This window comes from Rhizobium sp. BK112, assembly GCF_014193215.1.
In the GTDB taxonomy this organism is placed as follows: Bacteria; Pseudomonadota; Alphaproteobacteria; order Rhizobiales; family Rhizobiaceae; genus Rhizobium; species Rhizobium anhuiense.
Genome location: NZ_JACHYZ010000021.1, coordinates 1 through 57671 on the forward strand (window position 1 = coordinate 1; position 57671 = coordinate 57671).

53 protein-coding genes and 1 pseudogene (1 of these 54 running past the window's edge) are annotated in these 57671 nt (G+C 61.9%); 32 read left to right on the forward strand and 22 right to left on the reverse strand.

Annotation, left to right across the window (positions count from 1 at the left end; all coding sequences use genetic code 11):
• Positions 1-95 (forward strand): annotated as a pseudogene (locus tag FHT75_RS33165) (electron transfer flavoprotein subunit alpha/FixB family protein); the annotation flags it as partial.
• A 154-nt stretch (positions 96-249) separates the two neighbouring features.
• Here FHT75_RS33165 and aroQ read toward each other — a convergent pair.
• From aroQ to FHT75_RS33205, 8 genes are all read right to left on the reverse strand, one after another.
• Complete coding sequence (gene aroQ / locus FHT75_RS33170) at positions 250-705, reverse strand: type II 3-dehydroquinate dehydratase (RefSeq protein WP_183845606.1); 456 nt, start codon at positions 703-705, stop codon at positions 250-252.
• A 55-nt stretch (positions 706-760) separates the two neighbouring features.
• On the reverse strand, positions 761-1807 hold the full coding sequence (locus tag FHT75_RS33175; protein WP_210179969.1) for a Gfo/Idh/MocA family protein: 1047 nt from the start codon (positions 1805-1807) through the stop codon (positions 761-763).
• A 32-nt stretch (positions 1808-1839) separates the two neighbouring features.
• Positions 1840-2667, reverse strand: coding sequence for a shikimate dehydrogenase family protein (locus FHT75_RS33180; protein ID WP_063474192.1), 828 nt, complete (start codon positions 2665-2667; stop codon positions 1840-1842).
• A 159-nt stretch (positions 2668-2826) separates the two neighbouring features.
• Entirely contained in the window at positions 2827-3558 is a 732-nt protein-coding gene (locus FHT75_RS33185) for an amino acid ABC transporter ATP-binding protein (protein WP_049810853.1), read from the reverse strand.
• A gap of 92 nt (positions 3559-3650) precedes the next feature.
• Positions 3651-4292, reverse strand: coding sequence for an amino acid ABC transporter permease (locus tag FHT75_RS33190; RefSeq protein ID WP_028755650.1), 642 nt, complete (start codon positions 4290-4292; stop codon positions 3651-3653).
• 9 nt (positions 4293-4301) lie between these two features.
• Entirely contained in the window at positions 4302-4970 is a 669-nt protein-coding gene (locus FHT75_RS33195; protein ID WP_028757714.1) for an amino acid ABC transporter permease, read from the reverse strand.
• Positions 4971-4986: 16 nt separating this feature from the next.
• Entirely contained in the window at positions 4987-5430 is a 444-nt protein-coding gene (locus FHT75_RS33200) for a type II 3-dehydroquinate dehydratase (protein ID WP_028755648.1), read from the reverse strand.
• A gap of 107 nt (positions 5431-5537) precedes the next feature.
• The gene (locus tag FHT75_RS33205) at positions 5538-6368 is read right to left on the reverse strand and encodes a transporter substrate-binding domain-containing protein (protein ID WP_028755647.1); all 831 of its coding nucleotides are present in this window, start codon (positions 6366-6368) and stop codon (positions 5538-5540) included.
• A gap of 215 nt (positions 6369-6583) precedes the next feature.
• Between FHT75_RS33205 and FHT75_RS33210 the strand changes: the two genes are divergently transcribed.
• From FHT75_RS33210 to FHT75_RS33225, 4 genes are all read left to right on the forward strand, one after another.
• Positions 6584-8473: a bifunctional sugar phosphate isomerase/epimerase/4-hydroxyphenylpyruvate dioxygenase family protein gene (locus FHT75_RS33210; protein WP_047619661.1), complete on the forward strand. Its 1890-nt coding sequence runs from the start codon at positions 6584-6586 to the stop codon at positions 8471-8473.
• 124 nt (positions 8474-8597) lie between these two features.
• Positions 8598-9263, forward strand: a complete 666-nt coding sequence (locus FHT75_RS33215; protein ID WP_028757405.1) for a GntR family transcriptional regulator — start codon at positions 8598-8600, stop codon at positions 9261-9263.
• A 34-nt stretch (positions 9264-9297) separates the two neighbouring features.
• Complete coding sequence (locus FHT75_RS33220) at positions 9298-9990, forward strand: GntR family transcriptional regulator (RefSeq protein ID WP_373289188.1); 693 nt, start codon at positions 9298-9300, stop codon at positions 9988-9990.
• A gap of 158 nt (positions 9991-10148) precedes the next feature.
• Complete coding sequence (locus FHT75_RS33225) at positions 10149-11429, forward strand: GGDEF domain-containing protein (protein WP_049813465.1); 1281 nt, start codon at positions 10149-10151, stop codon at positions 11427-11429.
• A gap of 27 nt (positions 11430-11456) precedes the next feature.
• Here FHT75_RS33225 and FHT75_RS33230 read toward each other — a convergent pair whose 3' ends face one another.
• Together FHT75_RS33230 and FHT75_RS33235 are read right to left on the reverse strand one after the other, a co-directional pair.
• Positions 11457-12584 carry an HPP family protein gene (locus tag FHT75_RS33230; protein WP_063473499.1) on the reverse strand — a complete coding sequence of 376 codons (1128 nt, stop codon included), beginning with the start codon at positions 12582-12584 and terminating at the stop codon, positions 11457-11459.
• A gap of 57 nt (positions 12585-12641) precedes the next feature.
• The gene (locus tag FHT75_RS33235; RefSeq protein WP_183845605.1) at positions 12642-13547 is read right to left on the reverse strand and encodes a LysR substrate-binding domain-containing protein; all 906 of its coding nucleotides are present in this window, start codon (positions 13545-13547) and stop codon (positions 12642-12644) included.
• A gap of 259 nt (positions 13548-13806) precedes the next feature.
• Between FHT75_RS33235 and FHT75_RS33240 the strand changes: the two genes are divergently transcribed.
• A complete protein-coding gene (locus tag FHT75_RS33240; RefSeq protein ID WP_028755640.1) occupies positions 13807-14118 on the forward strand; it encodes a hypothetical protein in 312 nt (103 codons plus the stop codon).
• Positions 14119-14491: 373 nt separating this feature from the next.
• On the forward strand, positions 14492-14692 hold the full coding sequence (locus tag FHT75_RS33245; protein ID WP_063473498.1) for a hypothetical protein: 201 nt from the start codon (positions 14492-14494) through the stop codon (positions 14690-14692).
• A gap of 143 nt (positions 14693-14835) precedes the next feature.
• Here the strand turns inward: FHT75_RS33245 and FHT75_RS33250 are convergent, their stop codons facing one another.
• Positions 14836-15756: a GNAT family N-acetyltransferase gene (locus tag FHT75_RS33250; RefSeq protein ID WP_063473497.1), complete on the reverse strand. Its 921-nt coding sequence runs from the start codon at positions 15754-15756 to the stop codon at positions 14836-14838.
• A 265-nt stretch (positions 15757-16021) separates the two neighbouring features.
• Between FHT75_RS33250 and argE the strand changes: the two genes are divergently transcribed.
• The 13 genes from argE to FHT75_RS33315 all read left to right on the forward strand — a co-directional run bounded on the left by argE (position 16022) and on the right by FHT75_RS33315 (position 30802).
• The gene (gene argE / locus FHT75_RS33255) at positions 16022-17143 is read left to right on the forward strand and encodes an acetylornithine deacetylase (protein ID WP_063473496.1); all 1122 of its coding nucleotides are present in this window, start codon (positions 16022-16024) and stop codon (positions 17141-17143) included.
• A gap of 25 nt (positions 17144-17168) precedes the next feature.
• Positions 17169-18092, forward strand: coding sequence for a 2-hydroxyacid dehydrogenase (locus FHT75_RS33260; RefSeq protein WP_028755636.1), 924 nt, complete (start codon positions 17169-17171; stop codon positions 18090-18092).
• Between the two features lie 25 nt (positions 18093-18117).
• Positions 18118-18471 carry a cupin domain-containing protein gene (locus FHT75_RS33265; protein ID WP_028755635.1) on the forward strand — a complete coding sequence of 118 codons (354 nt, stop codon included), beginning with the start codon at positions 18118-18120 and terminating at the stop codon, positions 18469-18471.
• Positions 18472-18601: 130 nt separating this feature from the next.
• A complete protein-coding gene (locus FHT75_RS33270) occupies positions 18602-20065 on the forward strand; it encodes an aldehyde dehydrogenase family protein (RefSeq protein ID WP_028755634.1) in 1464 nt (487 codons plus the stop codon).
• 9 nt (positions 20066-20074) lie between these two features.
• The gene (locus FHT75_RS33275) at positions 20075-21118 is read left to right on the forward strand and encodes a tartrate dehydrogenase (protein ID WP_028755633.1); all 1044 of its coding nucleotides are present in this window, start codon (positions 20075-20077) and stop codon (positions 21116-21118) included.
• Positions 21119-21133: 15 nt separating this feature from the next.
• Complete coding sequence (locus FHT75_RS33280; RefSeq protein ID WP_028755632.1) at positions 21134-22591, forward strand: NAD-dependent succinate-semialdehyde dehydrogenase; 1458 nt, start codon at positions 21134-21136, stop codon at positions 22589-22591.
• Between the two features lie 224 nt (positions 22592-22815).
• Entirely contained in the window at positions 22816-24771 is a 1956-nt protein-coding gene (locus FHT75_RS33285; RefSeq protein ID WP_183845604.1) for an SARP family transcriptional regulator, read from the forward strand.
• A gap of 41 nt (positions 24772-24812) precedes the next feature.
• On the forward strand, positions 24813-25844 hold the full coding sequence (locus FHT75_RS33290) for a phosphatase PAP2 family protein (protein ID WP_028755630.1): 1032 nt from the start codon (positions 24813-24815) through the stop codon (positions 25842-25844).
• Between the two features lie 33 nt (positions 25845-25877).
• Complete coding sequence (locus FHT75_RS33295) at positions 25878-27572, forward strand: S8 family serine peptidase (RefSeq protein WP_028755629.1); 1695 nt, start codon at positions 25878-25880, stop codon at positions 27570-27572.
• Positions 27573-27676: 104 nt separating this feature from the next.
• Positions 27677-29260, forward strand: coding sequence for an aKG-HExxH-type peptide beta-hydroxylase (locus tag FHT75_RS36455; RefSeq protein WP_063473495.1), 1584 nt, complete (start codon positions 27677-27679; stop codon positions 29258-29260).
• Positions 29261-29451: 191 nt separating this feature from the next.
• Positions 29452-30219 (forward strand): ThiF family adenylyltransferase, encoded by a 768-nt coding sequence (locus tag FHT75_RS33305; protein ID WP_245294523.1) that lies wholly within the window; start codon positions 29452-29454, stop codon positions 30217-30219.
• A complete protein-coding gene (locus FHT75_RS33310) occupies positions 30216-30413 on the forward strand; it encodes a hypothetical protein (protein WP_063473493.1) in 198 nt (65 codons plus the stop codon). Before FHT75_RS33305 ends, FHT75_RS33310 begins: the two co-directional genes overlap by 4 nt.
• A gap of 83 nt (positions 30414-30496) precedes the next feature.
• Entirely contained in the window at positions 30497-30802 is a 306-nt protein-coding gene (locus FHT75_RS33315) for a DUF982 domain-containing protein (protein WP_063473502.1), read from the forward strand.
• A gap of 88 nt (positions 30803-30890) precedes the next feature.
• On the opposite strand, the gene FHT75_RS33320 is transcribed toward FHT75_RS33315, so the two are convergent.
• The 4 genes from FHT75_RS33320 to FHT75_RS33335 form a co-directional block, all read right to left on the reverse strand.
• A complete protein-coding gene (locus tag FHT75_RS33320; protein ID WP_063473492.1) occupies positions 30891-32165 on the reverse strand; it encodes an NAD(P)/FAD-dependent oxidoreductase in 1275 nt (424 codons plus the stop codon).
• A gap of 13 nt (positions 32166-32178) precedes the next feature.
• Complete coding sequence (locus FHT75_RS33325; RefSeq protein WP_063473491.1) at positions 32179-32847, reverse strand: haloacid dehalogenase type II; 669 nt, start codon at positions 32845-32847, stop codon at positions 32179-32181.
• 173 nt (positions 32848-33020) lie between these two features.
• Positions 33021-33695, reverse strand: coding sequence for an aldolase (locus FHT75_RS33330; RefSeq protein ID WP_063473490.1), 675 nt, complete (start codon positions 33693-33695; stop codon positions 33021-33023).
• A gap of 16 nt (positions 33696-33711) precedes the next feature.
• Complete coding sequence (locus tag FHT75_RS33335; RefSeq protein WP_063473489.1) at positions 33712-34710, reverse strand: LacI family DNA-binding transcriptional regulator; 999 nt, start codon at positions 34708-34710, stop codon at positions 33712-33714.
• Positions 34711-34951: 241 nt separating this feature from the next.
• Here FHT75_RS33335 and FHT75_RS33340 point away from each other — a divergent pair, with 241 nt between their 5' ends.
• The 11 genes from FHT75_RS33340 to FHT75_RS33390 all read left to right on the forward strand — a co-directional run bounded on the left by FHT75_RS33340 (position 34952) and on the right by FHT75_RS33390 (position 47992).
• Complete coding sequence (locus FHT75_RS33340) at positions 34952-36268, forward strand: MFS transporter (RefSeq protein WP_097596126.1); 1317 nt, start codon at positions 34952-34954, stop codon at positions 36266-36268.
• Between the two features lie 168 nt (positions 36269-36436).
• Complete coding sequence (gene ltnD / locus FHT75_RS33345) at positions 36437-37381, forward strand: L-threonate dehydrogenase (RefSeq protein WP_063473487.1); 945 nt, start codon at positions 36437-36439, stop codon at positions 37379-37381.
• A gap of 14 nt (positions 37382-37395) precedes the next feature.
• A complete protein-coding gene (gene otnI / locus FHT75_RS33350) occupies positions 37396-38172 on the forward strand; it encodes a 2-oxo-tetronate isomerase (protein WP_063473486.1) in 777 nt (258 codons plus the stop codon).
• Positions 38173-38175: 3 nt separating this feature from the next.
• Positions 38176-39456 carry a 3-oxo-tetronate kinase gene (otnK, locus tag FHT75_RS33355; protein WP_063473485.1) on the forward strand — a complete coding sequence of 427 codons (1281 nt, stop codon included), beginning with the start codon at positions 38176-38178 and terminating at the stop codon, positions 39454-39456.
• A 155-nt stretch (positions 39457-39611) separates the two neighbouring features.
• Positions 39612-40448 (forward strand): GNAT family N-acetyltransferase, encoded by an 837-nt coding sequence (locus tag FHT75_RS33360; protein ID WP_063473501.1) that lies wholly within the window; start codon positions 39612-39614, stop codon positions 40446-40448.
• Positions 40449-40461: 13 nt separating this feature from the next.
• Entirely contained in the window at positions 40462-41838 is a 1377-nt protein-coding gene (locus FHT75_RS33365) for an aspartate aminotransferase family protein (RefSeq protein WP_063473484.1), read from the forward strand.
• 222 nt (positions 41839-42060) lie between these two features.
• Positions 42061-42774, forward strand: coding sequence for an HAD-IA family hydrolase (locus tag FHT75_RS33370; protein ID WP_063473483.1), 714 nt, complete (start codon positions 42061-42063; stop codon positions 42772-42774).
• Positions 42775-42837: 63 nt separating this feature from the next.
• The gene (locus FHT75_RS33375) at positions 42838-44448 is read left to right on the forward strand and encodes an ABC transporter substrate-binding protein (protein ID WP_047619623.1); all 1611 of its coding nucleotides are present in this window, start codon (positions 42838-42840) and stop codon (positions 44446-44448) included.
• A gap of 78 nt (positions 44449-44526) precedes the next feature.
• Positions 44527-45477, forward strand: a complete 951-nt coding sequence (locus FHT75_RS33380; RefSeq protein WP_047619621.1) for an ABC transporter permease — start codon at positions 44527-44529, stop codon at positions 45475-45477.
• Complete coding sequence (locus FHT75_RS33385; RefSeq protein ID WP_048338745.1) at positions 45474-46340, forward strand: ABC transporter permease; 867 nt, start codon at positions 45474-45476, stop codon at positions 46338-46340. The genes FHT75_RS33380 and FHT75_RS33385 overlap by 4 nt, the downstream gene beginning before the upstream one ends.
• On the forward strand, positions 46337-47992 hold the full coding sequence (locus FHT75_RS33390) for an ABC transporter ATP-binding protein (RefSeq protein ID WP_047619617.1): 1656 nt from the start codon (positions 46337-46339) through the stop codon (positions 47990-47992). Before FHT75_RS33385 ends, FHT75_RS33390 begins: the two co-directional genes overlap by 4 nt.
• A 372-nt stretch (positions 47993-48364) precedes the next feature.
• On the opposite strand, the gene FHT75_RS33395 is transcribed toward FHT75_RS33390, so the two are convergent.
• Positions 48365-48841: an Lrp/AsnC family transcriptional regulator gene (locus tag FHT75_RS33395; RefSeq protein ID WP_047619615.1), complete on the reverse strand. Its 477-nt coding sequence runs from the start codon at positions 48839-48841 to the stop codon at positions 48365-48367.
• A gap of 332 nt (positions 48842-49173) precedes the next feature.
• On the opposite strand from FHT75_RS33395, the gene FHT75_RS33400 reads away from it, so the two are divergent.
• Positions 49174-50499: an NAD(P)/FAD-dependent oxidoreductase gene (locus tag FHT75_RS33400; protein ID WP_183845603.1), complete on the forward strand. Its 1326-nt coding sequence runs from the start codon at positions 49174-49176 to the stop codon at positions 50497-50499.
• A gap of 160 nt (positions 50500-50659) precedes the next feature.
• On the opposite strand, the gene FHT75_RS33405 is transcribed toward FHT75_RS33400, so the two are convergent.
• The 6 genes from FHT75_RS33405 to FHT75_RS33430 form a co-directional block, all read right to left on the reverse strand.
• Positions 50660-53200, reverse strand: coding sequence for a methyl-accepting chemotaxis protein (locus FHT75_RS33405; protein ID WP_183845602.1), 2541 nt, complete (start codon positions 53198-53200; stop codon positions 50660-50662).
• Between the two features lie 264 nt (positions 53201-53464).
• Positions 53465-54214, reverse strand: a complete 750-nt coding sequence (locus FHT75_RS33410; RefSeq protein ID WP_183845601.1) for a ribonuclease activity regulator RraA — start codon at positions 54212-54214, stop codon at positions 53465-53467.
• Positions 54215-54235: 21 nt separating this feature from the next.
• Positions 54236-55399 (reverse strand): mandelate racemase/muconate lactonizing enzyme family protein, encoded by a 1164-nt coding sequence (locus tag FHT75_RS33415; protein ID WP_183845600.1) that lies wholly within the window; start codon positions 55397-55399, stop codon positions 54236-54238.
• Positions 55400-55432: 33 nt separating this feature from the next.
• Positions 55433-56530 (reverse strand): ABC transporter ATP-binding protein, encoded by a 1098-nt coding sequence (locus FHT75_RS33420; protein WP_047619671.1) that lies wholly within the window; start codon positions 56528-56530, stop codon positions 55433-55435.
• Between the two features lie 10 nt (positions 56531-56540).
• Positions 56541-57431, reverse strand: a complete 891-nt coding sequence (locus FHT75_RS33425) for a carbohydrate ABC transporter permease (RefSeq protein ID WP_047619606.1) — start codon at positions 57429-57431, stop codon at positions 56541-56543.
• Positions 57428-57671: the end of a carbohydrate ABC transporter permease gene (locus FHT75_RS33430; RefSeq protein ID WP_183845599.1), read on the reverse strand. It continues 716 nt past the right edge of the window; 244 of the gene's 960 nt are visible here — the last part of the coding sequence; its start codon lies off the right edge, out of view; it ends in the stop codon at positions 57428-57430. The genes FHT75_RS33425 and FHT75_RS33430 overlap by 4 nt, the downstream gene beginning before the upstream one ends.

Consider the following 57671-nt stretch of genomic DNA (forward strand, 5'->3'; position numbering starts at 1 on the left):
ACAAGGACGAGGAGGCGCCGATCTTCCAGGTCGCCGACTACGGACTGGTCGCCGATCTCTTCGACGTCCTGCCGGAATTGCAAAAGGCGCTCTGAACAGCGTGGAGGCGCGGCAAGCCAAACACAACGTCGCGCTCACCTCCGCATGATCCGCCTCCGACCACAGGGGAGCGCCGGCTGGTCGCAGGCTGCATTCGAACACCGTCGGCGACAACCTATGCCGCAACAGAAAACAGGCGACTTGGAGGCGCTAAACTGCACTTGGGCCTGACATTTTGATCAACGTGGCGATACGCCGGATCGCCAGCTGGTACCAATCCGTGCCGAGACCGGCGATAACGCCGTCGGCGCGCAGCGACACGTAGGAATGGTGCCGGAAGCTCTCGCGTTTATGGACGTTCGAAATGTGCACCTCGATCACCGGCTGCTCGAACGCGTTGAGCGCATCGAGGATTGCGACCGAGGTGTGGGTGAAGGCCGCGGGGTTGATGACGATGCCGGCGCCATCCTCGCGCGCCTCATGGATCCAGTCGATAATCTCGTATTCGCGATTGCTCTGGTGAAAGCGGATCTGGTGCCCGAGTTCGTCCGCCACCCGGCGGCAGTCCCTCTCCACGTCGGCAAGCGTCTCATGTCCGTAGATATGCGGCTGGCGCTTGCCGAGGAGGTTCAGGTTCGGTCCGTTGAGAAGGTAGATGGTGCTCATGCTCGAGTCCTTGTCATGATTGGAACCATGTCGTCGTCGGGCGTTCGAAGCAGGTTCAGGCCAGCATTTCCGACACGGCGACGGTGCGGTTCTCCCGTCCGGCCCGGGCGATCGCCAGCACGGTGGCAAGTGTCATCGCGCCATCCCGGGCGGAAATGAGCGGTTCGGCCTTGCCTTCGATGACATCGACGAAATGGTTGAGCTGGTTTTCGTAAGCGCGGCTGCCGTCGAGCGTGATGTGCTGGCGCACCAGGGGATGCTGCCAGTGGCCGGCTTCGGTCTCGTGTCGCCAGACATCCATGCACGGGATCGACAATGCGGCCTTCGTGCCGGCGAGATGGTAGGAATTTTCAGGCTGGTGCGGGAAATAGAGCGCCTGTCCGGCCGCTGTATCCCAATTGAACGGCGACACCGCCGTGTCGCTCATCAGAAGCGTCCCGAGGGCGCCGCCTGCGAAGCGAACGCTGACGCTCGCCGTATCCTCGACCTCGAACGATCGAACGGCGTTGGAGGTGAACGCCATGACCTCGTCGATATCGCCGCAGATGAAGCGCAGGCAATCGATGTCGTGGATGAGGTTGATGAGCAGCGGCCCGCCGCCTGGCTCACGGCGCCATGCCGCGTCGAAATAGGCAGCCGGCTTGTCCGTCATCCACATGGCGTTGACCGCGACCAACCGGCCGAGGATGCCGTCGGCCACGATCTGACGAGCCTTGGCGATATCGGGACTGTGGCGTCGCTGGTGGCCGATCAACACCGGCACATCAGCCTTCTCGGCCGCCGCGACGAGCCGCATCGCAGCATCGAGCGAGTCGGCGATCGGTTTTTCCACAAGGCAGGGAATATTGCGCTCGACGCAGGCGAGCGCCGCTTCCACGTGCAGGGCGTTCGGCAGGGCGATGATGGCGCCGTCCGGTCTCATGCGATCGAGCATTTCGCCAATGTCGGTGAAATACCGCGCGCCGAACTCGTCGGAAACGGCTTTCGCCGCCTCGGAAACGTCGGCGACGCCGACCAGTTCGACGCGGGGATTGGCGCGCAGCAGCGCGGCATGCTCCCGCCCGATCAGCCCTGCTCCCATCAGCACAATTTTCTGGGACACGAAATTCGCTCCTTGCTCAAGGGCAGACCGCCTCACACCTTGGCGATCGCCCGAAGTTCTTCTGCGGTGGTCGTCGGAAAGCCGAAAAACTCGAGATAGGCGGGGATCTGCTCGAACAGCATGTCGACCCCCACCTGGAATTCACAACCGCGCGCCCGCACCGCGGCCAGGAAGGGCGTTATCTCCTGCTTCAGCACCACCTCCCCCACGAATGCGGAGGGCGAGATGCGCGACACGTCAAGCGGCAGGGGGTCGTTGTCGTTCATCCCGAGCGGCGTCGCATTGACGACGATATCGTAGCCGGCGGGATCGGCCGAACCGGTCGTTACCTTGAGAGTGGGATAGTGGAGACGGAGCCGGTCGGCCAGGCCGTTCATCATCGGCACATGGGCGTCATAGAGCGCGAGTTCGGTAATCTCTGCCTGCGCGAGCGAGGCGGCGATCGCCGAGCCGACGCCGCCCGCGCCGATCATCATCGCCCGGCTGCCGCGAACCTGGCGGCCGCGGCGCAGCACGCCGCGCACGAAGCCTTCGCCGTCGAACATATCGCCGATCAGCGTGCCGTTTGGGCCGAGCCGCACCGCGTTGCAGGCGCCGGCCACCTGGGCGCTCTTCGAGACTTCGCCGAGCAAGGCCATGGTGGAAATCTTGTGCGGCATGGTCACGAGCGCGCCGTGGATGTTGGAAAGCCGGAAGACCAGTTTCAGGAACGCCGGATAGTCTTCCGGCCGGCATCCCATCGGGACCACGACCGCATCGATGTCGTTCTTTTCAAAATAGGGATTGTAGATCAGCGGGGCCTTGAACGAATGCGTGGGATAGCCGAGATGCGCGATGAGCTTCGTGGTGCCGCTGATCATCGGCTTGAACCTTCTGGATTTCGCTTTGGCTGCGGCATGGGAGCACCTTGGGCGGCTTCGAACGCCCGGCCGGCCAACCGGCTGGGCAAAGGCTGTTTTCGTGAGGGCGGCGCGACATGACGCGGCGCCGGCAGGCATTGCGCTGAGATCCGCGACACGTCAGTGCCTGCCGAGGATTTCGCCCAGGAACTTCCGCGTGCGCTCGTGTTTCGGGTTGGAAAAGAACTCGACCGGCGACGCCTCCTCGACGATCGCCCCGCTCGCCATGAAGATGACGCGGTCGGCGACCTGCCGGGCAAAACCCATTTCATGGGTGACGCAGATCATCGTCATGCCTTCCCTGGCGAGGTCGATCATCGTGTCCAGCACTTCCTTGACCATTTCCGGATCGAGCGCCGATGTCGGCTCGTCGAAGAGCATCACCTTGGGTCGCATGCAAAGCGCCCGGGCGATTGCGACACGCTGCTGTTGGCCGCCGGAAAGCTGGGCGGGATATTTCTCCGCCTGCTCGGAAATCTTGACACGCTCAAGCAACTGCCGGGCCCTCGCCTCGGCTTCCGCCTTGCCGAGCCTGAGCGCCTTCATCGGCGCCAGCATGCAGTTCTGCAGCACTGTCAGGTGCGGAAAGAGATTGAACTGCTGGAAGACCATGCCCACCTCACGGCGCACCGCATCGATCGTCTTCGACTGATGCCCGAGAAGGATGCCGCCGACGCGGATTTCACCCTTCTCGTATGTCTCCAGGTGATTGATGCAGCGGATCAGCGTCGACTTGCCGCTGCCGGATGGTCCGCACAGGACGATCTTCTCGCCTTTACGCACCGAGATGTCGATGTTGTGAAGCGCCTGGAAGGCTCCATACCACTTCTCGACGCCCGCCATCGTAATCATCATCTCAGCGGCATTTGCCGTAGTCGAGCGGTCGCTCATCGATAAACTCCGTCTTCAGAAATTGTGGGAGGCCTGCGCGTCATGACCGTTGCCTACCGCGCCGATGCCGCAAACCTGCGCTCGAGACGTGCGCCGTAGATCGTCAGGGGGCAGCACATCAGGAAGTACAGGGCGCCGACCACGGCAAAGACCGTCAGCGGCTGGAAGATCTGGTTGGAAACGATGTTGCCGGCGCGGGTCAGCTCCGTGAAACCGACGATCGACGCAAGCGATGTGCCCTTGATGAGCTGGACGAGGAAGCCGATCGTTGCCGGAAGCGAGATGCGCAGCGCTTGCGGCAGGATGACATTCTTCATCCGCCAGACATAGCTGAGGGCAAGCGCCTTGGCCGCCTCCGTCTGGCCGCGCGGAACCGCCTCGATCGAGCCGCGCCAGATCTCGCCGAGATAGGCGCTTGCATGCAGCGTCAACCCGACGGAAACAGCGGCCCAGGCGTCGAGCCTGATGCCGATGAGAGCCAGGCCATAGTAAACGACGAAGAGCTGCATCAGCAGGGGCGTGCCCTGGAAGACGGCGATGTAGCCGGCGGTGATCCGCTCGATCGACCGGATGCCCGACGTCCTCGCCAGCGCTATGCCGAGCCCGGCGATGCCGCCACAGACGAACCCGACGGCCGACAGGGCGACCGTCCATTTCAGGCCGAGGAGCAGGAAGAAAAATTCATCGCGACCCATGAAGCGCCCTCACTTGACCGGATAGCTGAAGTAGCGGGCCGAGAAGAACGCGAAGAGACGCATCATCAGCCAGGAAATGACGAGGTAGAACGCCGTCACGGTGAAATAGACCTCGAAGCTGCGGAAACTGTCGGACTCGATCCGCTGGGAGACGGAGGTCAGCTCATAGGCCGAGATCGCCGACGCGATGCTGGTGGACAGCGTCAGCAGCACGAACTGGCTGGTCAGCGACGGGAAGATTGCCCGAAGCGCCGGCTTCAGGACGATCAGGCGGAAGACCTGGGCCTTGTGCAGGCCGAGCGCCAGCCCTGCCTCCACCTGCCCCTTGGAGATCGATTGCACGCCGCCGCGAATGATCTCGATCGCGTAGGCACCGCCATTGATGCCGAGCGCGATGATTGCCGTCGGCGTCGGATCCAGCCGCACGCCTGCCAGCGGCAGGGCGAAATAGATGAAGAAGATCTGCACCAGGAACGGCGTGTTGCGGATGATCTCGATGAAAGCGATCACCAGCCAGCGGACCGGCTTGAAACGGGACTGGCGGAGCACCACGCCGCCGATGCCGATGATGATCGCCAGGATCATGCCTGAGATGGCAAGCAGGAAGGTGCCGAGACAGGCGGCCAGGAGATCGGGCAGGCCATCGATAACGGGGGTGAAATCCAATGTGTAGTTCATGGTTCTTCCCTGGAGATCAGGATGCCTTCGCCATTCCGGCCATCGCCTCGATGGCCAACTCGTAGCCTCGGGCGCCGAAGCCGATCATGATGCCGGTCGCGGTGCGGGAGATCAGCGAATTGTGATAGATGCTTTCGCGGGCATGCACGTTCGAGATATGGAGCTCGATCTTCGGCCCATCGAATGTCTTTAGCGCATCCAGCAGGGCGACCGACGTGAAGGTGTATCCGGCGGGGTTGATGATGATGCCACAGGCTTCCTTGCGCGCCTGATGCACGGACTCGACCAGTTCGCCCTCGAAATTGGTCTGTCGAAAATCCACGACAAAACCGAGCGCGCCGGCCTTGGCATGGCACCGGTCCCGGATGTCGGCAAGTGTGGTCGTGCCGTAGACCGAAGGTTCGCGCTCGCCGAGAAGGTTGAGATTCGGCCCGTTCAGGACAAAGATCGTGTTGCTCATTTTCAAGCTCCAGGTGCACCGGTACCGTGCATTGCACAGCACCGGCGCAGGCATCGCGTCGTGCGGATGCCGCCTTGCAAGTGGTCAGTGCGGCCGAGAACCGCGGATCAGTTCACGGTAAACGGAATGCCTTCCAGGCTCGCCGGGAATTCGGGAACCGGGACCTTCATCCACTTGTCGTAGACCTTCTTGAGTTCGCCATTGGCCTTGATCTTGTCGATGAAGGTGTTCAGCTCGGCGTTGAGCTCTTTCTCGCCGAGACGGGTGCAGGCGCCGTTGTAGAGCTTCTGGAATTCGAGCTTGTTCTCGAACTTGCCGGGAACGGCTTTCTCCACGCGGTCCATATAGAAAATATTGCCTCCCAGAGCCTCGACCTGGCCGGATGCGAGAGCCTGGATGCTCGGCGCATCACCGTCGTAACGGCGGATGGTTGCCGTCGCCGGCGCGTTCTTGGTGACCTGGGTGTCCTGGGCTGCGCCCTTGGCGACGCCGATCGTCAGATTAGCCATATCTTCATTGGTCTTGATCGACTTGTCCTTCGGACCGATCAACACGATCGCATTGGCAGCGTAAGGCTTGCTGAACTGCACGGCCTTGGCGCGATCGGGCAGCATGGCCATGGTCGCGAAGAGCACGTCGACGCGGCCCGTGGTCAGCGCCGGAATGCGGTTATTGACTTCGAGCGGGACGAATTCAACTTCAACGCCGAGCTCCTTGGCGAACAGCGTCGCGATGTCGGCGTCGAGGCCATCCTGCTTGCCGGCGCTGGTGACGAAGCCCCACGGCGGGTTGTCGCCCTGGATACCGACGACCAGCTTGCCCTTTGCCTTGATCTCGGCGGGCGTGACGGCGGCAGCGGGCTGCGCCATGGAAAACGCGGCCACAAGCGCTGCCGCTCCAAACAACGCGTGACGGCGCTTCACTTTCAATTCGAACATTTCGTGCTCCTCCTCTCATGATCCCATGGGGACCCTGTCAGCACTCCGTTTGCTGACGACAATGCAAAACTGCCATGGGAGCATCTTTAAATCAACAGAGTTTTTCGATAATATATGATAAAATCGATTTCGACATGGAAATCCAGGCTTAAATTATGAAATCAATCTGCACCAGCAGGTGTGGAAACGGCTTTCCAAAAAGGAGGAAGACTGGGATGAAGACTTCGATAGCGACGGTTTCAATCAGCGGCGAGCTGCCCGAAAAATTGGAGGCAATCGCCAAGGCCGGTTTCGGCGGTGTCGAAATCTTCGAGAACGACTTCCTAGCCTTCGATGGCAGTCCTGCCGATGTGGGAAAGATGGTGCGCGATCACGGGCTGGAAATCACCCTGTTCCAACCTTTCCGCGATTTCGAGGGCATGCCGGCCTCCCACCGGCAGAGAACCTTCGACAGGGCGGAGCGCAAGTTCGATGTGATGCAGGAACTCGGCACCGATCTTGTGCTGGTCTGCTCCAACGTCTCGCCGGTCTCCCTCGGCGGCGTCGATCGCGCTGCGGCGGATTTTTACGACCTCGGAGAGCGGGCGGCGAAGCGCGGCCTAAGGATCGGTTACGAAGCGCTCGCCTGGGGCCGCCATGTCAACGACCATCGCGACGCGTGGGAGATCGTCCGGCGGGCCGACCATCCGAATGTCGGCCTGATCCTCGACAGCTTTCACACGCTGTCACGGAAGATCGACATCAATTCGATCCGCTCCATCCCGAAGGACAAGATCTTCATCGTGCAACTCGCCGATGCGCCGTTGATCGACATGGACCTGCTCTACTGGAGCCGGCATTTCCGCAATATGCCGGGCGAAGGCGACCTGCCGGTCACGGCCTTTACCGCCGCCGTCGCCGCGACCGGTTATGACGGCTATTTCTCGCTGGAAATCTTCAACGACCAGTTCCGCGGCGGGCAGGCGCGCTCGATCGCGGCAGACGGCCATCGCTCGCTGATTTATCTCGGCGACCAGGTACGCCGAGCTCCCGGCACGGAAACTCTCAGTGTTGCCTCCATGCCGGACCGGGCGACGGTCAGGGGCGTCGGTTTCGTGGAATTCTCCACCGACGAGGAAGATGCTGCCGACCTCATCGGGATCCTGCGCACGCTCGGCTTCCGCAAGACGGCGGCGCATCGTTCGAAGAAAGTCAGCATTTTCCAGCAGGGCGACATCCGCCTCATCGTCAATACCGAGGAAAAGGGTTTCACCAACGCGTCGTTTGCCGTCCACGGCACCTCGGCCTATGCGATGGCGCTGATCGTGGACGATGCGAAACAGGCTTTCGCGCGGGCCGTGGCGCTTGACGCCGAGCCATTCAGCCAGCCGGTCGCCGCCGGTGAAGTCGAAATCCCGGCGATACGCGGTGTCGGCGGTGGATTGATCTATCTGCTTGATGACCAAAGCGATCTCGGCCGCTTCTCCGAAATCGACTTCATGCCCGTCGAAGACGAAGCTGAAATTGTGCCTGCGCATCTGCTCAGGATCGACCACGTCGCCCAGACCGTGGCCTATGACGAAATGCTGACCTGGCTGCTTTTCTATAGTTCGATCTTCGAGACCCATAAAACGCCGATGGTCGATATTATCGATCCGGCCGGCGTGGTCCGCAGCCAGGTGGTCGAGAACGCATCGGGTTCGCTGCGCATCACCCTGAACGGCGCGGAAAACCGCCGGACACTCGCCGGGCATTTCATCGCGGAAACATTCGGATCGGGCATCCAGCATCTCGCTTTCGATACCGATGATATCTTCGCCACCGCCGAAGCACTTCGCAAAAACGGCTTCCGGCCGCTGCACATCTCGCCGAACTATTATGGTGATGTCGAAGCCCGCTTCGGCCTGGACCCCGAGCTAACCGAGCGGCTGAAGGCGGAAAACATTCTCTACGACCGCGACGAACACGGCGAATATTTCCAGCTCTACAGCGGCACCTATGGCGAGGGCTTCTTCTTCGAGATCGTCGAGCGGCGGAACTATCGCGGCTACGGCGCACCGAACGCCATCTTCCGTATTGCCGCCCTGAAGAAGCTGATGCGGCCGGAAGGATTGCCGAAAATGTAAATAATTCGCGTTACCGCGATCCTATGAGAAAAATTAGTTTCCGCAGGCATTCACGCGCGATTGAATGTGACGAGGATAGCCAATTATATAGGAGGATCGAAAAAATGTCAGAGAAGAATCGAAGTTGCTGAATACAACCAATGAAACCGTCGCGGAAAGCAGCTACCGGCGCATTCGTGCGGATATCATATTCGGCCGCCTGGCGCCGGCGCAGAAGCTGAAACTGGAAAGCCTCAAAGAAACATACGAAACCAGCGTCAGCACCCTGCGGGAAATTCTGAACCGGCTCTCGTCCGAAGGCCTGGTGGTTGCCGAAGGGCAGCGCGGCTTCGAGGTTTCGCCCGTGTCGGCCACCGATCTCAGGGAGATTGCGGCGCTTCGTCTGCTGCTGGAAACCCACGCGCTCGAACAGTCCTTCGAATACGGCGACGTGGAATGGGAAGCCCGCTTGGTTTCTGCTCACTACAAGCTGTCGCGCATGGAGCGGGTGATGGCCACCGGCGATACCGGCCAGGCGGAAGACTGGAAGCGATATGATTGGGAATTCCATCAGGCGCTGATCTCCGCCTGCGGGTCGAAGCTTCTGATGGAAATGCATTCCGTCGTGTTCGACAAATATCTGCGCTATCAGATGGTCGCATTGTCCTATCGCGGCGAAATCGCGGCTAAGGAACACCAGCAGCTTCTGGATGCTGCCTTGAGGCGGGACCAGCAGATGGCGAAGCAGGTCCTGACCGTCCACATCGAGGACGGCGTGGAACATGCACTCGCCCGCAACGCATTGCGGTAGTGACGGCTCGAACCATGAATCGCGGAGAACGGAAGTGAAATCAGGAGAAGCCGTGCTCGAGCGATCGGGCGAAACAGGCGAAACCATCAGTGACGTGGTCTTTCGCCAGGTGAGGCAGGATATCATCGTCGGCATATTGCCGCCCGGCACCAAGATAAAGCTCGAGCAGGCCAAGGAGCGTTATTCGATCAGCGTGTCGTCGCTGCGCGAGATCCTGAGCCGCCTCACGACAGAAAATCTGGTAATCGCCGAAGGGCAACGGGGCTTCGAGGTCAGTCCCGCCTCACGCCAGGAATTGATGGAACTCGCCGATCTGCGCATCGTGCTGGAGACCCATGCGATGGACCTTGCATTTGCGGCCGGCGATCTGGAATGGGAAGGCCGGATCGTCGCCGCGCATCACAAGCTCGCGGCTGCGGAGCGCCGGCTGCTCTCTGGTGATGCCTCGCGCACGATCGATTGGGTGCGCTACGACTGGGAATTTCACCAGGCGATCGTTTCTGCCTGCAATTCGGCGACGTTGATGGCGAGCCTTTCCTCGGTCTTCGACCGCTTCCTTCGCTATCACCTGCTGGCCGAGAGCTTCCGCGGCAAGGCGGTCGTCGACGATCACAAGCTGCTGTTCGAGCTCGCGCTGGGCAGGGATGGCGAAGGTGCAAAGGCTGTTCTCAGGCAGCACGTTCAAAGCGGCGTGGAGCATGTCCTGAAGAGCAGCAAGATTTTCTAAAGCCGCCTACAACCCGGTACCGGCCTTGGAGATGACCAAGAGCGATGTGTGCCACATCGATGCAAACCGATCATTTCGACAACTTTGGGGCGCAAGGAAGCACGGTCTGAAGCTTCATAGTTCTTGCCTGCGGGAGATGCTCCACTAAATCCGCTCAGATGGACGTTCAGGAGAACGCAGTTTCGATGAACCCGGCGAGCGCATCCACGCGGACGCCGCTTCAGGTGCGAAGTCCAGCTGTCATGGCGGAGGTCGAGCGCCTTCTGGCGGGCCGCACACGCGACATCCGCCTGGAAGGCGAGCTTCACGGACTTTTTCGGAAACGTTCGTGGTCGCAGGCGGCCAAGATCATTCGCGCCTGGATGATCTGGGTCGCTTTGCTGGACGGCGTGACCTTGGGCCTCAACGCCATCCTGCTTCCACTGCCGATCGTGCTGTCGATGCTCTTGCCCGCCTGCATCCTTCCGCCCTCAGCCCTGGCCACCGCCTTCGTCTGGCGAAAACCGCGCGCATCCTGGCTGCAGGGGCTCTCTCTGATCGCCGGCATGTTCTTCATCCTGCTCTCGGTCGCCCTGGTGGGCGTCAGCGCCGGTGGCGCGTTTTATGAGCGGCATTTGAACATCATGCTGGTCGTGGCGATTACCGCGATGATCATCTTCGCCGTCCCGATGGCCTGGACGGTGATGATCGCAGCATCGGCGCTCGGTCTCTATCTGTTTTTCCAGCTTCATAATCCGGGGCTTGACTTGGGAAGCGCCGTGGCTGCGACGCTGTTTTTTGCAAGTGGTGTCGTTGCAACCGTCGTGGCGCGACGCACGATGACGATCCTGGCCCAGAAGGCCTTCCTTCTCGAACTTCGGGACCGAAGCCGCGTGGCGGAACTGGCCGACGCAAATGCGCGCCTCGAGTTGCTTGCGAGAACCGATCCCCTGACCGGCATCGCCAACCGGCGCTGGATGATGGAGATGCTCAATCGCCTCTGGGGCATCGACGAGCCCTGTCCCGAAGGCGCTTCCTTGCTGATGTGCGACATCGATCAGTTCAAGAACCTGAATGACAGCCTTGGGCACGCCGAGGGTGATCGCTGTCTGGTGAAGGTCGCCGGCATTATTCAGAGCAGCGTGAGGCACGGTCGCGATCACGTGGCCCGTTATGGCGGCGAAGAATTTCTTGTCCTGCTTCCTGGACTGGATGGTGAGGAGGCGGTTGCCGTCGCCGACAATATTCGCAAGCGGGTTGAAGCCGCCTCCCTTCCGAACCCCGCATCCCGCGTCGCTCCCTACGTCACCCTCAGCATCGGAGTGGCCACTCACGCGCCGAACAGTCAGGCAATTTCGGTAGAGGAACTCCAGCGCCAGGCCGATGCGGCGCTTTATCTCGCCAAACAGGCGGGCCGCAATCGGGTGGCGCGGCATAAAGCGGATTTGCCAGGCGCGTAATGCCGGCGCATGACGCCGACGGCTTTCTCAGGCCACAACCGGAACCGGCGCGCTGTCGTTCGGCAGCAATCGCGCCACGGCGCTCAGGAGATCCGTCTGCGATATCAGGCCGAGGATTCGGTAATCGTCATCAACGACGATGACGGCATGTGTGCGCCCGTCGGTCAGCACAGGCAACAGTGAAAGAGCGGCATCCGAAGGTCTCGCCACCGCCGGCCTCGAGATCGCGTGTGCGATCGTCTCGGTACTTCCGGACAATTCCCGCAGGCCGACGGTGCCGATGAGACGGCCCTCCGGGTCCTTCACCGGCAGGGTGCGGATATTATGCTTCAAGAGAAGGTGACGCGCGGCATCCGGTTCCGACGTTTCCCCGATGGCGATCACGTCACGCGACATGATATCGGCACAGCTGATCTTGCCGTTCGAGCGGATGGCCGCCTGCAGCTCGACCTGCTGCAGCAGTCGGTTGAGGTCTGCCCGGTCGATATCGAAGGTTTCGTCGAGCACTTCGAGAGCCGCATCGACGTCCTCCTCGCGGAACCCTACCCGCGCGGCCGACGGCAGGTCGATCGTCTGATGGGTGTTCTCCGCCTTGAGAACGACGTGCGGATAATTCCGCTTGGAAAGCTTGTGGAACAGCAGGCCAAGGCCGACGAGAATGCAGGAGTTCAAAGCGACGGGCACGAAGGGAAAGAGGAAGCCCCAGCCGGCAACGACAGGACCACCGAGCACGGCGGTCAGGGCCGCGGCTCCTCCCGGAGGGTGAAGGCAGCGCGTGAAGGACATTGCGCCGATCGCAAGCGAAACGCCGACACCGGTCGCGATGATCGGATCACGAATGAAATAGGCGGCCACAATCCCCATCAGCGCTGAAATCGTATTGCCGCCGATGATCGACCATGGCTGCGCCAGCGGGCTTGCCGGCACCGCGAAAAGAAGCACCGCGGACGCCCCCATCGGCGCGACGATCAGTGGCAGATGCGGCCCCTGCCCGAACAGATAGCCGCTGATGACGCCGGTCAGACCAATGGCCAGCAAAGCGCCGAGGCATGCGATCAATCGCTCCCGCAAGGTCGCACCGGCCAGGATCGGTGAGAACAGACGGAAGCGGCGGAAGCGGCTCGGTCCCACCTTCGGGGAAACGGGAAACTGCATGACAAGACCAATTTCGAACGAGGATTATCTGGCGGATGAAGGAAGAGCAGGTGCGAGTTAGTTTGCTGCCAGTCTGATATCTCTGCCCTTTGTCGCGCTGAGCACTTCGTGGAACGCATTGAACGCGCTCGGGCGGTCATTCCTGCGGTAGACGAGCAGCGTCTCGACGGGTCCCAGCTGGTAAGTCTGGGCAGACGTCGGCCAGTGCATCAGATCGAGAACGGATCTCGGCATGACGCCGGCCGTATTGCCGGTCGCAACGCTTGCCAGAATCGCGTGGTAGGAGCCGAGCTCGCTGGTCGGCAGGGCGCTCGATTTGCGCACCCAGTTTTCGGCGATCCGGCGATAGGTGCAGCCGGGCTCCAAAGCGGCGAGCGCCCCGACACGCAGGTCGGCGGCGGATTTGATGGCGGGATGGCCGGACGGCAGTACGATCAACAGGTCCTCGACAAAGACCGGCTCCATCTCCAGGGCCTTGAGTTCGGCATCGAAGCCCGAGTCTTCCTCACGCATCGCCTTCGGCAGGCGGGCAATCAGCGCGCAATCGAGCACATCGGAGAGAACATCGCGGGTCAGATCGCGGGACGCCCCCATCGTCAGATGCAGCGATACATCGGGCCACATCTGGTTGAATTGCGTCAGTGCCGCCGGCAGCCTGCTTGCCGCCGTGCTCTCCATGGTGCCGACCCGCAACGTCCCCGATGGGGCGAGAGGCCGCACAGCCTGGCGCGCTTCCAGCGCCAGCGCCTTGAGCCGGTTGGCATAGAAAAGAAACGTCTCGCCCTCCCGCGTCAGGGTCATCTTCTTGCCATCGCGGCTGAAGAGGGAAACGCCGAGGTCCTCCTCCAATTGCTGGATGCGCGTCGTCACGTTCGACGGCACCCGCCCCACAGCCTTGGCGGCCTTGGTAACGCTGCGGTCGCTGGCGACGGCGAGGAATATGTCGATCGACGAAAGGTCCAATGAAAAGATCTCGTTTTCGGAATTAAGGCTAGAGATAATTCTCTATATAAAAATCATCGACATTGCTCAAGCCGGTTTCGGCACCGGACAAAAAAACGCAAGCCGGCAGGCAGGCGATTGCCGAAAAAAGGGTCGGGTCGCCGCGGAAATAGCCATGCAACCTACGACATTGCCTCTGTCGGACGACGTTTTGAGGGTTTGAGCTTGGCACACGGTTTGCATCCGCAAACCTATCTGCAGATCGATCGGCGACGACCTCATGTTGCATCTTGTCTTGACCTGTCTTCTTCTGAGCGTCGCTTCAGGCTTGAGCATGCGGCGTTTTCTGCTGCCGTATTTCGCCGGCGGCGATCTCGCCGAGAAGTCCGCCCCTGTGACAGTCGTCGCAAGTGCCGTCTTTCTGGCAGCGATCGCTTTCACCGTCTCCGACCAGGATCTTTGGGCAAAATCCGTCATTCTGATGCTCGGCCTTTTACTGGCCGCAATGTTTGACGACGCGAGACCCAAGCTGACGATCGCCCTTTCCGCCGTCAGTCTGGCGGCCTATCTCGGGCTGCGTTCGATCGGCTGAGCATCCAACCATCACCCAAACAGATCAGGGGTCACGGAACACGGCGACTCATCGCCGGTGTCGACGCCCAATCGAGCTTGCATCCATCGACGAAAATCATTCGTCAACGCAGCCACATCCTGCAACCTGAAACATCTCCCGACGGGCGATAAGGAAGACTTCGCGCAATACGGGAAAATGATCTCTATTGAAGAATATTTCCTCACTGTTATTCTCCATCATAGAACATTTTCCGAGGCACGCTGGGATCGCAGGAAGCAGAAATCAGACCTCTCACGATCGGTGTCGATCTCGACTCCAGGAAATCGAGACCAGCGGCTCCCGTGCCGTGAGGATGTTCGAATTGCGTCGGTGAGGAGGCGAGCGGCGATCCATGGACAGCGATCCGGCAGGAAAAATTTGGTCGGAATGGTATGCGTGGCATCCCGTCTTGCCGATCGACGACACGATATTCTGGCTCGAAACCGTCTACCGGAGGCAAGGCCCGGCGGGTCTCTGGCAATATCGTTCGTTCCGGCCGGAATTCGAACGCCGGCAGGCTCTGACCGACATGCCCGTCTGTCCCGGCGCTTAGAGCCTTTCCGGATTAGCTTGCAGCATTCTGTTGGCTCAAACGGAGTCGGATGGTCGACCGGCCGGCGCGCGCCGCAGCCCCCTTAGCCCTGACGAGAACCTGCTCCGGCAGAATGCTGCAAGCTAATCCGGAAAGGCTATAAATCACCCGAGCGCCTGGCTGACGAGCGCATAGGTTTTCGGCGCATGCGCTGCCTGACGCTCCGGATGCGGGAGCCATGGGCCACCGAACGACATGGTCGTGACGATGTCGTAGACCGAAAGACCACAGCGGGAGAGGAAATCGGAAAACGTTCCGCCCTTTTCGCGTGTGTCGAGGCGCAGGAACGCCCCCCTATGCTCGCCTGCGTGCGGACGGATTACGGCGATCGCGTCCGCATCGTTGCCCGCCACGACCGGACCGATGACATGGCCGCGCCCGAACCGCCGGCAAAGCGAGAAGGCCTCGATCCTGCCGGCGCGGCTCAACACGATACCCTTGGAATTAGCCATGAGCCGGGCCAGGAGCAGCTTGCGTTCCGTGCCGAAGGCCACGCAATCCAATTGCGCAATCGCGTCCAGATCTCCAGCCTCGACCGCCCGTATCACGGCGCCGGGCGGCAGCTCCACATCCGGCGGCGATATCGCTTCGCCCTGGCATTGAAAGACAGATGCCTCCCGAATGAAATTCAGGGAACGATAGAGACGTCGCGCGGCACGCGTCGCGTTCAGCCCTAGGTGGCGCCCGGCGACCTGATCCAGCACGTGGCCCATCAGCCATTGCCCGGCACCGTTGGTTTGCAGGCGCGGCGAGGTGATGACCATACCGACCGTGGCAAATTGCGCATCATAGGGAAACCACATCGCGGAGCCGAGAATGCGGCCGATTTCATCGATCGCCACGACGCCCTCGCCGAACTCACGCATGAATTGCCAGTCTTCGGCGCGATGCGGCCACGCGACGGTCATCGAAAGCGCATGCAGTTTGTCGAGATCGACGCTGTCGATCCCGGCAAGACGCATCTCGAAACTGTCGACGATCCTGGATTCGGATGTCAGTTCACTCACCCGGCCCTCCTGCCGCATTGTCTCGCCCAGCCTGCGCTCGGAAACTTCTGTGACCAGACTAGAACAGATCGTTCGATACAATTCACTGGGGAAGCGCGCGCAAACACAACAATCGACCAAATCCCGATGCGCATTCGGCAAATAACGCCTGCGCCTGCCTTTAGAGTCATTGACCAGGCCCGGATCGGCCGCAATCGCCGTTCACCGTGAGGACCCGGAATGTCGCCTCCCGTCAGCCCAGTTACAAGCACCCCAAGAATCCCGCCGCGTTGTGAAGAATCCCATGCAGGCAATTGAAATTCTCGAAAGGCTCGTCGGCTTTCCCTCGGTCGTCGGCACGCCGAACGCCGAGATCGTCGCATGGATCCGGCACTACCTGCAAAGCCACGGCGTTGTTGTCACGGAGCTTCCCGGCCCGGAGGGCGACCGGTCGAACCTCTTCGCCACGATCGGCCCGAAGGAAACGCCGGGTTATATCCTCTCGGGCCATATGGACGTGGTCCCCGCCGCCGAAGGCGGCTGGACCAGCGATCCGTTCCGCCTGCGGGCCGAAGGGGACCGCTTCTACGGTCGCGGCGCCACCGACATGAAGGGCTTCCTGGCCGCCGTGCTCGCCGCTGTCCCGGCGATTGCGGCCATGCCGCTTCGCCGGCCCGTCCACCTTGCCTTTTCCTATGACGAGGAGGCCGGCTGCCGCGGCGCGCCGCATATGATCGCCCGCCTGCCGGAGCTCTGCGCAACTCCGCTTGGAGCGATCATCGGCGAGCCGAGCGGCATGCGGGCAATCCGCGCCCATAAGGGCAAGGCCGCCGCCCGGCTGACGGTCAGAGGCCGGGCAGGCCACTCCTCGCGCCCGGATCAGGGGCTGAATGCGATCCATGCCATCACCAGCGTTTTGGTTTGCGCCAGCGCCGAAGCCGACCGGCTGACCTCCGGGCCGTTCGAAGATGTTTTCGAACCGCCCTACTCCTCCCTTCAGGTCGGCACGCTGAAGGGCGGCCAGGCGGTCAATATCATTCCCGACATTTGCGAGGCCGAGTTCGAAGCGCGGGCCATTTCCGGCGTCGATCCGGCAACGCTGCTAGCGCCGTTGCGAGCATCGGCCGAGACGCTGTCGCAGCGTGGTTTCCAAGTAGAATGGCGCGAACTCAGCGCCTATCCGGCGTTGTCGCTTGCCGCCGACGCGCCGCTTGCGGCGCTGCTTGGCGAACTGACCGGCATCGAGCCGCTCGCCGCCGTCAGCTACGGCACGGAGGCCGGGCTTTTCCAGCGCGCCGGCATCGATGCGATCATCTGCGGACCGGGCGACATCGGTCGCGCCCACAAGCCGGATGAATTCATCCGTGCCGGTGAACTGCTCGCCTGCCAGGCGATGGTCGAGGCGCTCGGCCGCCGCTGCGCCTGAAGCACGAGATCAAGGAGCCGACGCAATGACCTTTCTCTTCAATTCGGACGCGAAGCGCGGCGCCATCTTCGCCGAAGCCTTCGCGCGCGAACTGCCGGACATCGCCTTCTCCATGGATCCCAAGTCGGTCGAAGCCGAGGCCGTGCGCTATCTCATCACCTGGACCCTGCCGGATGATCTCGCGCGCTACCGCAATCTCGAAATCCTCTTTTCGATTGGTGCCGGGATCGACCAGTTCCGCATCGATGCCGTGCCTACGTCGGTGAAGGTGGTGCGCATGGTCGAGGACGGCATAATCAGGATGATGCAGGAATATGTGACGCTTTCCGTACTTGCGCTCCATCGCGACCTGCCGACCTATCTCGACCAGCAGCGGCGCCGGACCTGGCAGGCGGTCGCGCCGGTGCAGGCCTCGAACCGCCGCATCGGCGTGCTCGGGCTTGGCATGCTCGGAACCGCCGTGCTCGAACGCTTGCTACCCTTCGGCTTTCCACTTTCGGGCTGGAGCCGCAGCCCGCGCGAGATCGACGGCATCCGATGCCTGAGCGGTCGGGACGGCCTCGATACTCTGCTTGATACCACCGATATTCTTGTCTGCCTGCTACCGCTGACGGACGAGACGCGCGGCTTCCTGAATGCCGGCCTCTTCGCCAGGATGCCGGCTGGTGCGGCGCTCGTCCATGCCGGTCGCGGCGCACAGCTCGACCATCGGGCACTCGTCGCCGCACTCGATGCCGGGCATCTTTCCGGCGCCGTTATCGACGTCACCGAGCCGGAGCCGCTTCCCGCGGACCACGCCTTCTGGAGCCACCCGAAGATCCTGCTGACTCCGCACATTGCGAGCGTCACCCAAGCTGAAACCGCCGCTGCAGCCGTGATCGGCAACATCAAACGCTATCAGGCGGGCCTCGACCCGATCGGACTGATCGATCGCAGCCGCGGCTACTGAATTCTTAACCCAGGAAAGCAAAATCATGTCCCTTCTCAAGACGATCGACACCAACCCGACCTCCACGCCGCGCGAGTCCGGCCCGCTGCCCGAACGGCTGATCTCCGGTAACCCGGCCTTCAAGACCTGGGCGCAGGACGTCGCTCGCGGCGAGACGGTTCATAGCGGCGTGTGGGAAGCCACCCCCGGCGAGACGCGCTCGATCAAGGGAGAGACGTTCGAGTTCTGCCATATCCTTTCCGGCCTGATCGAGATCACCCCGGAAGGTGGCGAACCGGTGGTCTACAGAGCCGGCGACAGCTTCGTCATGAAGCCCGGCTTCGTCGGCGTCTGGAAGACGATCGAGACGGTGCGCAAAATCTACGTGACCGTGTCGTAATGCCAACGCCGTAGATTTGACTGGCCGCAGCGGCGAAAACGCAATTTTTCGCCGCTGCGGCATCGCCGGTCGATGAATGCTGCTCGCTTTCCCCGGTTAGGCTTGCCTCAGCCCACCCCGAGGACATGCAATGACACTAAGCTTCGATCCGAACACGATTTCCCTGCCCGTCGGGCATTTCATCGGCGGCCGGCTGATTCCGGCCGAAGCCGTGATCGACATGCATCGTCCCTCCGACGGCAAGGCCTATGCGGGCTGCCCGCTGGCTGACGCAGCAGTTGTCGACCACGCTGTCGAAACCGCCAAGAAGGCGTTGAGGACGAGCAATTGGGGCGGCGTGCGGCCGCGCGAGCGCACCGTGGCGTTGCAGCGCTGGGCGGATCTGATCGAGGCGGAGGCAGAGACCCTCGCCAGGCTTGAAGCGCTCTCGTCGACACGGCCCATCGGCCATCTCGTCGCCGGCGACATCGCCGTCACTGCCGAGCAGATCCGTTTCTTTGCCGAATTCGCCGACAAGGAAGGCGGCGACCTCGTTCCGACCGACGATACCAATTTCGGCATGATCATGACCGAACCCTACGGTGTCGTCGGCGCCATCACGCCCTGGAATTTTCCCCTGTCCATGGCGGGCTGGAAGCTCGGCCCGGCGCTGGCGGCGGGCAATGCGGTGGTGTTGAAACCATCGGAGATGACGCCGTTCTCGACACTCTATCTCGCCGAACTTTCGGTGCGGGCCGGTCTGCCGGCCGGTCTCGTCAACATCGTGCTCGGTAACGGCCCGACCACCGGAAATGCGATCACCGGACATCCCGGCATCGCCAAGGTCAGCTTTACCGGCTCGACTGCGGCCGGCTCGGCGATCATGACCAATATCGCTCGCACCGGCGTCAAGCCGATGACGCTCGAACTTGGCGGCAAAAGTCCGCAGTTGGTCTTTGCCGATGCCGATCTCGAGCTCGCTGCGGGCGCAATCGCCGGCAGCATTCTTTCCAACGCCGGTCAGGCCTGCGTCTGCGGTTCCCGCCTGATCGTCGAGGCGAAGGTGGCGGACGCGCTCGCGGCCGCACTTGTCGAGAGGCTGGCGGCCATCCGCCCCGGCCCCACCTGGGATGAAGCGACCGATTATTCGCCCGTCATCTCCGAACGCCAGATCGCCCGCATGGACGGTATCATCCGCGCCGCGATCGACGGCGGGGCCGAGTGCCTCACCGGTGGCCGCCGCCTCGACCGCGAAGGCTATTTCTACGCGCCGACGCTGATGTCTGGCGTGACGGCAACGTCGCCGGCGGTTCTCGAGGAAATCTTCGGACCGGTGCTGACCATGCAGACTTTCGAGGACGAGGAGGAGGCGCTGAGCCTCGCCGACCATCCGGCTTACGGGCTCGCCGCCGGCCTCTTCACCCGGGATCTGTCGCGCGCCATCCGCGTAACGCGCCGCCTGCAGGCCGGCACCGTCTGGGTCAACCGCTACGGCCGCTCGCGCGACCATATCCTGCCGACCGGCGGCTACAAGCAGTCCGGTATCGGCAAGGATCTCGGCCGCGAAGCCTATCTCGCCAACCGCAAGAGCAAGAGTGTGCTCATCAGCCTGTAAGGACCTGCGATGAAGACCTACAAGATCGCCCTTCTGCCCGGAGACGGCATCGGCCGCGACGTGACGGCAGCAGCCTGGGCCGTGCTCGAAAAGGCAGCTCGCCTGAACGAATTTTCTCTGGATGCAACCAGCTATCCCTGGTCCTGCGACTTCTATCTGGAGAACGGCAGCATGATGCCCGCCGACGGCATCGAAACGCTCCGGTCCTTCGATGCCATCCTGCTCGGCGCCGTCGGCTGGCCCCACAAGGTGCCGGATTCCGTCTCGCTGCACGGGCTTCTGCTGCCGATCCGCAAGGCTTTCGTGCAATATGCCAATATCCGCCCGCACCGGCTGCTGCCCGGCGTGCAGGGACCGTTGCGGTCCGACGGTTTCGACATCCTCTGCATTCGTGAAAACACCGAGGGCGAATATTCCGGCGCCGGCGGCCGCGTCCACCAGGGCACCGACAGCGAGGTGGCTGTGGAGACCTCGATCTTCACCCGCAAGGGGGTCGAGCGCATCCTGCGTTTCGGCTTTGAGCAAGCGCGTGCGCGCAGCGGCAAGCTTGCCTCGGTGACCAAGTCCAACGCCCAGAAATATTCGATGGTCTTCTGGGACGAGATCACCCAGCAGCTTTCTGCCGAATATCCCGACGTCGACGTGACCAGCTACCATATCGACGCCATGGCCGCCCGCATGGTCATGTCGCCCGAGAGTCTCGACGTCGTGGTCGCCTCCAACCTGTTCGGCGATATCCTGACCGATCTCGGCGCCGCCATCCAGGGCGGGCTCGGCTTTGCAGCCTCCGCCAATATCAATCCCGATCGCTCGGCGCCATCGATGTTCGAACCGGTCCACGGCTCCGCCCCCGATATCGCCCATCTCGGCATCGCCAATCCGATCGCCGCCATCTGGTCGGGCGCGATGATGCTGGAGCATTTGGGAGAAACGGCTGCCGCCGCAAAGGTGATGGCATCAATCGAGGCGACGACCGCACGCGGCATCGGCGCCATTCCCGGCAAGGACAAGACCGACGCGATCACCGCATCGGTGCTTTCGGCACTTGACTGATCAATGGAGAACAGAATGAACGGATTGAGGGATAGCAGCCTGCTTCGCCAGCAAGGGCTGATCGACGGAGAATGGCGTGGGGCCGCAGCCGGGAATACGATCGAAGTGATCGACCCGGCGACGCAGCATGTGCTGGGCACGGTGCCCGACATGGACGGAGCCGATACGAGGGCGGCAATCGCCGCGGCGGAAAGGGCCTTCGGTCCATGGCGGGCAAAGACCAATGCCGAGCGCGCAGCATTGCTGGAAGCCTGGCACGATCTGATGCTCGACAATATCGAGGATCTGGCGCTGATCCTCACCCGTGAGCAGGGCAAGCCGCTGACGGAGGCGCGCGGCGAAATCCGCTACGGCGCCTCGTTCATCAAATGGTTTTCCGAGGAGGCGCGCCGCATCGGCGGAACGACCATTCCCTCGCCGACGGCGGACCGGCGGATCGTCGTTCTGAAGGAGCCGGTGGGCGTGTCGGCGATCATCACGCCGTGGAATTTTCCGAATGCGATGATCACTCGCAAGGTCGGGCCTGCACTCGCCGCAGGCTGCACCGTCGTCATCAAGCCATCGGACCTGACCCCTTATTCGGCCCTGGCGCTCGGCGTCCTGGCCGAGCGCGCCGGCATCCCGAAGGGCGTGATCAATATCGTCACCGGCCTGCCCACCCGGATCGGCGACGAGTTGATGGCGAACGAGACCGTCCGCAAGATCTCTTTCACCGGCTCGACCCGCGTCGGCTCGCTGCTGATGCGCGGCGCAGCCGACAGCGTCAAGCGGCTCAGCCTCGAACTCGGTGGCAATGCGCCCTTCATCGTCTTCGACGACGCCGATCTCGATCTTGCCGTGGAAGGCGCGATCGCATCGAAATTCCGCAATGGCGGGCAGACTTGCGTCTGCGCCAACCGCCTTCTCGTCCAGTCCGGTGTCTACGAGACCTTTGCCGCCAAGCTTTCCGCACGCGTATCGGCCATGAAGGTCGGGGCCGGCACGGAGGCCGGCACGGATATCGGCCCGATGATCAACAAGGCGGCGATCGAGAAGATCAAGCGTCATGTCGACGATGCGGTGGACAAGGGAGCGAGGATCCTCGCCACCGCAGGTTTCGTGCCTGAAGGCGATCAATATGCCGTGCCGATGGTGCTCGGCGGTGCGACCACCGACATGCAGCTTGCCAGCGAAGAGACCTTCGGACCCGTTGCCCCGCTTTTCCGTTTCGACACTGAGGAAGAGGCGATCGGCATCGCCAACGCCACGCCCTTCGGCCTTGCGGCCTATTTCTACACCGAGAGCCTGAAACGCTCCTGGCGTGTCGCCGAAGCGCTGGAATTCGGGATGCTCGGCCTGAACACCGGGGCGATTTCCACCGAGGTTGCCCCCTTCGGCGGCGTCAAGCAGTCCGGCCTCGGTCGTGAAGGCGCCCAATGCGGCATCGATGAATATCTGGAAATGAAGAGCTTCCACATCGGCGGCCTCGCCTGACCGACAGAACGCAAAGGGCGCCGGGACATGATCCCGGCGCTGGATGATCGGAGCGACGGTCGATCCTCCTGCTGGAGCAACGACGACAAGTCGTTTTGAGCACTCCGCAACCTTTGGCGGATGGCTGCAAATTACGGTGCCTAGACAACATTTCTTTGACGCTGCTTTGACGGCAGGGTGCTACGGCCGATTTGCGAAGTTACGCAGAGGGATTTCAGCCGGTTATGCTTCAATTCGATCATCGTCACAGCATAGATTTACATTTCGCAATCCCGGTTTCCCTTTCCGGTTGCTTGCCAGACGCCGTAGTTGTGGCAGACTGGTCCCCGGATGCTAGGTTTTCCGGCCGCCGAACGAGCGTTTCGGAGGCAACGGGGGCGGGGCCGGTGGATCGCATGAACAAGGAGCACGATCCGTTTCGGATGTTCCTGCTCGGGCCTTTTGCCCTTGTGGACGCCGGGGGGCGCTCGGTTACTCCGAAATCCAAAAAGGCACAGGCTCTTCTGGCGATGCTTGCATTGTCCGCCCGGGGCTCGCGCTCGAGAATCTGGCTTAGGGATAAGTTATGGAGCGATCGCTCCGATGACCAGGCAGCAGCCAGTCTACGCCAGGCGCTTTTGGACATTCACAAGAGTCTGGGGTCGGCACGTGATCTCTTGATTGCGGATAAGAATACGGTTTGGCTGGATACGGACCGACTCGTGCTCGATACCGACTTGGTGGTTCAGACGGAGCGGTCTCCGGATCAAGTCACCGACGAATTGCTCGAAGGTATCGACATCCGCGATCCCGAATTCGAGGACTGGTTGGCGCTGGAACGGCAAAACTGGTATCGCCGTCTCGATGAAGGACAAGTCCACGATGTATTTGAGCCGCGACAGCAGCCGAGCCGCGATGTCGCCAAACATTCCGCGCTGCTGCCGTTAACAGGCGCCCCGGATACGTCGAGAACAGGCAAACCCGTGGATATCGCCAGCAGCGGCCCAAATGGGCGGCGGGTTGGCGGTGAGTGGCAATGGATGATGGCGCTTCTGTCCCCCATCGTGGTGGGTGCCGGAGAGGGCGGACAAATTGCTGCGACACGGTTCCAGAACCTCATTGCAAAAGCCATCATCGATGGGCTGGGATTTGGCGTCACCGACCTCTCCTTCACCTTGCCGAATATTGAAGAGAGCGAACAGCAGATCAGCCTTCCCATATGCCTACAGCTTCGCCTGACGTTTGATGGTGACATGGTGCTGATCGAACTGGTGATGAAGCACCTGATCAACAACCGTATTCATTGGCTGGGCAGTCAGGCAATCAACCGCACGCAGTTCGAGCGGGGCGAATTCGGCATCGCCGCTGCGCTGATCAGCCAGGCCGTCGATCAGTTGGCCTATTTCCAGGAGATGCAGGCAACCGACAGCCGATTGTCGCAAGACGGTCTCCTGATCGACGCCGTCAATGCCATCTTTCGGCTTTCGCGCGGCGACCTGGATAATGCGGAACGGCGCCTGGAAGAACAGATCCAGTATCAGCCGCGATCATCGACTTTTGCCTGGCTGTCCTTCATTCGGACTTTCCAGGTCGGCCAACGTTTCAACGCATTGGATGCTCATCTGATCGAGGAAGCCCAGGCCTATGCACGCAAGGCGCTGGAACTCGATCCGCAGAATTCCGTGTCGCTTGCGCTCGTCGGCCACGTTCATTCGTTCCTGTTCGGCGAATACGACTATGCGGCCAACCTGTTCGAAAAATCGATCCGCCTGAATCCGGCCCTGCCGCTCAGTTGGGACCTCTACGCGATGCTGCACTGCTATGCAGGCCAGCCCGACAAGGCAGTGGCCATGGCGCGTTGGGTACAAGAGCTCGGCGTCTACAGCCCGCATAAATATTACTTCGATACGACCAAATGCATTGCGGCAGCGCTTGCAGGCGATCATGGCGCGGCCATATCTGCGGGCGAAGAAGCCCTGCGGACACGACCGAACTTCAACAGTCTGCTGCGCTATCTTGCCTCCAGTCATGCCCATTCCAACGATCTCGTCGGCGCGCGGCATTACCTGCAGCGTCTTGAGGCGGTCGAGGGCGGCTTCTCTATCAACGCCTTCCGCGGCAGCGGCTATCCGCTGCTCGACACAGGCGGCGGCCAGATCTTGATCGACGGCCTTCTCAAGGCCGGCGCCAAGCTGCGCTGAACCCCGGACAATTCTTCACATCATCGCGCAAGGAGGCTGCAATGGAAGCGGACACCGCCCACGAATCGCAATCAAGAATCGTCTCATTTCTAAACAATTATAAATTCAGGATTGAACCGGATACGGTCCTTCCATGCGAACCCAGGGACAATGCAGGTGCTGATCCTCTCACCGGTGCGTCGGAAGCTGCACCTGATGCAGCCTCCGAACCTGCGCTTTCCGGCACGGATGAAGATGCATCGTCTCTGGCCGCGCCTATGATGGCGACGATGGCCGCAGCCTCGGTCCTCAACAAGAGCGTGGCGAACAAGTCGGTGCTCAACAAGGCGTCGCTGAACAAAAACAAGAACAAAAACAAGAACAAAAATAAGAATAAAAACAAGTCGACGATGGATGGCGCCAGCCTCGGCGTGTCGCAGCTTATCCCCTCCTTCGAGCTGCGCAGGCTACACCAGCAGCCGTCACGCAACGCCTATAGCGCGGCGCGGCGCTTCACCTGGGAAATGCTGGATATACTTCCGCCGCCCGGCCCGGATTATACCCGCCTCGAAACGACGGTGCTCCTCTCCATGCAACGCCGCGACCGCGAACGCGTGCGGCGCCTGCCCGACATCCAAATCGAGTCGACGATCTCCGTGGGAGAATTCACCCGCGCATTGCATATCGAGGATCTCGGCGGCTTCGAGCAGACGGAGGGCCTTTTCCAGGCGATCCTGACGGCCTGCGAATATGTCGGACTGATCTACAAGAGCCAGTTCAACCGGCTGCGGCCAAACCAGTTTGAGCCCATGCTGCGGCCGTTGCTGGCCGTGCCGGTCCACGAGTCCTATCCCAGCAACCATTCGTTCCAGTGCTTTTCGATCGCCTTCGCGTTCTCGACGATCCTGCCGGAACATCCGGCCACCGACGAGCTTGCCCGCATCGCCCAGAACGTTGCCGAAAATCGCGAATGGGCCGGCCTGCACTACCCGAGCGACACACAGGCAGGACGAGATCTCGCCCGACGCTTCGCCCCCTACCTCCACGACGCGTTCGGTCCACTGTTCCAGGCCGTACACGACGAATGGGTCTGAATTCTCCAGCTGCTGCTCAACAGGATTACAACCATGACGGATCAAACACAAATGCCTGAGCCCGCGCCGATCAACTACTACTATCTCTGGCACCTGACTGCTCTTGGCGTAGTCGACGCGGAATACGGATCGGCTCCGCCGGTGCCTCCAGCGCCCGATGCGAGCGCCGCACGCGCGCTGCCCGATCCCCTCATCACTGGCACGGTCTGGGATGCGATCGCTTCCGTCGGCCCGCTGCGACCCGCACGGGTCGCGCTGATCGATGTCGGCGTATCTCCGGATCATCCCAATCTGGCAACCCGGCTTGACCGGGAGGCGTCAATCGATTTGACGACCCATCGTTACGGCGCGCGCGTGCTCGAAATTCTCGATACGACCACGTCCTTTGACCGTGAGGAACGGCATGCCTTCTTCGCGGGGCTCAACATCACTCCGCTCGGCAATATCGGCCTTTCGAATGACGACCGGGACTATCTCAGTGACCTGGTTGCGGAATATGCCGCGTCGGAGGGTGTTCTCCGGCGGCTCTACAATCCGGAATCGCTGTTTGCATCGCATGGTACGTGCTGCGCAGGGCTGATCGTCGGCGAACCCGCCGTTGTTGCAGAAGAAGGCACGCCAAGCCTTCCGCCGGAAGGAGCCTTCTACGGTGATGGTGACGAGCTGCATACGAGCGGCAATCGCAACGTCATCCCCTATTTCGGCGTTGATCCCTTTTCAAGGCTCATCTCGATCAGGACGTCCTTCGAAGACGATGTCAGGCAGTTCATCGCAGCCTTTCTCTATGCCTATCATCAGAAGGTGGACGTGATCGTCATGCCACGCGGTCTGCCTGACCCGAAACGCAGCGTGGTCGATCCAAAGAACGAGCTGAAGGCCGACCTGGAAATATGGAAAAACCAGGATGCCGCCAATCTCTTCGCGCGCATTGCCTTCGCCGACCAGGGTGGGCCTGAACTGGAGCCGAAGGCTGCGCAGATAGGCTCCAATCCCGATCGCCCGTGGCATATCCTCAAACAACTCATCCTCGCCGTCAGCAAGCACATTCCGATCGTCTGCGCCGCGGGAAACAGTGGCGAGAGCCAGCTGATCTATCCGGCAAGTCTTGCCGCCGATGACAACGGCATCATCGCCGTCGGGGCCGTTACCGTCGAAGGTTTCCGTTCGGGCTACAGCAATTACGGCGAAGGACTGACGGTTGTCTCCCCCTCCGACGACGGTGAGGTCTTCAACCGGCATCAGTTACGCCTCGACCGGCTTTCGCCATTTGCCGCGCAGCACGACTACAGTGCCTTTCGAACGCGGGAATACTACTATTCGCACTTCTCGCTGCTGACGACGGACCTGTCGGGGATTTTCGGCTATGATCACGGCTCCGATCCATGGTCGGCGATCGTGCCGTTCGGAACCAATCCGGGCATCGGTGGCGGATACTACACCACCTTCGGGGGCACCTCCGGCGCGTCGGCGCAGGTGGGGGGCCTATGCGCCCTGATTCAGCGGGCCTACAAGAGCCGCCATAGTCCAGGTGACCGCCTCTCGGGGCCTCAGGTCAAGTCCATTCTGAAAGCCGCGTCGCGCCTGGACGCCATTGTCGCACCCGGAACGAGGAAACTGACGGCGGATTGCATGAATGCAGAAAGCGAGGACGCTCTCGACGCGGCCTATTTCTTCGGGTCGGGCCTGCCGAATGCGCGGGCGGCGGTACAGGCGGCTCTGGCGATCTGACCGCTACGGATGCGTTATCCAAAATTCTAAGCCTCCTCGATCGAGGAGGCTTTTTCTTTGTTGACGTCGTTTTTACGGATTTTTAACGCCGAACTGGCGGGCGAATGACGCCCTTGGGGAATAGTGCCTCTCAACCGACGACGCACAACGTTCCGATGTCGCACGAAGTCGTCCCGAACTCCGGCATTTTTGCCCGAGATGCAACCTTGATCCGCCCGAAGACAAACTCACGGAGGCTGCCGATGTCCGCGTCCCGCATACAAGAGTTGGCAGATGAGGCGCGCCGCCTGCTCAAGCGCAATCCCCTGATGGCAAGTACCGTCTCCCTGCAGCGTGTGGCAACACGCAACCTTTTGAAGCGACGCCTCCAATATGGCCGCACGCTTGCGGCGGCTTCGAAGCTCGCCGGTTGTTCGGCTGGAGTAGAGGCATTGTCAGGTTATTTCCCCGACCTTGCAGATGGCGGATACACTCGCCTGCCGGAGCTTCCGCCAGCAGTTGCCGGACCGGTCGGCGCCGACCCTTACCGTTCATCCGTACTTGCAGCCTGGATGGGTGCGCTCGCGCGCAGTCTGGAATGGCAGGCGGCCCGCCCCGATGTGCAGGTCGTCGGCCGCTATCTGCAGCCGGATCTGATCGCATCGGATGTTGAACTCGAACGTCAGCCAGCGTGCCGGCTCGCCTGCGGCATCGGCCTCGTGCACATCGAAAGTCCAGCGCGAAGCCGTATCATGCAAGCCCTCCTCCGCCAATGCATGCCGGACTATCCCCGGCCCGGCTATGCGATCACGGACGATGCGGAATTGGATCGCATCGCCGACCATCTGGAGAAGGCCTTCGCATTGATCGCGGACTTGGACGAGTACGGCCATCAACGTCTGATCGCCGGGCTGCACACGCTTTACGTTGGCGTGCGGCGCGAACCGCACTGCTCCTTTTCGAGTTCGAACGAATTGCCGGGCAGCGCGCTCATCGTCCTTTCCAGGGAGAGATTGCGCGCCGGCGATCATGCCGCGACAGCGGCCCAACTGCTTCATGAGGCGGGGAATATCCTGCTCGGGTTTTATACGACCTCGGGGGGGGCATCCCTGCCTAGCGAGTTCCAATATGTTTCCCCATACAAGAAGGACCTACAGACGTTCGAAAGCATCCTGCATACGGCCTACACCATTCCCTGGGAATGCGCCTTGCGCATGGCATGCCTATCCACCGAGACGGATCCTGAGCGCTGCGCCGGGAAGACGGCATTCATAATTGCCTATGCCGCACGGCAAGTCCCGCTCGTCGATATCGCTCGGAAAGGTATCGAACGTCTCCGCGGCGATGTCCTCCTCGACCTCCCAGACATCGCCGCCATTCCTTTCTGGAGCAGTCGGATCTTGTTCCTCGTGAGCCAGTTGCTTGCCGAAGAGCCCATTGCGCACCGCCAGGCGCATCTTGCCGAGCGCCAGCGCATTCTCGATCGCCAAGCCTGGGATATTGGACAGATGCTGCTGCGCGGCAAGGAGCCGATCGATCCTCGGATGGGCCGGCGCGAGATCGATGACAGCGGCGACAATGTCAGCCTCTGGTATGACGGCAAATTCCACGTGATTGCGAAGACCCCCGACCACGCGATGGGCGAGGATTACGGACACTACGCCGCGACGATCCGCGGGATCGCGCCCAGAGAGATGGAGGCGATCTGATGGTCAACTATCGGTCTCAACGACTACCGGCGGCCGCTAGCGCGCCCGTCGATTTCCCGAACTTCTTCACCCATAGGCTGGGGTGGGGCGGCAGAGGGGCTCTGTTCATCGGCAATAGTGCTGATCCTGTCGAGGAACGGAGCCCCAATGTTACAAGACCTGCGTTCGGCGTCTCTTTGGACGGTTCCAATATGCCGGATGAGGACGAATATGTCTCCACCGCAATGGATCACGACGACGCCTTCCTCACGCCTCTTCGCCATCGTCAACGCGACTTCTCAGGTTTTCGCGAAATCGACTTCGTGATTATCGGATGCGGCGGCTTGGGCTCGCAGATTGCCATCCAGCTTGCGGCCCACGGCGCGCGCCATTTCTTTCTCGTGGATGCGGATCGTATCGACGAGAACAACTTGAACCATGTCCCATGGGCGAGCGAAGCTGATCTCGGCCGGTTGAAGACGGACAAGCTGGCGACCTGTCTGGCCGCGTGTTTCTCGGCCAAGGTCTTCGCTTTGCCGGAATTTGCGGCAGGGGCCGCAGCGCTCCGATTGATCGCAGATTACGCCCACAATCCGTTCGTTGTTCTTGCCGGCGACGATTCTCATCCGGCCCAAGAGTTCCTGACGGCCTGCCACGCATCGAAAGCCGGCCTGCCGCCCCATCTGCATGTCGGCCGCTCCGAAGCCTATGGCATCGCAGGTCCCTCGGTCGCAGTGCATGAGGACGCCTGTCCCGTCTGCCATTGCGCCGCCCAGGTCGCAACCGACGACGGCTTTCTCGCTCCACCGGCCGCTGCCGAGAACGCATTTATCGCCGGCCTTGCCGTGTCGCGGGTTGCCCAAAAATGCCTTTCGAGACACTCGGCCGCACGGGGACGCCGATGGATATTGGACCTCAAAAGCAATCAGGCCGAGCTACGTTCTCGCTGCGAACACCCCGAATGCAAGGTATGTCCATGAACACACTATCTTTGTCGGGATATTGCTGCTCCGTTGGCGCAACCGCAGGAAAGAACGATGAGCTGACGATATCCGAAGCTCTTTGCGATCCACTGATCGCCATGGTGATGCGCGCCGATGGCGTGACCTCCGAAGAATTCAAGCGACTCCTTGAGGCGGCAGCCCGTGAGCTGAAAGCCAATCTGGCTAGCTGATGGTTGACGAGAATGTGTGGTCGATCTCGGTCCGAAACCATGGCCCGGCATTGGCACTGGCCGCCCCGCGGAGTTCAGGCGCAATGAGATTCGATATGTTGAGAAGCTTCCCAACAATAATTCTTGTTTTTGCCGAAGGGAAAGATCGCCGGGTGATCCGTACCGCTCGCGAGGCTGCCCAACTGTTGCTGAAGGAATGGCCCACCGACGATGGTGAGGAATTCCTCACGGCGGTGAGAATCTGTTTGGAGGTCCTTACCGGAGAGAGCGAACCCGAGAAATTGCATGAGGCAATCGTCCGCGCCGCATATGAAGCCGGTATTGCAGCGATCACCACTGATAACCGCCTTGGGATTCTCAGGATCTATCCAGTCAGCGAAGCCAGATAATTGACCGCCGCGCAGGTGCTTATCTCAATCCTGCCCCATCGCGCCGCTTCGGTTGGAACAGCGGCTGCAATCGGACTGATCCGGCCCGTTACTGGAAGCGGTCGAGCGTCTTGTAGTAAAGCCCGACCAGCGGCAGGAACCACGGTTTGCCGAAGTGACCGGGAACGGCAGGCCAGTCGAGACCCTTGATTGGGTTACGGTCGGCCTTGCCGAGGATGGCGTCGGCCATGATCATGCCGAGATGGGTGGAGAGTTGGGCGCCGTGGCCGGAATAGCCCATGGCATACCAGACACCGTCGACATAGCCGGCGCGCGGATAGCGGTCCTTGGTCATGTCGACGAGCCCGCCCCAGCAATAGTCGATCTCGACGCCGGCAAGCTGCGGAAAGATCTCAGCCAGGCTGGCGCGCAGAATATCGCCGCTCCTTGCGTCCGATCGCTGATCCGACGTGGCGGAAAAGCGGGCGCGACCGCCGAAGATCAGCCGATTGTCCGGCGACAACCGGAAATAATTGCCGATGTTCATCGACGTCACGCAGGTGCGGTTGCCCGGCATCGTCGCGGCAATTTCGGCGTCGGTCAGCGGACGGGTGGCGATCAGGAAGCTGCCGACGGAAACGATCCGGCGGCGGAAATAACTGAAGAGCGACGGCGTATAGGCGCCTGTCGCGACCAGCACGTGGTCGGCGGTGACGGTGCCGCGTGCAGTCGTAAGGCTGTGGCGGCCGTTGCCCTGCCGATGTGCCGTCACCGCCGCCTTTTCGAAAATGGTGGCGCCGTGGCGGGCAGCGGCGGTGGCGAGCCCGGCGACATAGCGGCCCATATGCATCATCGCGCTCTTCTTCGAGAGCATGGCGCCATGGAAGGGCGAGCCGACCTCGCTTTTCAGCTCATTGGCGGTCAGAAGTGCGGTATCCTGATCGACCTCTTTGTGGACAGCCTCGAAATTGCGGGCAATGGCATCGAAATGCTGCGGCTTGGAAGCAAGCTTCAGCTTGCCGGCGCGGCGGAAATTGCAGTCGATCCCCTCCTCGGCGATAACAGCCTCGATCGTGTCAATGGAATCGTCGAGTGCCCTGTAAAGCGCGACAGCTCGCTCCGCGCCGAGTGCTGACTTGGCGGAGAGGAAACTGTGGGCGAGCCCATTGTTGAGGTGTCCACCATTGCGTCCCGATGCCCCCCAGCCGACCCGTTCGGCCTCCAGCACCACGACCTTGACGCCGGCCCTTGCAAGCTGGCGCGCCGCGGCAAGCCCGGTAAAGCCGGCGCCGATGACGGCGACATCGTAATGTCCTTCGACGGGGCCTTGTGCGCCGCCGGCAAAGGCTGGTGCCGTGTCGTGCCAGTAGGATTCGAACTGCATCCGCGTGCCTCCGTCAGAGCCCGACGACGCCAGGCAGGCCCGAGATGTCAGGAATTTCGACATAGCCGTAATAGGGATTGGCCGGCTCGTGGCCGCGATTGACCCAGACCTTGTTCTTGATGCCGAGATCGTGGGCCGACATCAGGTCGTAGCGGAAGGAGGACGAGCAGTGCAGCACGTCTTCCGGCCCGCAGCCGAGCATATCAAGCATATATTCAAAGCCCTTGAAGCGCGGCTTATAGGACTGCGCCTGCTCGGCGGTATAGACCGCATGGAAGGGCGCGCCGAGTTTTTCAACGTTCGACATGATCTGCGAATTCATCGCGTTGGAGAGGATCACCAAAGGGATTTCCTTGGCGACCTTGGCGAGCCCGGCCGGCACGTCCGGATGCGGCCCCCAGGTCGGAACCCGCTCATAGATCATCTTTGCCGCTTCATCGCGAAAGGTCACGCCATTGCGCTTGCATGTCCGCTCGAGTGAATTGTGCACCACCTCGGCATAGGGTTTCCAGTCGCCCAGGATCTCGTCGAGCCGATAGGCGGCGAAATTCTTGATGAACTCCGCCATGCGCCGCTCGTCGAGCTCTTCGCCGTAGAGATCACGGGCCGCTTCCGCCATCTGAAAGTTGGTCAGCGTGCCGTAGCAGTCGAAGGTGATGTATTTCGGACGAAACGTCGTCATCTGCGTATCCTTGAATGATCGGAACTGGGGACGTGTCACAATCATAAGCACCGCTTCCCCCGCAGCTCGCCTGAATTGGCAGCATCGGAAGCAGAATCTATCGTATCGAAAGCGGGGTTTGGCAGAAGGTTGCGCGCATTCGCCCGCAGGCAACGGCCGGCGAAGTGACGCTTTCAATCACCGTCGTGATCATGATCGTGATGCGACGGAAGGTCGAGGCCGAAGGTTTTGACGAGATCGGCCACCTGAGCCGGGCTGAGGAAACGGGGATTGAGGTTGCGCAACAGCAGATAGAGCTTTGCGGTTTCCTCCAGTTCCTCAGTGGCGAAGACCGCCGCTTCCAGGCTGTCGCCGGCGACAACAGGTCCGTGATTGGCCAGAAGCACCGACGAATACTTGCCCGCCAGCCCGCGGATGGCATCGGCCACATCAGGATCGCCCGGACGATAATAGGGCACCAGCGCGGTTTCGCCGGCGCGCATCAGATAATATGGCGTCATCGGCGGCAGGGCGGCGCGCGGATCGATCTCCGGCAGCATGGTCAGCGCCACCGCATGGGTGGAGTGAAGATGGACGATGGCGCGGGCGCTGCCGCGCGTGTCGTAGAGGGCCGTGTGCAGCGGGATTTCCTTGGTCGGCTTGTCGCCGGACAGGAGCCGGCCTTCGGCATCGAGCCTGGAGATCCGTGCCGGGTCGAGAAAGCCGAGCGAGGCATTGGTCGGCGTGACCAGCCAGCCGCCGTCCTCCAGCCGCAACGATATGTTGCCCGACGAACCGGGCGTCAGCCCGCGCTCGAACAGCGAGCGGCCGTATCGGCAGATTTCCTCACGCAGGCGCGCGTCGGACATGACAGTTCCTCCAATATTACGCAGTTGCCCCTTCGATCAGTTCAAAGCCGAGATCGACGGCCTGCGGCGGCGCGTTGGCGACGACCATCTGGGCGGCTATCTGTCCCGTCGCCACGCGCGGCGTTCGGATGGTCGACAGTGGTTGCGGTGTTACCCGGCCGATATCGAGGCCGTTATAGCCGAAAATGGCGAGCGTCGAGGGGATCGCGATCCCTTGAGCCAGACAGTGAAAATAACCACCCAGCGCCATGTCGTCGTTGGAGAAATAAACCGCATCGAGATCGGTCGTCCGGGCAAGCAGCCGCTCCAATCCCAGCCTGCCGTTTTCCACGGACGAGGCGCCGGCAAGAATTTCACGGGCGACGAGCGGTGCGTCATGCGCATCGAGCGTCTCGCAAAAGCTGGAAAACCGCTTGCCGGCACGGGTATCGCGGTTGAGGTCGTGACCGACATAGCCGATCCGGCGGTAACCCCGCTTCAGCAGGAAGGCCGCACTCTCCCGCCCGGCCGCGCGGTTCGAGAAGCCGACGGCGATATCGAGAGCATCGCCATCCAGATCGAGCAGTTCCACGATCCGGCAGCCGCTGGCGCGCAGCATCTTCACCGTGCCCTCAGTGTGCTCGTATCCCGCCAGCATGACCGCCGCCGGCCGCCAGGCAAGCATCGCGGCGGCGAGCGCCTCCTCCTTGCCCGGATCATAATCGGTCACGGAGAAAACCGCCTGGTACCGGTTCTCCTCCAGAACGGCGCTGGCGCCGCGCAGCACATCGGGAAAGACGATGTTGGAGAGCGACGGAATGACGAAGGCGACAAGACGCGACCCGGTGGAGGCGAGCGTTCCGGCGATCCGGTTCGGCACATAACCCAGCCGCTCGACGGCGGCCATCACCCGCTCCCGCGTCTTGCCGGAAAACGAACCATGGTTGCGCAGCACGCGCGACACCGTGCTCTCGCCGACACCGGCCGCCTCCGCGACTTCGGCAAGCGTGACCGTCGCCTGATGTTTGAATTCCATCGTTACGTTTGAACCCGGCTTTTAGGATGGTTGCCCGGGCCTGACCGTCCGGCGCGACCACCGCGTTGTCCCCATTTTTCACTGCTCCCGCCAAGAAGCAAGGTTTTTTTGGCAGCGCTACCAATTTGCTGTTGGCAGCGCTGCCAAAATGGATTAATGAAAATGGCAGCGCTGCCAAAAATGGCTCGGCGTGCCGCGGGAGGATCGACAGGGACCGCGGCAACAATCGGAGGAGAAAATCATGACGCTGCAGACGCAGGCGCCAATCGCTGGCGAATATACCGCTGAAGCCGCGGAAGACCGTGCCTATGGCAAGGTCTTCTGGCGCATCGTACCCTTTTTGATGCTGTGCTACGTGGTCGCCTATCTCGACCGCGTCAATGTCGGCTTCGCCAAGCTGCAAATGTCGAGTGAACTCGGCCTTTCGGAAGCCGCCTACGGCATCGGTGCAGGCATTTTCTTCATCGGCTATTTTCTGTTTGAAGTGCCGAGCAACATCATCATGAACAAGGTCGGCGCGCGGGTGTGGATCGCCCGCATCATGGTCACCTGGGGCATCATATCAGCCGCCTTCATGTTCACCTCGTCGGAAACCGTCTTCTATGTCCTTCGTTTCCTGCTGGGCGTGGCCGAAGCCGGATTTTTCCCCGGCATCATTCTTTATCTGACCGCGTGGTATCCGGCCCACCGCCGCGCCAGGATTATCACCACCTTCATGTCGGCGATCCCGATATCCGCCATTTTCGGCAATCCGCTTTCGGGTCTCCTGATGGACAGCTTTCACGGCACGCATGGTCTTTCCGGCTGGCAGTGGATGTTCCTGATCGAAGCCATTCCGGCCATTCTTTTCGGTGTCGCGACGTTCTTCTATCTTGATGATACGATCCAGGGCGCGAAATGGCTGAACGATGAGGAAAAGCGCGTGCTGACGGCCAATATCGAGGCGGAGAACCGGGGCAAGACGGCAAGCCCGCACAGCATCGGTGCAACGCTGACCGACCGTCGCGTCTGGCTGATGTGCCTGATCTATTTCTGCTTCGTGCTCGGGCAATATGGGCTGAATTTCTGGATGCCGACCATCGTCAAGGCCTCGGGCGTCAGCGGAAACCTGAATATTGGCCTGATTTCGGCGATCCCCTATATCTGCACATTCGTCGCGATGCTGGCACTCGGACGTTCCGCCGACAGGCTGCGTGAACGCCGCTGGCACCTCGTCGTCCCGGCTCTGATTGCCGCCGGTGGTTTTGTCGCGGCGACCATGGCGACGAGCACGACGGTGTCGATTGTCTGCCTCTCGCTGGCGGCAGCGGGCGCGATCAGCTGCGCGCCGCTCTTCTGGTCGCTTCCGACAGCTTTTCTTGCCGGCACCGGCGCTGCGGCCGGCATCGCCTGGATCAATTCGGTCGGCAACCTCGCCGGGTTTCTCGGGCCGTTTCTGGTCGGCTATCTCAAAGACTTCACCGGCACCAACAGCGCCGGCATGTATCTGTTGGCGGCCGCGCTGGTCATTGGCTCGCTGGCCGTGTTGACGGTTCCGGCGAAAACCGTCAATCGCTGAACTCGCGCATAACCCCGAAAATCGGAATCGATTTTCGGAAAGGATGATGCGCAAATTCAAAATGTTAGAGCGTCCTTAGCGCGTCTTGTAGACGCACGGCGCTCTAGAGCCCCTCCGGGACGCTACCCGGAGGGCACAGACCTTCCTCAGGAGATGGAGAACCTCCTCATGTCACCGCTTGCTGAAAACCCGGGCTCCGCCGTTGTCGCAGCCGTCATCGGTCTTGGTTCCATGGGGCTCGGAATGGCCCGGTCGATGAAGCGCGCAGGTCTCGACGTCGTCGGATATGACATCACGCCGGCGGCGGTGGACCGCTTCATCGCCGAGGGCGGGCGCGGCGCGGCGACCCCTGCCGATTCGGCAAAGGGCGCCGACATTGTCGTCTCCGTGGTCGTCAACGGCGCGCAGACCGAGGCCGTACTGTTCGGGCCAGAAGGTGTCGCGCATGCGATGAAGGCCGGTGCGGTCTTCATCTCGTCGGCCACCATGGATCCCGCCATTGCACGCAACCTGGCGCAAAGGGTGGAGGCTCTCGGCCTGCATTATCTCGACGCGCCGATTTCGGGCGGCGCCGCCAAGGCGGCGCAGGGCGCACTGACGATCATGGCTTCCGGCTCCAGACAGGCCTTCGACACGGCGCGCCCCGGACTCGAGGCCATGGCCGGCAAGGTCTACGAGCTAGGCGATGCGGCCGGAAAAGGTGCTGCCTTCAAGATGATCAACCAGCTTCTCGCCGGCGTGCACATCGCCGCCGCCTGCGAGGCCATTACCTTCGCCGCCAAGCAGGGCCTCGACCTCGACAAAGTCTATGAGGTGATCACGGCTTCGGCCGGCAATTCATGGATGTTCGAAAACCGCGTGCCGCATGTGCTGGCCGGAGACTATACTCCGCTGAGCAGCATCGAGATTTTCGTCAAGGATCTCGGTATCGTCCAGGACATGGCCCGCTCCGAGCGCTACCCGGTACCGCTCGCGGCAGCGGCCTTGCAGATGTATCTGGCCGCCGCTGGAGCGGGCATGGGCCGCGACGACGATTCCTCGCTGGCGCGGCTCTATGCCCAGCTTTCCGGCGCAGAATTGCCCGGCTCCGCCAAAGAGCCGCAGAGCCTGTAGAGGGAACACGAGACATGCCGGTTTTCGCCGCCAACCTGACGATGATGTTCAACGAATGGGCATTCCTCGACCGTTTCGACGCCGCAGCCGATGCCGGCTTTACCGCCGTCGAATATCTCTTCCCCTACGAAGCCCCGCCGGAGGCAATCGCCGAGCGGCTTGCCCGCAACAATCTGCAGCAGGCCCTGTTCAACCTGCCGCCGGGCGACTGGGCAGCCGGCGAGCGTGGCATCGCGGCTCTTCCCGGACGCTTCGATGCGCTGAAAGCCGATGTCGAGCGGGCACTGGACTATGCGGCGGCGACGGGTGTCAAGCGATTGCACTTGATGGCCGGCATCGCCGACCCTCATGACCAAGACGCCTCTTCCTCTTACCGGCGCTCCGTCACCTATGCTGCCGAGCGGCTTGCGGAAAAGGGCATCGATCTGCTGCTCGAGCCGATCAACGGGCGAAACATGCCGGGATACTTCCTCAACGACTTCGGCGCGGCCGAGCGGCTGATTGCCGAATCCGGCCTGCCAAACCTGAATCTCCAGTTCGACATCTATCACCGGCAGATCATCCATGGCGACGTCGTCATGGCGTTGCGACGCCTGCTGTCGATCACCGGTCATATCCAGATCGCCAGCGTGCCGTCCCGCAACGAACCGGACGGGGAGGAACTGAATTATCCCTATCTGTTCGGCGAAATCGACCGCCTGGGATATGGCGGTTTCATCGGTTGCGAATACATCCCACGCGGCCACACGCTGGACGGTCTTGGCTGGTTCAAACCTTTTGCACGGAGCTAGACGATGGCTATTTTGCTCGGATCAATCGCCGACGACTATACCGGCGCCTCCGACCTCGCCAACACGCTGACGAAGAACGGCCTGCGCACGGTGCAAACGGTCGGCATCCCCGATCCGACACTCGCGTTGCCGGATGTCGACGCCGTGGTCGTTTCCCTGAAAATCCGCTCCGTCCCGGCCCCGGATGCCGTGACGGCCGCGACCAGCGCCGAGCGATGGCTGCGCCAGCGGGGCGCCGGCCATGTGCTTTACAAGATCTGTTCGACCTTCGATTCCACCGACGCCGGCAATATCGGTCCGGTCACCGAGGCGTTGAGCGAGGCGGCCGGCGGCGGCTCCGTGCTGGTGACACCTGCCTTTCCGGAAACGGGACGCACCGTCTATCTTGGCCATCTCTTCGTCGGCAGCCAGCCGCTGAACGAAAGCCCGCTCAAGGACCATCCCCTCAATCCGATGCATGACGCCAATCTCGTGCGGGTGCTCGCCCGGCAATCGCGCAACGCCGTCGGACTGGTCGATCTCACCGCCATCGCGGCCGGGCCTGATGCCGTCAAGGCGAGGCTCGATGCCCTGCGCACGGCAGGCGTCACCATCGCCATCGCCGATGCGATTTTCGTACGGGATCTTGAAACGCTCGGCGAGATCGCATTGGAAACACCGGTATCGACAGGTGCGTCCGGCCTCGGCCTCGGCCTTGCCCGCGCCCTCGTCCGCTCCGGTCGGATTTCCTCCGGCGGCGCAACGACGGCGGACGCCATTCGCCCCGTCGGCGGGCTGTCGGCGATCGTTGCCGGCAGTTGTTCCAAGGCGACGCTGCGCCAACTCGACGTCGCCGAACGGTCGATGCCCGTGCTGCGGCTCGATCCGGAGCGGCTGCTTGCCGGCCCGGATGAGATCGCCACGGCGATTTCCTGGGCCGGAGACAGAATCTCCGCCGGTCCTGTGGTGATCGCCGCAAGTGCCGCGCCGGAGACCGTGTCCCGGCTGCAATCGCTCTATGGACGAGAAGCCTCCGGCCACGCGATCGAGACCGCGACCTCGATCATCACAGCCGAACTGGTGCAGAGAGGCGTGCGGCGCCTTGTGATCGCAGGCGGTGAAACCTCAGGGGCGGCGGTCGATAGGCTCGCCATTCCGGCATTTCTGATCGGCCCGGAGATTGCGCCCGGCGTGCCGGTGTTGCGCACGGTCGGCAATGCCCAGGGCGATATGCTTCTGGCGTTGAAATCAGGAAACTTCGGAGGCGAAGATTTCTTTACGGCAGCGCTGGCGATGATGCACTGACGGGATCTGGGGTCGACGAATATCGATCGGCTCTAGCATAAGATGCGGTGGTCCATGGCAGCAAAGCCATAAGATACTGCTTGAACCATGGCCTTCAGACGATCTGCCCGCCGGCGCTCCGGCAGACTGGCGGGCACGACATGAAGGACGCCCCCATGCAAGCAAGTCAGATCGAAATCGTCCCATTCGGCCCCGACCATCTGGAAGCCGCCGTCGCGCTCTCAAGACAGGCGGGCTGGCCGCACCGGACGGAAGACTGGCAGCTGGCGCTCGCCCTGAGCGAGGGGATGGTCGCGATCGAGAACGGCAAGGTCGTCGGCACCGTGCTCGTCACGCCATACAAGGGCGATTGTGCAACTATTAACATGGTCATCGTCGACGAGACGATGCGCGGCCGCGGCCTTGGCCGCAGACTGATGGACGCCGCACTGTTGACCGCCGGTGACCGACCGCTGAGGCTGGTGGCGACGACGGCAGGCCTGCCGCTTTACCAGAAGCTTGGCTTCCGCGAGACGGGAACCGTGCTGCAGCACCAAGGCCTTGCCGGAGAAATCGCTGCCCCGGCGGAAACGGAAGCCGCCACCGCCGCCGATCTCCCTGCCATCGCGACACTCGATCGCCTGGCCTTTGGCGCCGATCGAGAACGACTGCTCTCTTATTTCGCCGGGATCGGCGAATTCGCCGTCATTCGCAGCGGCGGCCGCATTTCCGGCTTCGCCTGCCTGCGTCCTTTCGGCCGCGGCGAAGTGATCGGACCCGTGGTGGCCGCCGACCTTAGCAAAGCCAAGATACTCATCGAACATTTCATCGCCAGGCGGCCCGGACGGTTCCTCAGGGTCGACACCACTGACGAGACCGGGCTCTCCCCATGGCTTGCCGAACAGGGGCTGGTCCATGTCGGCGGCGGCATCACGATGAGACAGCCGTTGGCCAAAGACGCCGCCGATCCAACCGCCACCACCTTTGCCCTCGCCAGCCAGGCACTCGGCTGATCCGGAGATCTTCATGTACAGCAATTCCCTCATCGAACTCGATCGCGCCCACCTCATTCATCCGGTCGCTTCCTATCGCGGCCATGAAAAGCTTGGCGTGCGCGTGCTGGCTTCGGCCAAGGGCGCCACGGTCACCGACGCATCGGGCAAGCAGCTGATCGACGGCTTCGCCGGCCTCTGGTGCGTCAATGCCGGTTACGGCCACGAAAGCATCGTCGAGGCGGCGGCCCGGCAGATGCGCGAGCTTCCCTATGCGACGGCCTATTTCGGCCTCGGCTCCGAGCCCGCGATCCGGCTTGCCGGTGAACTCGCCGACCGCGCGCCGGGCGATCTCAACCATGTCTATTTCACGCTCGGCGGCTCCGACGCGGTGGACAGCACGGTCCGCTTCATCCGCTACTATTGGAATGCCCGAGGACAGCCTCAGCGCGATCAGTTCATCTCGGTCGAACAGGGCTATCACGGCTCCTCGACGGTCGGCGCGGGTTTGACCGCGCTGCCCGCCTTCCATGCCGGCTTCGGTCTTCCCTTCGACTGGCAGCATAAAATTCCGTCTCACTACGCCTATCGCAACCCGGCGGGCGACAGTCCGCAGGCAATCATCGACGCCTCGCTTGCCGCGCTGAGAAGCAAGGTCGAGGCAATCGGGCCGGACCGCGTCGCCGCCTTCTATGTCGAGCCGATCCAGGGCTCGGGCGGCGTGCTGGTGCCGCCGAAAGGCTGGATGAAGGCCATGCGCGAATTCTGCCGCCAGCACGACATCCTGTTCGTGGCGGACGAGGTGATCACCGGCTTTGGCCGCACCGGCCCGCTTTTTGCCTGCAGCGAGGATGGGATTGTTCCCGATTTCATGACGACCGCCAAGGGCCTCACCTCCGGCTACGTCCCCATGGGCGCCGTCTTCATGTCCGATCACGTCTATGAAACGATTGCCGAGGGTGCGGGCGCTGCCGCCGTCGGCCACGGCTACACTTATTCGGCCCATCCCGTCAGCGCCGCAGTCGGGCTCGAAGTCCTGAAGCTTTACGAAAACGGCCTTCTCGAAAACGGCGTCAGGGCCGGCGCACGGCTGATGCAGGGACTGGAGTCGCTGAGGGATCATCCGCTCGTCGGCGACGTCCGCGGCCGCGGCATGCTGGCCGCCGTCGAACTGGTGGTCGACAAGGTGAACAAGACGCCGTTGCCGGCATCCGCCGAACCCGCCCGCCGCATCTTCGACCGCGCCTGGGAGAACGGCCTCGTCATTCGCGCCTTCGGCAATGGCGTGCTGGGTTATGCGCCGCCGCTCTGCTGCACCGAAACGGAGATAGACGCGATCGTCGAGCGCACCCGCATCACGCTGGACGAGACGCTGGAGGACCCGGATGTGCGCCGGGCGCTGCAGGCCTGAGAATATCGCGAAACGGTCAGATTCGGTATTTTCTGCCGCCTCATGACGCCTTTTCGGAGAATCCGGCGCGGTGCAGGTGACACACTGAAATCAACGAAAGGCCCGGATCCCGGCAATACGGGCCTTCGACACAAGAGCGGGACAACGATCCCGCCGACGGGAACAGAATATTCTTCTTCGACAAGCCGCGCTCCCACCGGAGCCGAACACTGGGGAATTCACGTGAGCAAGAGCCTTCCGGAATTCAAATATATGACCTTCGACGTCGTCGGCACGCTCATCGACTTCGAAGGCGGTCTCAAGACCTGCTTCGCCGAGATTGCGGCTGAGGTGGGAGGCGCAGTCGACGGCGAGCAGGCGCTCAGCCTCTACCGCGCAGCCCGCTACTCCGAGAATGCCGACCTCTTTCCCGACGACCTCGTGCGCGTCTACCTCGCGATCGCGCCGAAGCTCGGCCTGCCCGCCGACAAGAAATACGGCGAACGGCTGCGGGACTCGGCCAAGGGCTGGAAAGGTTTCGCAGACAGCGCCGCTGCGCTGGCAAAACTTTCGAAGGATTATCGCCTCGTGGCGATGACCAACGCCCGGCGCTGGGCATTCGATTTCTTCGAGAAGGAACTCGGCAATCCTTTTTATGCCGCCTTCACCGCGGATGATACGGGGACCGAGAAACCCGATCCCGAATTCTTCGAGAAGGTATTCGCCTACGTCGCCTCGGAAGGACATTCGAAGGACGACATCCTGCATGTCGCCCAGAGCCAGTACCACGATATCGGGATTTCCCGGAAACTCGGGCTGACCAATTGCTGGATCGAGCGGCGCCATGCCGAGAAGGGTTATGGCGGCACGATCGAGCCGGCCGAGTTCACCAAACCCGATTACCATTTCACGTCCATGGCGGGCCTTGCCGATGCCGTGGCCGCCGCGCGCGCCTAACTTTGAAAGCAGATCGGGCCTGCCCGCAACGGGCAGCCCACCACACAAGAAAAGGGGAATGAGATGAACGACAAGATCACCAATTGGACCAGATCCGACGACGCCATGATCGAGACCGCCATCCGTCGTGGCGCGACCCGCCGCGAGCTGCTGCATATGATGCTCGCGGGCGGCGTGGCCATGTCAGCCGGCGGGCTCGTGCTTGGCCGCGCCGGCAAGGCGCTCGCCGCCACGCCCGTTTCCGGCGGCTCGCTCAAGGCGGCCGGCTGGTCGTCCTCCACGGCCGATACGCTCGACCCCGCCAAGGCGTCGCTCTCCACCGATTATGTCCGGTGCTGCTCCTTCTATAACCGCCTGACTTTCCTCGACAAATCAGGCACGCCGCAGATGGAGCTTGCTGAAGCGATCGAATCCAAGGATGCGAAGACCTGGACGGTCAAGCTGAAGAAGGGCGTAACCTTCCACGACGGCAAGCCGCTGACCGCCGACGACGTGGTCTTCTCCCTGAAGCGTCATCTCGACCCATCCGTCGGCTCGAAGGTCGCCAAGATCGCCGCCCAGATGACAGGCTTCAAGGTCGTGGACAAACAGACCGTCGAGATCACCCTTGCAGATCCGAATGCCGACCTGCCGACCATCCTGTCGATGCATCACTTCATGATCGTTTCCGACGGCACGACCGATTTCACCAAGGCCAACGGCACCGGCGCTTTTGTCAAGGAAGTGTTCGAGCCGGGCGTTCGCTCGGTCGGGATCAAGAACAAGAACTACTGGAAATCCGGCCCGAACGTCGATTCCTTCGAATATTTCGCGATCAGCGACGACAATGCCCGCGTCAACGCGCTGCTGTCGGGCGACATCCACCTTGCAGCGTCGATCAATCCGCGCTCTATGCGGCTCGTCGAGGCCCAGGGAGAGGGCTTCTTCCTGTCGAAAACCACCTCGGGCAACTATACCAACCTCAATATGCGGCTGGACATGGATCCCGGCAGCAAGCGCGACTTCGTCGAGGGCATGAAGTACCTCGTCAACCGCGAGCAGATCGTCAAGTCGGTGCTGCGCGGCCTCGGTGAAGTCGGCAACGACCAGCCGGTCTCCCCCGCCAACTTCTACCGCAATGCCGACCTGAAGCCGCGGGCCTTCGATCCCGACAAGGCGAAGTTCCATTTCGACAAGGCCGGCGTCCTTGGTCAGTCCATTCCGGTGATCGCTTCCGAGGCGGCCAACTCCTCGATCGACATGGCGATGATCATTCAGGCTTCAGGCGCCGAGATCGGACTGAAGCTCGATGTCCAGCGCGTTCCCTCCGACGGCTACTGGGACAATTACTGGCTCAAGGCGCCGATCCACTTCGGCAATATCAATCCTCGTCCGACGCCGGACATCCTGTTCTCGCTGCTCTACTCCTCTCAGGCCCCCTGGAACGAGAGCCAGTACAAGTCGGAGAAGTTCGACAAGATGCTGATCGAAGCGCGAGGCTCGCTCGACCAGGAGAAGCGCCGGGCGATCTACGACGAGATGCAGGTGATGATTGCCAACGAAGCCGGCACGATCATCCCGGCCTATCTCTCGAACGTCGATGCCACCGCCGCCAAGCTCAAGGGTCTGGAGCCCAACCCGCTCGGCGGCCAGATGGGATACGCCTTCGCGGAATACGTCTGGCTCGAAGCCTGATAAAATGAAGGAACCGGGGCTGCAGCCCAAGCCCCGGTTCTTCCGGAACTGAACTCGAAACGCAACAAGGAGGCGTCCGTGAACAACCAGGTCTTGTCCCTGGTGCTGAGCCGATTGCTCATCGCCCTGATCACCCTGGTGATCGTCTCCTTCGCCGTCTTCTTCGCGACAACGCTGCTGCCCGGAGATACAGCGACCATCCTGCTCGGTCAGGCCGCCACGCCGGAAGCCGTCGAAGGCCTGCGCAAGGCCATGCATCTCGACGAGCCGGCCCTCTTCCGCTTCCTGCGCTGGGTCGTCGGGTTGCTGCAAGGCGATCTCGGCACGTCCTACGCCAACGAAATGCCGGTTACTGCGCTCATTGCCGGCCGCTTCGTCAACACGCTGAAACTTGCCGGCGTCACCGCGCTCTTCTCCGTGCCGATCGCGCTCACGCTCGGGATTACCTCCGCCATGCTGCGCGGTACGGTTTACGACCGGGTCGTCACGGTGATCACGATCGGCGTCATCTCCGTGCCGGAGTTCATGGTCGCGACCTCCGCCGCGCTGATCTTCGCCGTCTATCTGAAATGGCTGCCGGCGCTCTCCCTGGCCAATGAGGTCCATAGCCTGAGCGACATCTTGCGCGTCTATGCCATGCCGGTGATCACGCTGACCTTCGTCGTCTCAGCCCAGATGATCCGCATGACCCGCGCCGCTGTGATCGAGACGCTCGCCACGCCCTATGTCGAGATGGCCCTGCTCAAGGGCGCTTCGCGGCCGCGCATCGTCTTTCGCCATGCATTGCCGAATGCGCTCGGCCCGATCGTCAATGCCGTCGCCCTTTCGCTGTCCTATCTGCTTGGAGGCGTCATCATCGTCGAGACCATTTTCAATTATCCCGGCATCGCCAAGCTGATGCTGGATGGCGTAGCCACCCGCGACCTGCCGCTGATCCAAAGCTGCGCGATGATCTTCTGCCTTGGCTATCTGCTCTTGATCACCATCGCCGATATCATCGCCATCCTTTCCAACCCGAGGCTCCGATGACAATGACCAGCTCCGAGACCACGTCCGACCGGCTGTCCGGAACCCGGCTTGGCTATCGCTTCAACATCGTCGGCGCGATCGGCCTGACCGTGATCCTTTCCTGGGCGCTCGTCGCGATCTTCGCGCCTTGGATCATCCCCTACCCCGTCGGCGAGATCGTCGATCTCGACTATTTCGGCCCGATGAGCCGGGAACTCTGGCTCGGCTCCGATTATCTCGGCCGCGACATGCTCTCGCGGATCCTGATGGGCGCGCGTTATACGGTCGGCATCTCGCTGGCGGCGGTCACGATCGCCTGTTTCAGCGGCGTGGTGCTCGGCATGATCGCAGCGGTCGCCGGCGGCTGGCTCGACACGATCCTCAGCCGCTTCCTCGACGCCCTCAATTCCATTCCGAGCAAGCTGTTCGGCCTGGTGGTCGTTGCTGCCGTCGGCTCTTCGGTCCCGGTTCTGATCCTGACGCTGTCGGTGATCTACATCCCCGGCGCCTACCGCTTCGCGCGGGCGCTCGCCGTCAACATCAATGCGATGGATTTCATCACCGTCGCGCGCATCCGCGGCGAAAGCACCCTCTATCTCATTCGCTCCGAAATCCTGCCCAACATTGTCGGGCCGGTGCTTGCCGATCTCGGCATCCGCTTCGTCTTCATCGTTCTGCTGCTCTCCGGGCTTTCCTTCCTCGGCCTCGGCGTCCAGCCGCCCTATGCCGATTGGGGCGCTCTCGTGCGCGAAAACATCGGCGGCCTGCCCTTCGGTGCGCCGGCGGTGATGTTTCCCTCGCTTGCCATCGCCAGCCTGACGATCAGCATCAACCTGCTGATCGACAACCTGCCGCAGAAGATCCGCGACCGGAGTGCGTCATGAGCAATTTCATCGAAATCCGTGACCTGAAAGTCGAGGCCACCACCGATTCCGGCCGGCGCGTCGAGATCATCAAGGGTGTCAGCCTCGACGTTGCCGAGGGTGAGATCGTCGCGCTGATCGGCGAGAGCGGCTCGGGCAAGACAACCATCGCGCTGACCCTGATGGGCCATACCCGCGCGGGCTGTCGCATCTCCGGCGGCAGCGTTTCGGTCGGCGGCAAGGATATGGTCAGGCTCAGCGAAAAGCAGCGCGCCAAGGTGCGCGGCACCGAAGTCGCCTACGTCCCGCAATCGGCCGCCGCCGCCTTCAACCCGGCCACGACGATCATGGATCAGGTGATCGAAGTCACGCGTATTCATCAGCTTATGTCACCGGACGAGGCGCGTGCCCGGGCCGTCGAGCTCTTCCGGGCGCTGTCGCTGCCGGAACCCGAGACGATCGGCAGCCGTTATCCGCACCAGGTTTCCGGCGGCCAGTTGCAGCGTCTGGCCGCCGCCATGGCGCTGATCGGCGATCCGACCCTCGTCATCTTCGACGAGCCGACGACGGCGCTCGACGTGACCACCCAGATCGAAGTGCTGCGCGCGTTCAAATCGGTGATGAAAAAGGGCGGCATATCGGGCGTCTACGTCTCGCACGACCTTGCCGTCGTCGCCCAGATCGCCGACCGCATCGTGGTCTTGAAGGGCGGGGAGACCCAGGAAACAGGCACCACCGAAGAGATCCTCAACCATGCGAAGCACCCCTATACCAGAGAGCTGCTCGCAGCCTTCGAACCGAAACTGCGCGCCGCAGCAGCCCCCATCGAGCGCGAGACGGCGCCGCTTCTGAAGATCGAAGATCTCGTCGCGGGCTACGGGCAGCGCCAGGCCGATGGCCTCCCGCTTGTTCGTGCGGTCGAGCATGTGAGCTTGAAGGTGGAGAAAGGCCGCAATCTCGGCATCATCGGAGAATCCGGTTGCGGCAAGTCGACGCTCGCCCGCACCATCGCCGGCATCCTGCCGGCCGCGGTCGGCAAGATCGTCTTCGACGGCACGGAGTTGCGCCGCAACGCCCGCGAGCGCTCGCGCGATCAGTTGCGCGAGATGCAGATCGTCTTCCAATATGCCGACACCGCCCTTAACCCGGCAAAATCGGTGGAGGACATCCTTGCCCGGCCGCTGGTCTTTTACCACCGCATGGATCGACAAGCGCGACATGCCCGCATCGATCAATTGCTCGACATGGTGCGCCTGCCCCGCAATCTGCGCCATCGCCGGCCGGGAGAACTTTCGGGCGGGCAGAAGCAGCGCGTCAACTTCGCCCGGGCGCTCGCCGCCGATCCGAAGCTGATCCTCTGCGACGAGATCACCTCGGCGCTCGACACGGTGGTCGCCGCCGCGGTCATCGACCTGCTCAAGGAGTTGCAGCGCGAACTCGGCCTTTCCTACATCTTCATCAGCCACGATCTCTCGGTGGTGGAGGCGATCTGCGACGAGATCGTCGTGATGTATGGAGGCCGGAAGGTCGAGCAAATCACGTCCTCGACAGTGAACGCGCCGCAACATCCCTATTCGCAACTGCTCTTCTCATCGGTGCCGACACTCGATCCGGCCTGGCTCGACGGCCTTCAGCAGGATCCGGAACTGGTGCGTGCCTATTGCCGGCACTGAGCGCCGATTCTGCTTCGAGAGGACGGTGCCGGCCAGATCCAGCGCCCACCCGGTCAGGTCGTGTTGAAACGCCTGGGCTCCAAGGCACGAGATCTGCAAGTGGCAGCGAATATGGCTTTGGAAAACAAGCCCGAAATTCTGTCGCAAGTCCTTCCAACCAGTATGAAGCTTTCCATTATGGGGAGAACAACCTGCGACAGAGAGACTCGGTAGCTGCGCAGGACCGATGGATCGGATAGATGATGCAGTTGTGTGAGGTCGGTCCGGAACCCTGAAAGATTGCGTTGGACACCTGGCCAAGGGGAGTTTGCGAACCACAGAACATGCAGTCGTCATTCAGGAGCGTAGCTCCGCCGCGGTCCTTCTCGCCGGCTAAAGCGGAAACAAGGTGGTGAGCGGCATGTGGGCTTTGATGATCGGTGACTTCAGCACGACGAAGCTGAAATATTTGTCGATGCCGACGTCCATGTCGGTGAGGCGCTCCATGATCGTCTGGTATTCGTCGATCCCGGCGGTGACGAATTTCAAGAGATAGTCGTAGCCGCCTGAAACCAGATGGCATTCGATCACCTGATCGACCTTCTCGATCGCCGCCAGGAAGCGGGCAAAGTCGATCTGCCGGTGGTTCTTCAGGGTGATCTCGGTGAAAACAGTCAGCGTCTGCCCCAGTTTGCTGACGTTGATCTGGGCCGAATAGCCTTCGATATAGCCTTCCGACTGCAGCTTCTTCACCCGCATCAGGCAGGGGCTCGGCGACAAATTGACCAGTTCGGCGAGTTCCACATTGGTGACGCGGCCATTTTTCTGCAGCTCGTAGAGAATTTTTACGTCGATCCGGTCGAGTTTCATCGCACGCCTTCGCTGCTTGAGATCGCCAACGACGCAGCAGATTATGCCGCGACTTTCAACACCGACCTTAACACATAGGGAAGAGCTGTCGACCATGTTGCGGGACAGGCCGAAGCACAAACGGCTGCAGGTCTCCCCACAAGACGGAATCTTCTGCTGTCGCCGGCTGATCTCCGGCAAAGGCGTGGCGGCGGATCCGCTAGACTAGCGCATAACCCCGAAAATCGATTCCGAATTTCGGAAAAGATTATGCGCAGATCCAGGTGATAGAGCGTCCTTTGCGCGTCTGAAAAGAAGCGCGGCGCTTTAATGCCTGAAGTGGAGACCATCCCATGCCCGCACCGCTCAATCGCGTCGACACCACGCCGGAACTGCCCGCTGCTGCCGATGCGGTGGTAATCGGCGGCGGCATCGTCGGCGTTTTCGCGGCCTATTATCTCGCCCGGCGGGGATTGAAGGTCGCCCTCGTCGAGAAGGGCCTTATCGGCGCCGAACAATCGAGCCGCAACTGGGGCTGGTGCCGCCAGCAGAACCGCGACGCCCGAGAATTGCCGATGTCGACCAAGAGCCTCGACCTGTGGGAGCGCTTCGCCACTGAGACCGGGGAGGAGACGGGCTTCCGTCGCTGCGGCCTCTTCTATCTGAGCAATAACGACGAGGAACTGTCCGGCTGGGCACGCTGGCGCGATTTCGCCCGCTCGGTCGGCGTCACAACGCACATGCTGAGCAGCGCCGAGGCGAGCGAACGCGGGCGTGCCACCGGCGTCTCATGGAAAGGCGGAGTGTTTTCGCCGACCGACGGCACGGCCGATCCGGCGAGCGCTGCGCCGGCCGTCGCGCGTGCGATCCTGAAACTCGGCGGCACGGTGCATCAGTCCTGTGCGGCCCGCGGCCTCGACGTCGAAGGCGGCAGGCTTTCCGGCGTCGTCACTGAGCATGGCACGATCCGGACGAAAATCGCGATCCTGGCCGGCGGCGCTTGGGCCTCCTCCTTCTGCCGCCAACTCGGCATTCGATTTCCGCAAGCCTCGATACGCTCCTCGATCCTCTCCGTATCCCCGGGCGCTAGCGGGCTGCCGGATGCCCTGCATACATCAGCGGTGTCGGTGACGCGACGCCGCGATGGCGGCCATACGCTGGCGATCAGCGGCCGCGCCCGCGTCGATCCGACGCCGCAGCAGTTCCGCTTCGCGCGGCAGTTCGTGCCGATGTTCGCCCGGCGCTGGCGCAGTCTCAAACCAGGCGGGTTGGAGGGCTTTCGCTCGGGTCACGAATCTCTGGCACGCTGGCGGCTCGACAGACCGACGCCGATGGAGCGCATGCGCATCCTCGATCCAGTGGTCGACGAGGCGACCGTTGCGCTGACGCATGCACGGGCGCTTGAGCTTCTGCCTGCTTTGAAGGAGACCAAGATCGCAGCGGCCTGGGCGGGCTATATCGACAGCACGCCGGACGGCGTGCCGGGGATCGGCGAGATCGCCAGCTTGCCCGGCTTCATCCTTGCTGCGGGCTTCAGCGGCCACGGCTTCGGCATCGGGCCGGGCGCCGGCCATCTGATTGCCGATATCGTCACAGGCGACGAGCCGATCGTCGATCCCAGGCCCTACCATCCCGACCGCTTCGGGGGATCCGCCTGGGGCAAAGTGGCCGATTTCTAAACGGCTCGGCCACCCCGGCTCGGACCTCGGCGGTGGCAGAAATCATCCCTGTCCGGATCGCAGCATATACAGGAACCATAACCATTGGCCTGAAAGCGGCGATGGCAGGCACGCGTTACGCTTGGGCAATCACCTCCGGCGAGATTCCCGAAGTCATCCCTCACGAGACCAGCGACATCGGCCGGCGGACTGCGGGCGATGTCCTGCGGCCATCGGCGGTCTGAAAGTGCGAAATTCTTTCGTTCAAGACTTCGACCTGTTGCCGAAGCCGGTGAATCTCCGCGGTGTTTTCCTCCACCATCGCAGCATTGTGCTGAGTGATATGCTCGACGTCGCGAACGGCATTGTTGACCTCGTCGATGCCCTTGTATTGCGTGGTCGTGGAAGCCGAGATGACCTGCACAAGCCCGTTGATCGAGGTGAAGTGTTCCATGATGGCCGACAGCGCCTGGCCGGTCTCCTCGACGAGCGTGACGCCCGCGCCGACCTGTGATGCGCTGGTGGAGATGAGATCCTTGATCTCGCGGGCAGCCTTGGCGCAACGCTGAGCAAGCTCGCGCACTTCCTGAGCAACCACAGCAAAGCCTCTGCCGGCCTCTCCTGCGCGTGCCGCCTCGACGCCGGCATTGAGGGCGAGGAGATTGGTCTGGAAGGCGATCTCGTCGATCACGCCGATGATGCTGCTGACTTTTTCGGAGGACCGGTTGATAGCGCCCATGGCATCGACGGCCTTGGCGACGACGGCCGCGGAATGCTCCGCCTGGCGGTGCGCCTCGGCGACCGAAAGCGACGTCTGGCGCGCGTTTTCGGCTGTCGTCCGCACGCTGGCTGTGAGTTCGCCGAGCACCCGCGAACTCTCCTCGAGGGAGGCCGCCTGCTGTTCCGTGCGGCGGGCCAGATCGTCGGCGGCGCCGGAAAGATTGGTGCTGCCCTCGGCGATCTCGTAGGTCGAGTTGCGAACCTCGGCGACCGTCAGGCGCAACGCGTCGATGGCGTGATTGTAGGTGCGGGCCATGGCGACATAATCGGCGGCCAGATCCTCGCTCATCTCTGCGGCGAGATTGCCATTGGCGAGCTTGCCGAGCATATCGGACAGAGCGTTCAAAGCCTCGCTCTGTTCCGCCTCGATGCGCGCCTGTTCGGCGGCGCGACGGGCCTGCTCCAATTCGTCCCGCGCCCTGTTTGCTTCGGCAAGCTCTTCCAGCCTGGTCTTCTCCAGCGCCTGGTCGCGGAAGACAGTCACGGACCGGATCATGTCGCCGATCTCGTCGCCGCGCTTGCCGTCACCGATGGAAATGTTCAGATCGCCGTCGGCAAGTCTCATCATCGTCTGGGTGATCCGCTTCAGCGGCCCGCGCAGCGTTTCGATCAGCATGAGGCCGCCGATGATCGCAAGCACCGTGCCCGCAATCATTGCCGCAAGTGACATTGTCGCCGAACGCTGGCTGATTTCCTTGCCGCTTTCCTGTGCCGTGCTGACGAACTGCTCGAGCGTGTGGCTCGCATCGGCCACCAGTGCGGTCGCCGCCTCCTTGTCCGCGCGCCACCGGTCGGCGATCGATATCAGAAGCGAACTATCCTTTTCGATCGAGGCAAGGGACGGCTCGATCTTCTTGGCAAGATCCTGCAAGGCGGCGTTTTTCCCGCTCAAGGGTACGAGTTGAGCAGCGCTTTCACGCAGCGCCTTGAGATCGGCGAGAACGGCATCCCGCGCCTCGGCATCGACTCGCCTGTTCAGTTCGCTTAAGTGCAGGCGCAGATCGTCAATCGATTTGAATGCGGTATTGACGATCGCCACCATCGAGCGAAGGGTGGCGATGCTCGCATCCATGCCGACAAAACGCTCGATCGCAGTATCCGCATTCCCAGAGGCAAGCTTTCCAAACTTCTCCTCGAAGCCCTGCAGTTCCTGGTCGACAGGAGCGTAGCTGTCGAGCGTAAGGCTGGCGCTGTCCTTGGCTATCGCGGCGAGCTTGTCCAATACCGGCTTCAGCGCGGCAAGCTGGCTTTTGGCCTTGTCGGAGGCGAGCGCGGCGCTGCCGCCGGCCTCCTTGACGAGCGGCGGCAGGAGGCTGCCGAGAGCGCCGGTGATATCCGCGGGGGCGGTGGCCTGCGCGGTCGCCTTGCGCAACTTTGCAATGCGTTGCGCGAGATTCTTGTAGACTGAAGCATCGAGAAGAAGCGCCCGGACGAAGGTCTCCTTGCCATTCGCCTGATCCTGGAGAACGTCGAGCTGTTTGCGCGCCGTCTGGCTTTCCTTGAACAGCCCGGCCACCGCGTCGTCGATCGCCTGTTCGGTATTTACACGCTCCTGTGAGACGGCCCAAAGCGCATCGGCGCCGCCCTGCATCTTAGCCCCGAGTTCGCGCACGGCAGCAATCTGCTGCTTCTGCGCCGGATCGATCAACATGGCATCAAGCGTCGCCGCTCCCTTCTGCTGATCGGAGATGCTGGCGATCAATCGTTCGCGCGTGGCCGATATCGGGAGATCGGTAAAGGCCGTCAGAGAGGATCGCAGCTGTTGAAAACTGGAAAGGGTTTCGATCGTCTGCCGGGTCAGGGTCATCTGGCCATTGAGCGTACCGGCGGTGAAATAACCGAAAAGACCGATGCCGGCGATAAGGATGACCAGAGGCACCACGAAGAAGAGGACTTTGGTCACGATCCGCATACGCTGCAACAGTCGATCAATCAGCGCCATAAACTAGCCCCCGCCCCAGGAAATTGGCTCATTCTCCGGCGCGACCCCTCCCCTTGGCCTGCAGCAGTCGTTGATCGCGCCAAGCCATCACAGTAGTCACAACTGTTAAAAAAATGGTCAATGGTGTCGAGTTTAATCGAAGCCTGCGATATGCGGACGAGGGCGCATTTTCCGCGCTCCCGTCTTGCCGCTCAGCCGATGGCCATCGGGCTTGCATTGCCGCCGGAAGCCGCCGTCGCTCACGCCACCCTTGAAGAGGTTAGACTAACTCCGGTTCTCCAAGCGATTTGTTTTGCGCCACTCTTCGTATTCTCCGCGGGCATCGTCATGCAGAGGATAGTAGCGCTGCAACGACCCTCCCTCCATAAGCTTCACGCGTGAGAACTCCTCCCAATCGTGATGCTTTTGCGACTCTTCGATGACCTTCGAGGCCATTGCGACGGGAAGCACCACCACCCCGTCATCGTCGGCGACGATGATGTCGCCGGGGATTACCGTGACACCGCCGCAGGCAATCGGAACGTTGACGGCATTGGGATAGATGCTGGTCTGCACATGGTAGTTGGGAGTCCAGCCACGCAGCCATAGGGGGAGGTCTAGCTTCTCGACATTGGGCCGATCGCGCATGCACCCGTCGATTACGATGCCAGCGCCGCCCCTGCCTTTGAAATACGTCGACATCATATCGCCAAAGACCCCCGAACTCATGTCGCCGCGCGCGTCGACCACGACCACATCGCCCTCCTGCGCGTGATAGAGCACGTGCCGGTGCAACTGCGTCTCCGGATCGGCATATTCTCCCTCGGTGAAGAGGTCCGGCCGCTGCGGCATGAACTGGAGCGTCAGCACCGGCCCGACGATCGACTTCCCGTGGTTCTGCGCCACGGGACCCACCATGTGCGGATTGCGGAAACCCATGTGGCCAAGCGTGCCGGCAACCGTCGCGGCGCCGATTTCCTTCAGTGCGTCGATCAGCTCTTTGGGCGGACGGGTAATGTCGGGAGTATGCGTCATTTCAATCTCCGCTGGATGAAACTACCAGTTCGTAACCGAACCGTCGCGGCGCTTCAGGTGAGGCGCTTCCCAGAAACGAAAGCTCTCCGCCTTGACCGCCTCTTCGTTGACCTCGACGCCGAGCCCCGGCAGATCGCTGACCGGATAGTCAGGTCCGTCGAGCCGTGGCTGCACGGGGAAGAAGTCGGAATTGTCGAAGCCCAGCTTTGTTTCGGGCACCCTGGTCTCAAGCCAAGCGAAATTCGGCACCGCGGCGGCGAGATGGATGGTCGCGGCCGTGCAGACTGGGCCAAGAGGATTGTGCGGCATCAGGTCCACATAATGCGCCTCGCTCCAGCCAGCCACCTTCATCGCTTCGGTGAGCCCGCCAACATTGCAAACATCGAGCCGGTTGAACTGATGGATGCCGCGCTCGATGTAGGGCAGGAACTGCCACTTGCTGGCAAATTCCTCGCCGATGGCGAACGGGATGTCGGTCATCGTGCGCAGGGATTCGTAGGCCTCCGGTGTCTCGTCCCGTATCGGCTCCTCGAGGAAATCAAGCACGCCACGGCCGAGTTTGTTGCAGAAGCTCGCCGCCTCTGCCACCGACAACCGGTGGTGATAGTCGATGCCGAGGACGACGTCGTCGCCCAGCGCCTCGCGCGCCTTGTTCAGCATCTTTGCGGTAACGCCGATCGATTCGCGCGGCTCGAAGATGTCCTTGCTGTTTTGCCCGATGGGAAAGAAGCGGATCGCCTGCCACCCCTGTGCGCGTAGTTCGCGGGCTCGTTCGATCGCAACGACGCCCTCAGCCTCGTCACCGGTCGAGGCGAAGGTAGGAATTCGGTCGCGCTGCTTGCCGCCCAGCAGTCCGTAGGCCGGCACCCCCAGCGCCTTGCCCTTGATGTCGTGAAGGGCAATGTCGATGGCGGAAATCGCCGCCTGCAGAACGCGCCCGCCTTCGAAATATTGGCTGCGATAGGCTTCTTGCCAGATCCGACCAATCTGCATCGGGTCGCGGCCGATGAGAAACTCCCGATAGTGCTCGATCGCGCCAACCACGGCCTTCTCGCGACCGCTCAAGCCGCTCTCGCCCCATCCGAAGACGCCCTCGTCGGTCTCGACCTTGACGAGCATCTGGTTGCGTGTTCCCACCCATACTGGATAGGGCTTGATAGCGGTGATTTTAAGCTTCGTGGACATCCACACCCTCATTCCGAACGTATCGACTCTGTCTCAGTGGGCCTTGAGGGCCATTTCTGTTTCGCCGTCGAACAGATGCATTCGCTCCTGGTCGAACTCGAGCCAAATCATTTCGTCCGGCGCGACGGCAATGGTCGGCGGCACGCTGACGTTGACGATTGCGCCGGACAGAAACGCCTGTACGAAGGTGACGTCTCCCGTTGGCTCCACCGTGTAGGCCTTGGCGGGTATGCTTCCAGGCACTGCACTCTTGTGCAGCTTGATCGTCGAGTGACGTGCGCCGAGCACGACTTTCTTGGTGGTCGCCCTCGCGACCTTCTGGGCATTGTGTGGCGAGAGCTCGAGGCTCCAGCCCTCCGCGCTGGTCAACACAGTATTGCCGCCCACCGTGGATGCCTCCAGCGGAACAAGGCTCATCGCCGGGCTGCCGACGAAGCTGGCGACGAACATGTTCACCGGATGGGCAAAGACCTGCGCCGGTGAGTCGTATTGCTGCAGGTAGCCGCCGTTCATCACCGCCATCCTGTCCGCCATGGTCACGGCTTCGAGTTGGTCGTGCGTCACATAAATGATCGTTGCCTTGAGGTCCTGATGGAAGCGCTTGATCTCCGACCGCATCTGCACGCGCAGCTTTGCATCGAGGTTGGAGAGTGGTTCATCCATCAGGAATACCGCCGGATCGCGAACGAGAGCGCGGCCCAGGGCCACGCGCTGCTGTTGTCCGCCCGAAAGTTCGCGCGGCTTTCGCTCGAGCAGCTGCGTCATGTCGAGCACTCGCGCTGCTTCCTTGACCTTCCTGTCGATCTCGTCCCTTGGCAGTTTGCGCATCTGCAGCGGGAACGCCAGATTTTTATAGACCGATTTTTGCGGATAGAGCGCGTAGTTCTGGAACACCATTGCGATGTCCCGGTCCTTGGGGTCCAGGTCATTGACCACCCGGTCGCCGATGACGATGTCGCCCGATGTGATGGGGATCAGCCCCGCTACAAGATTGAGCGTGGTTGTTTTGCCGCAGCCCGAAGGGCCGACGAGCGCAACGAATTCGCCGTCGTTGACCGTCAGCGAAACGTCGTTGACAGCTTTGAAGCTGCCATAGGTCTTGACAAGATCTTTGAGGACCACGTGGGCCACCGGCAACTCCCTAGTGCTTGACTGCGCCTTCCGTGAGGGCGCGTACGAAGTATCGTTGCAGGACGAGGAACAGCACCACGACGGGCACGCTCATCATGAAGCTGGCGGCCATCAGGCCCGGAAAGTCCGTCGTATTTTCGGAGAAGAAGCGCTGGATGCCGACCGGCAGGGTCAACTGCTCGTTCTTGGAGAGGAACGTGTAGGCGTAGATGTACTCGTTCCAAGCGCCGATGAAGGAGTAGATCGCCGTGGCGATGATTCCTGGCGCCGAGAGCGGCATCACGATCAGGAGAAAGGCCTGGAACCGCGTCGCTCCATCGATGCGCGCCGCCTGCTCGAGCTGCACCGGGATGTTGTCGTAGAAGCCCTTGAGGAGCCAGATTGCCAGCGGCAGGCCGAATGTGAGGTAGGTGAGAACGAGCGACCCATGCGTGTTCACCAGCCCGATCGCCCGCATCAGGATGAAGAGCGGTACGAGAAAGATCACCGCGGGGAACATGTTGCGAAGCAGGACGGCGAAGAACAGAAAGTTCCGGCCCGGGAAGGTGAAGCGCGAAAACGCATAGGCCGCAGGAACCGCCACGATCACCGAAAGGATGGTCGTAGCCATGGAGACGAAAAGGCTGTTCCAGAAGAAGCGCAGGAAGTCCTGGCCGACGCTGTTTTGCGGATCGAGCAGCTTCTGGTAGCTTGCCAGCGTGGGCTGGTCCGGCCACCACTGTGGCGGGAATTGCATGGCCGCGAAGCCGGACTTGATCGAGGTGATCAGCATCCAGATCATTGGTAATGCGGTGTAAAGCAGCATGAACACCAGGAAGATGCGTCCGCCCCACCGCCACCCATCGAAGCGCCTATGGCGACGCGCCTGGCCTTGACGAGCAGTCTGCGCAATTGTGCTCATTGGCTCGCGTCCTTCTGCTCATTGCCGCTCAGCGCCCTGACATAGAAGTAGCCGAGCGACATCAGGATCTGGAACAACAGCACCGAATAGGCTGATGCCACCCCCCAGCGCTGACGTCCGAAGGCGAGCTCATAGATGTGGGTGATCCAGATATGCGATGCGTTCGACGGCCCGCCGCCGGTCATGATCCAGGGGATGATGAAAGAATTGAAGTTGGCCACGGCCAGCAGAAGGATCGTC

What these genes read in the sequence shown, in the direction of transcription:
- FHT75_RS33280 (WP_028755632.1), top strand. Translation starts at nt 21,134, where the DNA reads ATGAACGGATTGAGGGATAGCAGCCTGCTTCGCCAGCAAGGGCTGATC.
- FHT75_RS33180 (WP_063474192.1), bottom strand. Translation starts at nt 2,667, where the DNA reads ATGATCAGCGGCACCACGAAGCTCATCGCGCATCTCGGCTATCCCACG.
- FHT75_RS33260 (WP_028755636.1), top strand. Translation starts at nt 17,169, where the DNA reads ATGACCTTTCTCTTCAATTCGGACGCGAAGCGCGGCGCCATCTTCGCC.
- FHT75_RS33340 (WP_097596126.1), top strand. Translation starts at nt 34,952, where the DNA reads ATGACGCTGCAGACGCAGGCGCCAATCGCTGGCGAATATACCGCTGAA.
- FHT75_RS33315 (WP_063473502.1), top strand. Translation starts at nt 30,497, where the DNA reads ATGAGATTCGATATGTTGAGAAGCTTCCCAACAATAATTCTTGTTTTT.
- FHT75_RS33395 (WP_047619615.1), bottom strand. Translation starts at nt 48,841, where the DNA reads ATGAAACTCGACCGGATCGACGTAAAAATTCTCTACGAGCTGCAGAAA.
- FHT75_RS33385 (WP_048338745.1), top strand. Translation starts at nt 45,474, where the DNA reads ATGACAATGACCAGCTCCGAGACCACGTCCGACCGGCTGTCCGGAACC.
- FHT75_RS33230 (WP_063473499.1), bottom strand. Translation starts at nt 12,584, where the DNA reads ATGCAGTTTCCCGTTTCCCCGAAGGTGGGACCGAGCCGCTTCCGCCGC.
- otnI (WP_063473486.1), top strand. Translation starts at nt 37,396, where the DNA reads ATGCCGGTTTTCGCCGCCAACCTGACGATGATGTTCAACGAATGGGCA.
- argE (WP_063473496.1), top strand. Translation starts at nt 16,022, where the DNA reads ATGCAGGCAATTGAAATTCTCGAAAGGCTCGTCGGCTTTCCCTCGGTC.
- FHT75_RS33375 (WP_047619623.1), top strand. Translation starts at nt 42,838, where the DNA reads ATGAACGACAAGATCACCAATTGGACCAGATCCGACGACGCCATGATC.
- FHT75_RS33195 (WP_028757714.1), bottom strand. Translation starts at nt 4,970, where the DNA reads ATGAACTACACATTGGATTTCACCCCCGTTATCGATGGCCTGCCCGAT.
- FHT75_RS33330 (WP_063473490.1), bottom strand. Translation starts at nt 33,695, where the DNA reads ATGTCCGACGCGCGCCTGCGTGAGGAAATCTGCCGATACGGCCGCTCG.
- FHT75_RS33305 (WP_245294523.1), top strand. Translation starts at nt 29,452, where the DNA reads ATGCCGGATGAGGACGAATATGTCTCCACCGCAATGGATCACGACGAC.
- FHT75_RS33240 (WP_028755640.1), top strand. Translation starts at nt 13,807, where the DNA reads ATGTTGCATCTTGTCTTGACCTGTCTTCTTCTGAGCGTCGCTTCAGGC.
- FHT75_RS33415 (WP_183845600.1), bottom strand. Translation starts at nt 55,399, where the DNA reads ATGTCCACGAAGCTTAAAATCACCGCTATCAAGCCCTATCCAGTATGG.
- FHT75_RS33295 (WP_028755629.1), top strand. Translation starts at nt 25,878, where the DNA reads ATGACGGATCAAACACAAATGCCTGAGCCCGCGCCGATCAACTACTAC.
- FHT75_RS36455 (WP_063473495.1), top strand. Translation starts at nt 27,677, where the DNA reads ATGACGCCCTTGGGGAATAGTGCCTCTCAACCGACGACGCACAACGTT.
- FHT75_RS33290 (WP_028755630.1), top strand. Translation starts at nt 24,813, where the DNA reads ATGGAAGCGGACACCGCCCACGAATCGCAATCAAGAATCGTCTCATTT.
- FHT75_RS33410 (WP_183845601.1), bottom strand. Translation starts at nt 54,214, where the DNA reads ATGACGCATACTCCCGACATTACCCGTCCGCCCAAAGAGCTGATCGAC.
- FHT75_RS33365 (WP_063473484.1), top strand. Translation starts at nt 40,462, where the DNA reads ATGTACAGCAATTCCCTCATCGAACTCGATCGCGCCCACCTCATTCAT.
- ltnD (WP_063473487.1), top strand. Translation starts at nt 36,437, where the DNA reads ATGTCACCGCTTGCTGAAAACCCGGGCTCCGCCGTTGTCGCAGCCGTC.
- FHT75_RS33200 (WP_028755648.1), bottom strand. Translation starts at nt 5,430, where the DNA reads ATGAGCAACACGATCTTTGTCCTGAACGGGCCGAATCTCAACCTTCTC.
- FHT75_RS33270 (WP_028755634.1), top strand. Translation starts at nt 18,602, where the DNA reads ATGACACTAAGCTTCGATCCGAACACGATTTCCCTGCCCGTCGGGCAT.
- aroQ (WP_183845606.1), bottom strand. Translation starts at nt 705, where the DNA reads ATGAGCACCATCTACCTTCTCAACGGACCGAACCTGAACCTCCTCGGC.
- FHT75_RS33205 (WP_028755647.1), bottom strand. Translation starts at nt 6,368, where the DNA reads ATGTTCGAATTGAAAGTGAAGCGCCGTCACGCGTTGTTTGGAGCGGCA.
- FHT75_RS33185 (WP_049810853.1), bottom strand. Translation starts at nt 3,558, where the DNA reads ATGATTACGATGGCGGGCGTCGAGAAGTGGTATGGAGCCTTCCAGGCG.
- FHT75_RS33190 (WP_028755650.1), bottom strand. Translation starts at nt 4,292, where the DNA reads ATGGGTCGCGATGAATTTTTCTTCCTGCTCCTCGGCCTGAAATGGACG.
- otnK (WP_063473485.1), top strand. Translation starts at nt 38,176, where the DNA reads ATGGCTATTTTGCTCGGATCAATCGCCGACGACTATACCGGCGCCTCC.
- FHT75_RS33390 (WP_047619617.1), top strand. Translation starts at nt 46,337, where the DNA reads ATGAGCAATTTCATCGAAATCCGTGACCTGAAAGTCGAGGCCACCACC.
- FHT75_RS33405 (WP_183845602.1), bottom strand. Translation starts at nt 53,200, where the DNA reads ATGGCGCTGATTGATCGACTGTTGCAGCGTATGCGGATCGTGACCAAA.
- FHT75_RS33360 (WP_063473501.1), top strand. Translation starts at nt 39,612, where the DNA reads ATGCAAGCAAGTCAGATCGAAATCGTCCCATTCGGCCCCGACCATCTG.
- FHT75_RS33325 (WP_063473491.1), bottom strand. Translation starts at nt 32,847, where the DNA reads ATGACGACGTTTCGTCCGAAATACATCACCTTCGACTGCTACGGCACG.
- FHT75_RS33275 (WP_028755633.1), top strand. Translation starts at nt 20,075, where the DNA reads ATGAAGACCTACAAGATCGCCCTTCTGCCCGGAGACGGCATCGGCCGC.
- FHT75_RS33425 (WP_047619606.1), bottom strand. Translation starts at nt 57,431, where the DNA reads ATGAGCACAATTGCGCAGACTGCTCGTCAAGGCCAGGCGCGTCGCCAT.
- FHT75_RS33320 (WP_063473492.1), bottom strand. Translation starts at nt 32,165, where the DNA reads ATGCAGTTCGAATCCTACTGGCACGACACGGCACCAGCCTTTGCCGGC.
- FHT75_RS33210 (WP_047619661.1), top strand. Translation starts at nt 6,584, where the DNA reads ATGAAGACTTCGATAGCGACGGTTTCAATCAGCGGCGAGCTGCCCGAA.
- FHT75_RS33245 (WP_063473498.1), top strand. Translation starts at nt 14,492, where the DNA reads ATGGACAGCGATCCGGCAGGAAAAATTTGGTCGGAATGGTATGCGTGG.
- FHT75_RS33285 (WP_183845604.1), top strand. Translation starts at nt 22,816, where the DNA reads ATGCTTCAATTCGATCATCGTCACAGCATAGATTTACATTTCGCAATC.
- FHT75_RS33310 (WP_063473493.1), top strand. Translation starts at nt 30,216, where the DNA reads ATGAACACACTATCTTTGTCGGGATATTGCTGCTCCGTTGGCGCAACC.
- FHT75_RS33335 (WP_063473489.1), bottom strand. Translation starts at nt 34,710, where the DNA reads ATGGAATTCAAACATCAGGCGACGGTCACGCTTGCCGAAGTCGCGGAG.
- FHT75_RS33400 (WP_183845603.1), top strand. Translation starts at nt 49,174, where the DNA reads ATGCCCGCACCGCTCAATCGCGTCGACACCACGCCGGAACTGCCCGCT.
- FHT75_RS33225 (WP_049813465.1), top strand. Translation starts at nt 10,149, where the DNA reads ATGGACGTTCAGGAGAACGCAGTTTCGATGAACCCGGCGAGCGCATCC.
- FHT75_RS33250 (WP_063473497.1), bottom strand. Translation starts at nt 15,756, where the DNA reads ATGCGGCAGGAGGGCCGGGTGAGTGAACTGACATCCGAATCCAGGATC.
- FHT75_RS33265 (WP_028755635.1), top strand. Translation starts at nt 18,118, where the DNA reads ATGTCCCTTCTCAAGACGATCGACACCAACCCGACCTCCACGCCGCGC.